General features: G+C 63.8%; 43 protein-coding genes, 3 tRNA genes and 12 pseudogenes. 30 read left to right on the forward strand and 28 right to left on the reverse strand.

All coding sequences use genetic code 11. From position 1 onward, the window contains the following. Positions 1-36: 36 nt before the first annotated feature. Complete coding sequence (gene rpsT / locus G3436_RS02510) at positions 37-315, reverse strand: 30S ribosomal protein S20 (RefSeq protein ID WP_043860304.1); 279 nt, start codon at positions 313-315, stop codon at positions 37-39. A gap of 252 nt (positions 316-567) precedes the next feature. Between rpsT and murJ the strand changes: the two genes are divergently transcribed. The 6 genes and pseudogenes from murJ (at position 568) to ispH (ending at position 7,900) form a co-directional block, all read left to right on the forward strand. After that, complete coding sequence (murJ, locus tag G3436_RS02515; protein ID WP_163940917.1) at positions 568-2,106, forward strand: murein biosynthesis integral membrane protein MurJ; 1,539 nt, start codon at positions 568-570, stop codon at positions 2,104-2,106. A gap of 117 nt (positions 2,107-2,223) precedes the next feature. After that, positions 2,224-3,172, forward strand: a pseudogene (ribF, locus tag G3436_RS02520) (bifunctional riboflavin kinase/FAD synthetase). Then, entirely contained in the window at positions 3,169-6,000 is a 2,832-nt protein-coding gene (ileS, locus tag G3436_RS02525) for an isoleucine--tRNA ligase (protein ID WP_163940920.1), read from the forward strand. Before ribF ends, ileS begins: the two are co-directional and overlap by 4 nt. Next, positions 5,993-6,508: a signal peptidase II gene (gene lspA, locus G3436_RS02530; RefSeq protein WP_163940923.1), complete on the forward strand. Its 516-nt coding sequence runs from the start codon at positions 5,993-5,995 to the stop codon at positions 6,506-6,508. Before ileS ends, lspA begins: the two co-directional genes overlap by 8 nt. Further along, positions 6,501-6,938, forward strand: coding sequence for an FKBP-type peptidyl-prolyl cis-trans isomerase (locus G3436_RS02535; RefSeq protein WP_163940926.1), 438 nt, complete (start codon positions 6,501-6,503; stop codon positions 6,936-6,938). Before lspA ends, G3436_RS02535 begins: the two co-directional genes overlap by 8 nt. Before the next feature lie 14 nt (positions 6,939-6,952). Next, positions 6,953-7,900, forward strand: a complete 948-nt coding sequence (gene ispH / locus G3436_RS02540) for a 4-hydroxy-3-methylbut-2-enyl diphosphate reductase (RefSeq protein ID WP_163940928.1) — start codon at positions 6,953-6,955, stop codon at positions 7,898-7,900. Here ispH and G3436_RS02545 read toward each other — a convergent pair. Beyond that, positions 7,889-8,362 carry a GspH/FimT family protein gene (locus tag G3436_RS02545; protein WP_163940931.1) on the reverse strand — a complete coding sequence of 158 codons (474 nt, stop codon included), beginning with the start codon at positions 8,360-8,362 and terminating at the stop codon, positions 7,889-7,891. The two genes, ispH and G3436_RS02545, sit on opposite strands and share 12 nt — an antisense overlap. Positions 8,363-8,501: 139 nt before the next feature. Here G3436_RS02545 and pilV point away from each other — a divergent pair, with 139 nt between their 5' ends. The 5 genes and pseudogenes from pilV to thiO all read left to right on the forward strand — a co-directional run bounded on the left by pilV (position 8,502) and on the right by thiO (position 11,601). Next, entirely contained in the window at positions 8,502-8,849 is a 348-nt protein-coding gene (pilV, locus tag G3436_RS02550; protein ID WP_163940934.1) for a type IV pilus modification protein PilV, read from the forward strand. Further along, positions 8,846-9,550, forward strand: coding sequence for a PilW family protein (locus G3436_RS02555; RefSeq protein WP_163940937.1), 705 nt, complete (start codon positions 8,846-8,848; stop codon positions 9,548-9,550). The genes pilV and G3436_RS02555 overlap by 4 nt, the downstream gene beginning before the upstream one ends. Before the next feature lie 17 nt (positions 9,551-9,567). Next, on the forward strand, positions 9,568-10,059 hold the full coding sequence (locus G3436_RS02560) for a pilus assembly PilX family protein (RefSeq protein ID WP_420801165.1): 492 nt from the start codon (positions 9,568-9,570) through the stop codon (positions 10,057-10,059). 11 nt (positions 10,060-10,070) lie between these two features. After that, the gene (locus tag G3436_RS02565) at positions 10,071-10,475 is read left to right on the forward strand and encodes a type IV pilin protein (RefSeq protein WP_163940944.1); all 405 of its coding nucleotides are present in this window, start codon (positions 10,071-10,073) and stop codon (positions 10,473-10,475) included. Between the two features lie 29 nt (positions 10,476-10,504). Beyond that, positions 10,505-11,601: pseudogene (gene thiO / locus G3436_RS02570) on the forward strand (glycine oxidase ThiO). Positions 11,602-11,698: 97 nt separating this feature from the next. Here thiO and G3436_RS02575 read toward each other — a convergent pair. Both G3436_RS02575 and G3436_RS02580 read right to left on the reverse strand, forming a co-directional pair. Further along, positions 11,699-11,935 carry a PP0621 family protein gene (locus G3436_RS02575; RefSeq protein ID WP_163940947.1) on the reverse strand — a complete coding sequence of 79 codons (237 nt, stop codon included), beginning with the start codon at positions 11,933-11,935 and terminating at the stop codon, positions 11,699-11,701. A gap of 96 nt (positions 11,936-12,031) precedes the next feature. Continuing rightward, a complete protein-coding gene (locus tag G3436_RS02580) occupies positions 12,032-13,054 on the reverse strand; it encodes an outer membrane protein assembly factor BamD (RefSeq protein WP_163940950.1) in 1,023 nt (340 codons plus the stop codon). Between the two features lie 151 nt (positions 13,055-13,205). Between G3436_RS02580 and rluD the strand changes: the two are divergent. The 5 genes and pseudogenes from rluD (at position 13,206) to G3436_RS02605 (ending at position 18,058) form a co-directional block, all read left to right on the forward strand. Continuing rightward, positions 13,206-14,167: pseudogene (rluD, locus tag G3436_RS02585) on the forward strand (23S rRNA pseudouridine(1911/1915/1917) synthase RluD). Next, positions 14,164-14,903, forward strand: a pseudogene (gene pgeF, locus G3436_RS02590) (peptidoglycan editing factor PgeF). Before rluD ends, pgeF begins: the two co-directional pseudogenes overlap by 4 nt. Before the next feature lie 125 nt (positions 14,904-15,028). Continuing rightward, positions 15,029-17,592 (forward strand): annotated as a pseudogene (gene clpB / locus G3436_RS02595) (ATP-dependent chaperone ClpB). 304 nt (positions 17,593-17,896) lie between these two features. Continuing rightward, positions 17,897-17,972 (forward strand) — tRNA-Asn (locus G3436_RS02600). A gap of 10 nt (positions 17,973-17,982) precedes the next feature. Next, positions 17,983-18,058, forward strand: a tRNA-Pro gene (locus G3436_RS02605). Between the two features lie 80 nt (positions 18,059-18,138). Here the strand turns inward: G3436_RS02605 and G3436_RS02610 are convergent. The 4 genes and pseudogenes from G3436_RS02610 to G3436_RS02625 all read right to left on the reverse strand — a co-directional run bounded on the left by G3436_RS02610 (position 18,139) and on the right by G3436_RS02625 (position 23,689). After that, positions 18,139-21,222 carry a dermonecrotic toxin domain-containing protein gene (locus G3436_RS02610; protein WP_163940954.1) on the reverse strand — a complete coding sequence of 1,028 codons (3,084 nt, stop codon included), beginning with the start codon at positions 21,220-21,222 and terminating at the stop codon, positions 18,139-18,141. A 111-nt stretch (positions 21,223-21,333) separates the two neighbouring features. Continuing rightward, positions 21,334-22,627, reverse strand: a pseudogene (locus G3436_RS02615) (NAD(P)/FAD-dependent oxidoreductase). A 90-nt stretch (positions 22,628-22,717) separates the two neighbouring features. Further along, the gene (locus G3436_RS02620) at positions 22,718-22,891 is read right to left on the reverse strand and encodes a DUF3094 family protein (RefSeq protein ID WP_163940956.1); all 174 of its coding nucleotides are present in this window, start codon (positions 22,889-22,891) and stop codon (positions 22,718-22,720) included. Positions 22,892-23,059: 168 nt separating this feature from the next. Then, positions 23,060-23,689: a DUF1780 domain-containing protein gene (locus tag G3436_RS02625; protein WP_054914909.1), complete on the reverse strand. Its 630-nt coding sequence runs from the start codon at positions 23,687-23,689 to the stop codon at positions 23,060-23,062. A 243-nt stretch (positions 23,690-23,932) separates the two neighbouring features. On the opposite strand from G3436_RS02625, the gene G3436_RS02630 reads away from it, so the two are divergent. After that, positions 23,933-24,646: an energy-coupling factor ABC transporter permease gene (locus G3436_RS02630; RefSeq protein ID WP_163940972.1), complete on the forward strand. Its 714-nt coding sequence runs from the start codon at positions 23,933-23,935 to the stop codon at positions 24,644-24,646. Here G3436_RS02630 and yacG read toward each other — a convergent pair. The 4 genes and pseudogenes from yacG to G3436_RS02650 form a co-directional block, all read right to left on the reverse strand. Continuing rightward, a pseudogene (gene yacG / locus G3436_RS02635) lies at positions 24,643-24,845 on the reverse strand (DNA gyrase inhibitor YacG). The gene G3436_RS02630 and the pseudogene yacG sit on opposite strands and share 4 nt — an antisense overlap. Beyond that, a complete protein-coding gene (coaE, locus tag G3436_RS02640) occupies positions 24,842-25,465 on the reverse strand; it encodes a dephospho-CoA kinase (RefSeq protein ID WP_163940975.1) in 624 nt (207 codons plus the stop codon). The pseudogene yacG and the gene coaE overlap by 4 nt, the downstream one beginning before the upstream one ends. Further along, a complete protein-coding gene (locus G3436_RS02645; RefSeq protein ID WP_163940978.1) occupies positions 25,462-26,331 on the reverse strand; it encodes a prepilin peptidase in 870 nt (289 codons plus the stop codon). The genes coaE and G3436_RS02645 overlap by 4 nt, the downstream gene beginning before the upstream one ends. 2 nt (positions 26,332-26,333) lie before the next feature. Then, complete coding sequence (locus tag G3436_RS02650) at positions 26,334-27,542, reverse strand: type II secretion system F family protein (RefSeq protein WP_163940981.1); 1,209 nt, start codon at positions 27,540-27,542, stop codon at positions 26,334-26,336. A 219-nt stretch (positions 27,543-27,761) separates the two neighbouring features. On the opposite strand from G3436_RS02650, the gene G3436_RS02655 reads away from it, so the two are divergent. After that, positions 27,762-28,190 (forward strand): pilin, encoded by a 429-nt coding sequence (locus tag G3436_RS02655; RefSeq protein WP_163940984.1) that lies wholly within the window; start codon positions 27,762-27,764, stop codon positions 28,188-28,190. 56 nt (positions 28,191-28,246) lie between these two features. After that, positions 28,247-28,322 (forward strand) — tRNA-Thr (locus tag G3436_RS02660). A 129-nt stretch (positions 28,323-28,451) separates the two neighbouring features. On the opposite strand, the gene G3436_RS27245 is transcribed toward G3436_RS02660, so the two are convergent. Then, the gene (locus G3436_RS27245; RefSeq protein ID WP_243666990.1) at positions 28,452-28,823 is read right to left on the reverse strand and encodes a hypothetical protein; all 372 of its coding nucleotides are present in this window, start codon (positions 28,821-28,823) and stop codon (positions 28,452-28,454) included. Positions 28,824-28,846: 23 nt separating this feature from the next. On the opposite strand from G3436_RS27245, the gene G3436_RS02670 reads away from it, so the two are divergent. From G3436_RS02670 to G3436_RS02680, 3 genes and pseudogenes are all read left to right on the forward strand, one after another. Further along, positions 28,847-29,203: a metalloregulator ArsR/SmtB family transcription factor gene (locus G3436_RS02670; protein ID WP_163940987.1), complete on the forward strand. Its 357-nt coding sequence runs from the start codon at positions 28,847-28,849 to the stop codon at positions 29,201-29,203. Positions 29,204-29,232: 29 nt separating this feature from the next. Next, positions 29,233-30,515 (forward strand): annotated as a pseudogene (locus tag G3436_RS02675) (arsenic transporter). Between the two features lie 14 nt (positions 30,516-30,529). Further along, a pseudogene (locus G3436_RS02680) lies at positions 30,530-30,999 on the forward strand (arsenate reductase ArsC). 64 nt (positions 31,000-31,063) lie between these two features. Here the strand turns inward: G3436_RS02680 and G3436_RS02685 are convergent. From G3436_RS02685 to G3436_RS02715, 8 genes are all read right to left on the reverse strand, one after another. After that, entirely contained in the window at positions 31,064-31,489 is a 426-nt protein-coding gene (locus G3436_RS02685) for a hypothetical protein (RefSeq protein ID WP_163940990.1), read from the reverse strand. Between the two features lie 106 nt (positions 31,490-31,595). Beyond that, positions 31,596-32,153 (reverse strand): histidine phosphatase family protein, encoded by a 558-nt coding sequence (locus tag G3436_RS02690; RefSeq protein ID WP_163940992.1) that lies wholly within the window; start codon positions 32,151-32,153, stop codon positions 31,596-31,598. 189 nt (positions 32,154-32,342) lie between these two features. Continuing rightward, positions 32,343-32,663, reverse strand: coding sequence for a hypothetical protein (locus G3436_RS02695; RefSeq protein WP_163940995.1), 321 nt, complete (start codon positions 32,661-32,663; stop codon positions 32,343-32,345). Between the two features lie 126 nt (positions 32,664-32,789). Further along, positions 32,790-34,961, reverse strand: coding sequence for a TonB-dependent siderophore receptor (locus G3436_RS02700; protein ID WP_338001192.1), 2,172 nt, complete (start codon positions 34,959-34,961; stop codon positions 32,790-32,792). Continuing rightward, on the reverse strand, positions 34,886-35,227 hold the full coding sequence (locus G3436_RS27250; RefSeq protein ID WP_243666991.1) for a hypothetical protein: 342 nt from the start codon (positions 35,225-35,227) through the stop codon (positions 34,886-34,888). Before G3436_RS27250 ends, G3436_RS02700 begins: the two co-directional genes overlap by 76 nt. Before the next feature lie 119 nt (positions 35,228-35,346). Next, entirely contained in the window at positions 35,347-36,243 is an 897-nt protein-coding gene (locus tag G3436_RS02705) for a FecR domain-containing protein (protein ID WP_338001193.1), read from the reverse strand. A gap of 68 nt (positions 36,244-36,311) precedes the next feature. Then, positions 36,312-36,827, reverse strand: coding sequence for a sigma-70 family RNA polymerase sigma factor (locus G3436_RS02710; RefSeq protein WP_163940998.1), 516 nt, complete (start codon positions 36,825-36,827; stop codon positions 36,312-36,314). Positions 36,828-37,152: 325 nt separating this feature from the next. After that, entirely contained in the window at positions 37,153-37,494 is a 342-nt protein-coding gene (locus tag G3436_RS02715) for a DUF5713 family protein (RefSeq protein ID WP_163941000.1), read from the reverse strand. A 162-nt stretch (positions 37,495-37,656) separates the two neighbouring features. Between G3436_RS02715 and G3436_RS02720 the strand changes: the two genes are divergently transcribed. Both G3436_RS02720 and G3436_RS02725 read left to right on the forward strand, forming a co-directional pair. Beyond that, positions 37,657-38,217, forward strand: coding sequence for a nucleotidyltransferase family protein (locus tag G3436_RS02720; RefSeq protein WP_163941003.1), 561 nt, complete (start codon positions 37,657-37,659; stop codon positions 38,215-38,217). A 17-nt stretch (positions 38,218-38,234) separates the two neighbouring features. Further along, positions 38,235-39,167, forward strand: a complete 933-nt coding sequence (locus G3436_RS02725) for an alpha/beta hydrolase family protein (RefSeq protein WP_163941006.1) — start codon at positions 38,235-38,237, stop codon at positions 39,165-39,167. Between the two features lie 45 nt (positions 39,168-39,212). Here G3436_RS02725 and G3436_RS02730 read toward each other — a convergent pair whose 3' ends face one another. From G3436_RS02730 to G3436_RS02745, 4 genes and pseudogenes are all read right to left on the reverse strand, one after another. Then, the gene (locus G3436_RS02730; RefSeq protein ID WP_163941036.1) at positions 39,213-39,554 is read right to left on the reverse strand and encodes a HopJ type III effector protein; all 342 of its coding nucleotides are present in this window, start codon (positions 39,552-39,554) and stop codon (positions 39,213-39,215) included. Then, positions 39,555-39,842 (reverse strand): annotated as a pseudogene (locus G3436_RS02735) (DUF1244 domain-containing protein); the annotation flags it as partial. Positions 39,843-39,868: 26 nt separating this feature from the next. After that, entirely contained in the window at positions 39,869-40,567 is a 699-nt protein-coding gene (gene folM / locus G3436_RS02740; RefSeq protein WP_163941009.1) for a dihydromonapterin reductase, read from the reverse strand. An 87-nt stretch (positions 40,568-40,654) separates the two neighbouring features. Continuing rightward, positions 40,655-41,227: a putative antibiotic biosynthesis monooxygenase gene (locus tag G3436_RS02745; protein ID WP_163941012.1), complete on the reverse strand. Its 573-nt coding sequence runs from the start codon at positions 41,225-41,227 to the stop codon at positions 40,655-40,657. A gap of 230 nt (positions 41,228-41,457) precedes the next feature. Here G3436_RS02745 and G3436_RS02750 point away from each other — a divergent pair, with 230 nt between their 5' ends. Further along, positions 41,458-42,405, forward strand: coding sequence for a MerR family transcriptional regulator (locus G3436_RS02750; protein WP_163941014.1), 948 nt, complete (start codon positions 41,458-41,460; stop codon positions 42,403-42,405). A 104-nt stretch (positions 42,406-42,509) separates the two neighbouring features. Here the strand turns inward: G3436_RS02750 and G3436_RS02755 are convergent, their stop codons facing one another. After that, positions 42,510-43,118 carry a PilZ domain-containing protein gene (locus tag G3436_RS02755; RefSeq protein WP_163941017.1) on the reverse strand — a complete coding sequence of 203 codons (609 nt, stop codon included), beginning with the start codon at positions 43,116-43,118 and terminating at the stop codon, positions 42,510-42,512. Between the two features lie 71 nt (positions 43,119-43,189). Further along, the gene (locus G3436_RS02760) at positions 43,190-43,648 is read right to left on the reverse strand and encodes a PAS domain-containing protein (RefSeq protein WP_163941020.1); all 459 of its coding nucleotides are present in this window, start codon (positions 43,646-43,648) and stop codon (positions 43,190-43,192) included. Between the two features lie 139 nt (positions 43,649-43,787). Between G3436_RS02760 and G3436_RS02765 the strand changes: the two genes are divergently transcribed. Beyond that, positions 43,788-44,243: a flavodoxin gene (locus G3436_RS02765; protein ID WP_163941023.1), complete on the forward strand. Its 456-nt coding sequence runs from the start codon at positions 43,788-43,790 to the stop codon at positions 44,241-44,243. Here the strand turns inward: G3436_RS02765 and G3436_RS02770 are convergent, their stop codons facing one another. Then, positions 44,244-45,131 (reverse strand): LysR family transcriptional regulator, encoded by an 888-nt coding sequence (locus tag G3436_RS02770; protein ID WP_163941026.1) that lies wholly within the window; start codon positions 45,129-45,131, stop codon positions 44,244-44,246. It lies immediately after the preceding gene. Between the two features lie 96 nt (positions 45,132-45,227). On the opposite strand from G3436_RS02770, the gene G3436_RS26960 reads away from it, so the two are divergent. The 4 genes and pseudogenes from G3436_RS26960 to G3436_RS02785 form a co-directional block, all read left to right on the forward strand. Further along, the gene (locus G3436_RS26960) at positions 45,228-45,635 is read left to right on the forward strand and encodes a CidA/LrgA family protein (protein ID WP_243666992.1); all 408 of its coding nucleotides are present in this window, start codon (positions 45,228-45,230) and stop codon (positions 45,633-45,635) included. After that, positions 45,584-45,694, forward strand: a pseudogene (locus G3436_RS29190) (LrgB family protein); the annotation flags it as partial. The gene G3436_RS26960 and the pseudogene G3436_RS29190, both read left to right, overlap by 52 nt. Before the next feature lie 192 nt (positions 45,695-45,886). Beyond that, on the forward strand, positions 45,887-46,792 hold the full coding sequence (locus G3436_RS02780; protein ID WP_163941030.1) for an alpha/beta fold hydrolase: 906 nt from the start codon (positions 45,887-45,889) through the stop codon (positions 46,790-46,792). 110 nt (positions 46,793-46,902) lie between these two features. Further along, positions 46,903-47,035, forward strand: a pseudogene (locus tag G3436_RS02785) (serine/threonine protein kinase); the annotation flags it as partial.

Consider the following 47,035-nt stretch of genomic DNA (forward strand, 5'->3'; position numbering starts at 1 on the left):
AACCGACCCTAGGGTCGGTTTTTTAACAAGCGTCGCTTAGGCAGCTGCAGCAATCTTCAGTGCCTTGATGTGGCCATTCAGACGGCCTTTATGGCGAGCAGCCTTGTTCTTGTGGATGATGCCTTTATCGGCCATGCGGTCGATAACTGGAACAGCCAGGATGTAAGCAGCTTGCGCTTTTTCGGCGTCTTTTGCGTCGATGGCCTTAACTACATTCTTGATGTAGGTACGAACCATGGAACGCAGGCTGGCGTTGTGGCTGCGACGCTTCTCAGCCTGTTTTGCACGTTTTTTGGCGGAAGGTGAGTTGGCCACCGTCGAGCTCCTCGAAAGACTTGGTAAATAGCAAACAAAATAGGCCGCGAATCATGCCGATGAGTTAATCGGTTGTCAAGGGCGCTTGTTAGGTTCCGCTGAGCGGTCGATTCACTGGAGGGGATGATTCCCTTCTGGCGCATGACCTGTAAACTCGGGAGTTTTTGCTCTGTCTGCTTTGCGCGGCGGAGTATCGCATACTTGGATGCCGTTTAGGCCTCTCCTTCATCCATATGGCATGAAAAACTTTCGATGAATCTCCTCAAGTCCCTGGCAGCGGTCAGTTCCATCACAATGGTGTCGCGTGTGCTGGGCTTTATCCGCGATACGATCCTGGCGCGAATCTTTGGTGCGGGGGTGGCCACCGACGCCTTTTTCATTGCCTTCAAGCTGCCCAACCTACTGCGGCGGATCTTTGCCGAAGGCGCATTTTCCCAGGCGTTCGTGCCGATTCTGGCCGAATACAAGAGTCAGCAGGGGGAAGAGGCAACCCGCACGTTCGTGGCCTATGTCGCCGGCCTGCTGACCCTGGTACTGGCAGTGGTGACCACCCTGGGTATCCTGGCTGCGCCCTGGGTGGTGTGGGTCACCGCACCGGGCTTTGTCGACAGTGCCGAAAAATTCGAGCTCACCACCGACCTGTTGCGGGTGACCTTTCCTTATATATTGCTGATCTCGCTGTCGTCGCTGGCCGGCGCGATTCTCAATACCTGGAACCGCTTTTCGGTGCCGGCCTTCGTGCCGACGCTGCTCAACGTCGCGATGATCTTTTTCGCGTTGTTCCTCACGCCGTATTTCGACCCGCCGGTAATGGCACTGGGCTGGGCAGTGCTGGCCGGTGGTGTGCTGCAACTGGTGTACCAGCTGCCCCACCTGAGAAAGATCGGCATGCTCGTGCTGCCTCGCCTGAGCCTGCGCGATACCGGGGTGTGGCGTGTACTCAAGCAGATGCTGCCGGCGATCCTCGGGGTGTCGGTGAGCCAGATCTCGCTGATCATCAACACCATCTTTGCCTCGTTCCTGGTCGCAGGCTCGGTGTCCTGGATGTATTACGCCGACCGTCTGATGGAGCTGCCATCGGGGGTGCTGGGGGTGGCGTTGGGCACGATCCTGCTGCCGACCCTGGCCAAGACCTACGCCAACAAGGACCGCCATGAGTATTCGCGCATCCTCGACTGGGGCCTGCGCCTGTGCTTCCTGCTGGTGCTGCCGTGCACCTTCGCCCTGGCGATCCTGTCCGAGCCGCTGACGGTCGCGCTGTTCCAGTACGGCAAGTTCACTGCCTTCGATGCACTGATGACCCAGCGCGCGCTGATCGCCTATTCGGTCGGCCTGCTGGGCATCATTCTGGTCAAGGTGCTGGCCCCAGGCTTCTATGCGCAACAGAACATCCGCACGCCGGTGAAGATCGCGATTTTCACCCTGATTTCGACGCAACTGCTCAACCTGGTGTTCATCGGCCACCTGCAGCATGCCGGGCTGGCCCTGGCCATCAGCGTCGGCGCGTGCCTGAATGCCGGCCTGCTGTACTGGAAGCTGCGCCAGCAGAACCTGTTCGAGCCTCAGCCTGGCTGGACGCGCTACCTGCTCAAGTTGCTGGTGGCGGTGCTGCTGATGGCCGGGGTGCTGGTCGCGGGAATGTGCTACATGCCGCCATGGGAGCAAGGCCACATGCTGGAGCGCTTCCTGCGCCTGGGCGCCCTGATTGGTGCGGGTGTGGTGACCTATTTCGGCTGTCTCTACCTGTTTGGTTTCCGCCCACGGGACTTCGCCCGTAAGGCACTGCACTGATGGTCGGCGCGGGTCAGGCGTCGGTTTTGTACATTCCATGCCCCGCCATCGCGCTGCTGCCTGTCGCGGCGCCCGGGTGTGGTTATAATCGACCACTTTATGAGCAAGAAGCGCGTTATGCAGCTGGTTCGAGGCCTTCACAACCTTCGCCCCGAGCATCGGGGCTGTGTTGCCACTATCGGCACTTCGACGGTGTTCACCGTGGTCACCAGGCTATCCTGGCGCGCCTGCGTGAGCGCGCGGTAGAGCTGGGCGTGCCCAGCTGCGTGGTGATTTTCGAACCACAGCCGCGTGAGTACTTTGCGCCCGACACCGCGCCGGCGCGCCTGGCCCGCCTGCGCGACAAGGTGGCGCTGCTGGCCGCCGAGGGCGTCGACCGGGTGCTGTGCCTGGCCTTCAACCAGCGCCTGAGCAAGCTCAGCGCCGCCGAGTTCGTCGACACCATCCTGGTCGACGGGCTGGGCGTGCAGCACCTGGAAGTGGGTGACGACTTTCGTTTCGGCTGCGACCGGCTGGGCGATTTCGAGTTTCTGCAGCAGGCCGGGCTGAGCCAGGGCTTTACCGTCGAAGCGGCGCAAACCGTCGAGCTCGACGGCCTGCGGGTCAGCAGCACGCAAGTGCGCGAGGCCCTGGCGCGTGCCGAGTTCGCCGTAGCCGAGCGCCTGCTGGGGCGGCCGTTCCGCATTCGCGGCCGGGTCCTGCACGGGCAGAAGCTGGCCCGCCAGCTGGGTACGCCCACCGCCAACATACAACTCAAGCGCCATCGCGTACCGCTCACCGGTGTCTACCTGGTCAGTGTCGAACTCGATGGCCAGCGCTGGCCTGGCGTCGCCAACATCGGCGTGCGGCCAACGGTTGCAGGTGATGGCCGTGCCCACCTGGAAGTGCATCTGCTGGATTTTGCCGGCGATTTATATGGCCGGCGTCTGACGTGGAATTCCACCACAAGCTGCGCGACGAGCAGCGATTCGCCTCCCTGGAGGCGCTGAAGTCGGCGATCGATGCGGATATCGCCGCCGCACGTGCCCATTGGCACGGTCAACCGCTAACGAAGAGCCTGAAATGACCGACTATAAAGCCACGCTAAACCTTCCGGACACCGCCTTCCCGATGAAGGCCGGCCTGCCACAGCGCGAACCGCAGATCCTGCAGCGCTGGGACAGCATTGGCCTGTACCAGAAGCTGCGCGAAATTGGCAAGGACCGTCCGAAGTTCGTGTTGCACGACGGCCCGCCCTACGCCAACGGCAAGATCCACATCGGTCACGCGCTCAACAAGATTCTCAAGGACATGATCCTGCGTTCCAAAACCCTGTCCGGCTTCGATGCGCCGTATGTACCGGGTTGGGACTGTCATGGCCTGCCGATCGAGCACAAGGTCGAAGTGACCCACGGCAAGCACCTCACCGCGGACAAGACCCGTGAGCTGTGCCGTGCCTATGCCGCCGAGCAGATCGAAGGGCAGAAGAAGGAATTCATTCGCCTGGGCGTGCTGGGCGAGTGGGACAACCCCTACAAGACCATGAACTTCAGCAACGAGGCCGGCGAAATCCGCGCCCTGGCTGAAATGGTCAAGCACGGCTTCGTGTTCAAGGGCCTCAAACCGGTGAACTGGTGCTTCGATTGCGGTTCGGCCCTGGCCGAAGCTGAAGTCGAATACGCCGACAAGAAGTCGCAGACCATCGACGTCGCCTTTACCGTGGCCGACGAGGCCAAGCTCGCCCAGGCATTCGGCCTGCCGGCGCTGGCCAAGCCTGCCGCGATCGTGATCTGGACCACCACCCCGTGGACCATCCCGGCCAACCAGGCGTTGAACGTGCACCCCGAGTTCACGTACGCCCTGGTCGATGTCGGCGACAAGTTGGTGGTGCTGGCCGAAGAGCTGGTCGAAGCCTGCCTGAAGCGTTACTCGCTGGAAGGCTCGGTGATCGCCACTGCACCGGGTTCGGCGCTGGAACTGATCAACTGCCGTCACCCGCTGTACGAGCGCCTGTCGCCGGTCTACCTGGCCGAGTACGTCGAACTGGGCGCCGGTACCGGCGTGGTCCACTCGGCCCCGGCCTACGGTGAAGACGACTTCGTGAGCTGCAAGCGCTACGGCATGGTCAACGACGACATCCTCACCCCGGTGCAGAGCAACGGCGTGTACGTCGATGCGCTGGAGTTCTTCGGCGGCCAGTTCATCTGGAAGGCCAACCCGCATATCGTCGACAAGCTCGCCGAAGTCGGCGCGCTGATGTTCACCGACACCATCAGCCATAGCTACATGCACTGCTGGCGTCACAAGACCCCGCTGATCTACCGCGCCACCGCGCAGTGGTTCGTGGGCATGGACAAACAGCCAGACAGCGGCGAAACCCTGCGCGAGCGTGCCATCAGCGCCATTGAGCAGACCAAGTTCGTCCCGGCCTGGGGCCAGGCCCGCCTGCACTCCATGATCGCCAACCGTCCCGACTGGTGCATCTCGCGCCAACGCAACTGGGGCGTGCCGATCCCGTTCTTCCTGCACAAGCAGACCGGCGAGCTGCACCCGCGCACCGTCGAGTTGATGGAACAGGTCGCGCAGCGCGTCGAACAGGAAGGCATCGAAGCCTGGTTCAAGATGGACGCTGCCGAACTGCTCGGTGACGAAGCCGCGCAGTACGACAAGATCGCCGACACCCTCGACGTCTGGTTCGACTCCGGTACCACCCACTGGCACGTACTGCGTGGCTCGCACAACATCGGCCACGAAAGCGGCCCGCGCGCCGACCTGTACCTGGAAGGGTCCGACCAGCACCGCGGTTGGTTCCACTCCTCGCTGCTGACCGGTTGCGCCATCGACAACCACGCGCCGTATCGCGAGTTGCTGACCCACGGCTTCACCGTGGACGAGAACGGCCGCAAGATGTCCAAGTCGCTGGGCAACACCATCGAGCCGCAGAAGGTCAACGACACCCTGGGTGCCGACATCATGCGCCTGTGGGTGTCGGCGACCGACTACTCCGGCGAAATGGCCGTGTCCGACCAGATCCTGCAGCGCAGCGCCGACGCCTACCGGCGTATCCGCAACACCGCGCGCTTCCTGCTTTCCAACCTGTCCGGCTTCGACCCGGCCCGCGACCTGCTGCCGGCCGAAGACATGCTGGCACTGGACCGCTGGGCCGTGGACCGTACCTTGCTGCTGCAGCGCGAGCTGGAAGAGCACTACGGCGAGTACCGGTTCTGGAACGTCTACTCCAAGGTCCACAACTTCTGCGTGCAGGAGCTGGGCGGCTTCTACCTTGACATCATCAAGGACCGCCAGTACACCACGGGCGCCAACAGCATCGCGCGCCGTTCGTGCCAGACCGCGCTGTACCACATCAGCGAAGCACTGGTGCGCTGGATCGCGCCGATCCTGGCGTTCACCGCCGATGAGCTGTGGCAGTACCTGCCGGGCGAGCGCAACGAATCCGTGATGCTCAACACCTGGTACCGGGGCCTGACCGAGCTGCCCGAAGGCATCGAGCTGGACCGCGCCTACTGGGACCGCGTGATGGCCGTGAAAGCCGCCGTCAACAAGGAACTGGAAAACCAGCGTGCCGCCAAGGCCATCGGTGGCAACCTGCAAGCCGAAGTTACCCTGTTCGCCGACGAAGCGCTGAGCACCGACCTGGGCAAGCTGGGCAACGAGCTGCGCTTCGTGCTGATCACCTCGGCCGCCAGCGTCGCCCCGTTCGTCGATGCCCCGGCCGATGCGGTGGTCACCGAAGTGGCCGGCCTCAAGCTCAAGGTGGTCAAGTCCGGCCATGCCAAGTGCGGCCGTTGCTGGCACTTCCGTGCCGACGTGGGCGTGAACCCGGAGCACCCGGAAATCTGCGGTCGTTGCGTCGACAACATCAGTGGCAAAGGTGAGGTGCGTCACTATGCCTAACCCCAACGTGGGGCGCTTCGGGCGCCTCGCCTGGCTGTGGCTGAGCCTGCTGGTACTGGTCCTCGACCAGGCCAGCAAGCACTACTTCGAAGGTGCCCTGAGCCTGTACCAGCAGATCGTGGTCATCCCCGACTACTTCAGCTGGACCCTGGCCTACAACACCGGCGCAGCCTTCAGCTTCCTGGCCGAAAGCTCGGGCTGGCAGCGCTGGCTGTTCGCCCTGATCGCCCTGGTGGTCAGCGCGGTGCTGGTGGTATGGCTCAAGCGCCTGGGGCGCAACGAAACCTGGCTGGCCGTCGCGCTGGCCCTGGTGCTCGGCGGCGCGCTGGGCAACCTGTACGACCGGATCGTGCTCGGCCATGTGGTCGACTTCATCCTGGTGCACTGGCAGAACCGCTGGTACTTCCCGGCCTTCAACCTGGCCGACAGTGCCATCAGCGTGGGCGCGGTGATGCTGGCGCTGGATATGTTCAAGAGCAAAAAGTCCGGAGAACCCGTGCATGACTGATACCCGTATTGGCCAGAACACCGAAGTCACCCTGCACTTCGCGTTGCACCTGGAAAACGGCGACACCGTCGACAGCACCTTCGACAAAGCGCCGGCAGTGTTCAAGGTCGGCGACGGCAACCTGCTGCCCGGCTTCGAAGCCGCAATCTTCGGTTTCAAGGCCGGTGACAAGCGTACCGTCAGCGTGCCGCCAGAGAACGCTTTCGGCCAGCCCAACCCGCAGAACGTGCAGATCATTCCCCGCTCGCAGTTCCAGGACATGGACCTGTCCGAAGGCCTGCTGGTGATTTTCAACGACGCGGCCAACGCCGAGTTGCCCGGTGTGGTGAAAGCCTTCGATGACGCGCAAGTGACCATCGACTTCAATCACCCGCTGTCCGGCAAGACCCTGAACTTCGAGGTGGAAATCCTCGCGGTCAAGGCCCTTTGAGCCAGGAGTCAGCAATGCAGATCAAACTCGCCAACCCACGCGGCTTCTGTGCCGGCGTGGACCGGGCGATCGAAATCGTCAACCGCGCCCTTGAAGTGTTCGGCCCGCCGATCTACGTGCGTCACGAAGTGGTGCACAACAAGTTCGTGGTCGAAGACCTGCGCGCGCGCGGGGCCATCTTCGTCGAAGAACTCGACCAGGTGCCCAATGACGTCATCGTCATCTTCAGTGCCCACGGTGTTTCCCAGGCCGTGCGCCAAGAGGCGGCAGGGCGCGGTTTGAAGGTGTTCGATGCGACCTGTCCGCTGGTGACCAAGGTGCACATCGAGGTAGCCAAGTACAGCCGCGATGGCAAGGAATGCATCCTGATCGGCCACGCAGGGCACCCCGAAGTCGAAGGCACCATGGGCCAGTACGACGCCAGCAATGGCGGTTCGATCTACCTGGTCGAGGATGAAGAGGATGTCGCCAGCCTGCAGGTGCGCGACCCCGAGCGCCTGGCCTTCGTGACCCAGACCACCTTGTCGATGGACGACACCAGCCGCGTCATCGATGCGCTGCGATCGCGCTTTCCGAGCATTGGCGGGCCGCGCAAGGACGACATCTGCTACGCCACCCAGAACCGCCAGGACGCGGTCAAGCAACTGGCGGACGAGTGCGATGTGGTGCTGGTGGTGGGCAGCCCGAACAGCTCCAACTCCAACCGCCTGCGCGAGCTGGCGGAGCGCATGGCCACCCCGGCCTACCTCATCGATGGCGCGGAAGACCTGCAGCGCAGCTGGTTCGACGGCGTGGCGCGGGTCGGTATCACCGCCGGTGCCTCGGCCCCCGAGGTGCTGGTGCGTGGCGTGATCGCGCAGTTGCAGGAATGGGGTGCCACGGGTGCCGACGAGCTGGATGGTCGCGAAGAGAATGTCACCTTCTCGATGCCTAAAGAGCTGCGCGTGCGTTCATTGATCTGAGCCGGGGGCCGCGCACAGTGGCTCCTCGCTGGCGGTACGGCGCACGCTGACCCGCCCGGTGCGTGACAGCACCACCTGATACAGGCTCCGGTGACCGGGCTCTGCGCAGACATGCAGGGTCCCGGCCTGGAACCCGCCCGTCTGTTCCGGTACACCCAGCCCGCCGAAACGGACTTGCCGCGCCAGCGGTTGATTGCCCACCACCCGCACCCGCCGGTTGGCGCGGTGCTCCTGCAGCACCTGCTGCGTTTCAGTGCCCATTCGCCATCCGTTGCTCCAGTTCCCTTCGATCGCCACCAGGCTGACCGCGTGATTGCGCAGCAATGCTTCGCTGCGGGCGCCGCGCAATGCCTGGGCCAGCTGTTCAGCGACGGCTTGGCGCTGTAGGTCGCTGCTCATGGTGCTGTAGGCAGGAACCCCGAGCTGTACCAGCACGGCAAGCAGCGCCAGTGCATACATCATTTGAATCAGTGTTACGCCCTGTTGCGCCATCGTGCATCCCTCCCTGGAAGTGCTTCTCTATAGGTTCAGCGCCACGCGGGCTGACGTCCAGTCAGGCGGGGCGGCAATTGCGCAGGGAAATTTCGCAGGAGGCGAACCCATGACAAGGAAAGTGGAGCGAGGCATGACCCTGATCGAGGTGCTGGTGGCATTGGTGGTCATGTCACTGGGGGTGTTCACGGCAGCGGCACTGCAAGGGCGGGCGTTATCGACCACCGACAGCGCCTTGCGCAGCACCCAGGTGTTGCTGCTGGCCCAGGAGGTACTGGAGCGGGTGCGTGCGGCAGGCCGGCTGGGTGCCGGGGAGGGGGCGCAACTGCAACGCGACCTGCAAGCCGTGGTGGGCGCCTCGGCACAGGCGCGTGTCACTCAGGCTGGCGCTGACATTGCACTCGACCTGGGTTGGCCAGAGGGCGCGTTTGTGATTCGTGGGCGGGTGATGCCATGAGGCGCGCGGCAGGCTTCGGCCTGGTGGAAGCGTTGCTGGCATTGAGCCTGGGCCTGTTGCTGGTGCTGGCCGCCAGCCACCTGTTGCTGGCCGCGCTGCACAGCTGGCAGGCGCAGGGCGTGGCGGCACAGTTGCAGGAGGACGCACGCCTGGCCTTGCAGCGCATGGCGCGTGACATCCGCATGGCGGGTGCATTCGGTTGCCTGCGACAGGAGGCGGTCAGTTTTGCCGACCCGGCGATTGCCGCAGTGTTTGCACTGCCATTGAGCATCAGCCTAGAGCCCGACGGCAACCTGCGCAGCCTGAGCCTGGTGGGTGCGCAGAGCGGCGATACCGGCAGCCCGGCGCACTGGACGCTGGTGACCGACTGCGCGCGCGTGGCACGTGCCTATGCGGGCAAGCACTCGCCGGGGCCGGGCGAGTTCGCCTTGCCGATCCACCGGCAGGTGTACCAGCTGGTCGCCGGGCAGCTGCGCCTGAGCAGTGGGAGTACCCAGGCAGTGCTGGTCGACAATGTTCATCGCCTGCGCATGGATTTTGGCGTGGCCGATGCGGCGGGGCGGGTGGCCTACGTGGTGGCGACGCCCGAGCCTGCCAGAATCCGCAGCGTGCGCATTCGCCTGACATTGGCAGATCCACTGCAGCGCGTACGGGCGCAGACCTATCACCTGGTGGCTGCTGTGCGTAACCCTGCGCCATGAGAGCGCAAGGCGGAATGGTGCTGCTGGTCAGCCTGGTGATGATGCTGTTGTTGGCCTTGCTGGCGATGTCGGCGCTGCAGGGCGCGACCCTGCAGGCGCGCATGGCCGGCAACCTGGGCGCGGCGTTGCAGGCATTCGAGTCAGCCGAGGCAACCTTGCGAGAGGGTGAGGCACAGGTGCTTGCAGGGCATGTCCCGTCCTTGCCCTGCACCTACTGCCTGCCGCCGCCAGAGGCCGCACGGGTACGTGCGGCCGGGGTGCATGCCGATGCAGCTGCCAGCTCGGGTCTGGTCTGGCAGGCGTATGCGCGTGGTCTCTACCTGATCCAGCCGCTGGGTGAGAGCAGCCGTGCCACTGGCCTGCCCGACGGCCTGCCCGTGCAGTTGTTCCGCATCACCGCCGTGGGCTGGCGGCAACAGGCGCGGGTGGTGCTCGAAAGTGTGCATGCGCAGCCGCTGGCGCCTGGCAAACAAGCGCCCCGGCGCATCGCGTGGCGGCAAATTCTGTAAGGAGGTGAGGCATGCGCGCGTACGCCCAGGGCTTGAGCCTGATCGAACTGTTGATTGTCGTCGCCGTGGTCGGCATTCTGGCGAGCATTGCCTACCCCAGTTACACCGATACGGTGAAAAGTGCCGCACGCACGGAGGTGGCCGGGATGCTGTTGGCGAGTGCGCAGCAACTGGAGCGTCATCGTGCGCGCACTGGTGAGTATGCCGACAGCGATAGCGTGACGACCCCGCTGCCCCCCGGTACACGTCATTACAGCCTGCATGCCAGCCGTGAGGCCGAGCGCTTCAGCCTGGTGGCCAGGCGCCGCGTCGAAGGGTTGATGGCCGGTGACCGGTGTGGCGACTTCGAACTCGACCACCGGGGTGTACGGGGTAACCCGCACGGTGATGCAGGGCAGGGCTGCTGGGGCAACTGAAGTCTTTCATTCGGGTACTGGATCAATAGATGACCAAGCAAGTAGTGATTGTCGGCGGCGGGGTGATTGGCCTGCTGACCGCGTTCAACCTGGCGGCCGATGTCGAGCAGGTGGTGGTATGCGACAAGGGCGCAGTCGGCCAGGAGTCCTCCTGGGCCGGAGGCGGGATCGTTTCGCCGCTGTACCCCTGGCGCTACAGCCCTGCGGTCACTGCGCTGGCGCATTGGTCGCAGGATTTCTATCCGCAGTTGGGCGCGCACCTGTTCAGCAGCACCGGGGTCGACCCGAGGTCCACACCACCGGGCTGTACTGGCTAGACCTGGATGACGAGGCCCAGGCCTTGGCGTGGGCAGCGCGCGAGGGACGTCCACTGCGTGCGGTAGATATTGCCCAGGCTTATGCTGCGGTGCCCGTGCTGGCGCCTGGTTTCGAACGGGCCATCTACATGGCTGGCGTGGCCAACGTGCGCAACCCGCGCCTGGTCAAGTCGCTCAAGGCGGCGCTGCTGGCGCTGCCCAACGTCACGTTGCGCGAGCACTGCGAGATCAGCGGCTTCAGCCGCGAGGGCGGGCGTATCACGGGTGTTGAAACGGCCGAGGGCCCGATCATGGCCGATCAGGTGGTACTCACCGCAGGGGCCTGGAGCGGCGACCTGCTGCGCCCGTTGGGGCTGGATCTGCCGGTCGAGCCGGTCAAGGGGCAGATGATCCTGTTCAAGGGCGCGGACGATTTTCTGCCGAGCATGGTGCTGGCCAAGGGGCGGTACGCGATCCCGCGGCGTGATGGGCACATTCTGGTGGGCAGTACGCTGGAGCATGCCGGCTACGACAAGACGCCTACCGATGATGCGCTAGCGAGCCTGAAGGCGTCTGCCGTCGAGTTGCTGCCGGCGCTGGCAGATGCCACGCCGGTGGGGCATTGGGCGGGGCTGCGGCCGGGTTCGCCAGAGGGTGTGCCCTATATTGGCCAGGTGCCGGGGCATGCGGGGCTGTGGCTGAACTGCGGTCATTACCGCAACGGGCTGGTGCTGGCGCCGGCTTCGTGCCAGCTGTTTGCCGACCTGCTACTGGGGCGCGCACCGATCATCGACCCTGCGCCCTATGCGCCGGCCGGCCGGCTGAGCTGACCGCGGGGCTGTGTTGCAGCCTTTCGCTGGCAAGCCACTCACCGGATGGTTGAACACTGCCTGACCTGTGGGAGCTGGCTTGCCAGCGAAGCGGCATTCAGCCTTGACGACTATCTGCCGGCCCTTGCTCCAGGTGCGCCGGGCTGCAGAACCACAACTGCCCCCGGTGCAACGCGCGATCACTGGGCAGATGCACGCCGCAATGGGCGCACCGCACCATTTTCAGCGGGTCATCGAGGGGCGGGCGATTATCGGCGTTGGCGCTGGCCTTGAACTTGCGCCACAACCAGAACGCAGCGGCAATCAGGGCAATCCAGAAAAGTAGGCGAACCATGGTGTCCAGCTTTGTCGAATGAAGAGCCACCAGTTTAGGGCCTGGCAATAAAAAAGGGAGGCCCTTGGCCTCCCTTTATTGTTGCTGTCGCACGTATCAGTCGAATACGCCAAAGGTCATGTAGCTGAACCACGAGCGGTCTTCGTTGTTGCCTTCGGCTTGGTGATTCTGTTCTTCGATCACGTCGCCATTTTCATCTTTAGGCTGCAGTTCGTCGGGAATCGCGTCCTTGGCATCCTGATACTGCTTCTGCACGTCCTGGTTGGCGCGGGTTTCGCCCGGCGGCAGCGGCGTTGCAGTCTCGATCAGGCCCAAAGTGGCCTTGGACAGCCACGAGCGGTTGTCCGCTTCGTCCTGCTGGGGCACGAACTGGCCATCGACCAGGCTCGGGTGATCAGGGTAGTTGAGCTTCAGGGTTTCCAGGCTGGTGGCCGCCAGGTCGTCCAGGTGCAGGCGCATGTAGGCTTCGGTCATCACCGCCAGGCCGTCGCCGACCGATGGGGTTTCCTGGAAGTTCTCCACCACGTAGCGACCACGGTTGGCGGCGGCTACATAGGCCTGACGGGTCAGGTAGTAGTCGGCCACGTGGATCTCGTAGGACGCCAGCAGGTTGCGCAGGTAGATCATGCGCTGCTTGGCGTCTGGCGCGTAGCGGCTGTTGGGGAAGCGGCTGGTGAGCTGGGCGAACTCGTTGTACGAGTCACGCGCTGCGCCCGGGTCACGCTTGGTCATGTCCAGCGGCAGGAAGCGCGCCAGCAGGCCGCGGTCCTGGTCGAACGAGGTCAGGCCCTTGAGGTAGTAGGCGTAGTCGACGTTCGGGTGCTGCGGGTGCAGGCGGATGAACCGCTCGGCAGCCGACTTGGCAGCCTCTGGCTCGGCGTTCTTGTAGTTCGCGAAGATCAGCTCCAACTGCGCCTGGTCGGCATAGCGGCCGAACGGGTAGCGCGATTCCAGCGCCTTGAGCTTGGCGGTGGCGCTGGTATAGCTGTGGTTGTCCAGGTCGGCCTGCGCCTGCTGGTACAGCTCGGTTTCGCTGAGGTTTTCGTCGACGACTTCCTTCGAAGAACAAGCAGCAGTGAGTCCGAGGATGGCGATCAGCAGCAGGTGTTTCACTTGCATGGCGGCTTGCGTCCCTATGACGGCTGCTGTCTTGGGCGAGGCCGTCCTGTTATGATGAGCACCCCGGTTGGAACCCTCGGGGCAAAAGACGCCGTATTTAACCACAAGCGTGCAGCTGAAACCAAAGGCTGTGCCTCCGCCTGATTCGAGCATGTCCGAGAAAATTGAACTTCGCGCAGAGGTACCGTCCGAATTGGGCGGGCAACGCCTCGACCAAGTCGCTGCCCAACTGTTTGCCGAGCACTCACGCTCGCGCCTGTCCGCCTGGATCAAAGAAGGCCTACTGACCGTCGACGGCAACGTCGTGCGTCCTCGCGACATCGTCCATGGCGTGCACTGCTGGCGCTGGATGCCGAGCAGGAAGCCCAGGGCGAGTGGGTGGCGCAGGACATCGAACTGGATATCGTCTACGAAGACGACCACATCCTGGTCATCAACAAGCCGGCCGGGCTTGTGGTACACCCGGCGGCGGGGCATGCAGACGGCACCCTGCTCAACGCGCTGCTGCACCACGTGCCCGACATCATCAACGTGCCGCGCGCCGGTATCGTGCACCGCCTCGACAAGGACACCACCGGTCTGATGGTGGTGGCCAAGACCATCCAGGCGCAGACCCAGCTGGTTTCGCAGTTGCAAAGCCGCAGTGTCAGCCGCATCTATGAGTGCATCGTGATTGGTGTGGTCACCGCCGGCGGCAAGATCAACGCCCCGATCGGCCGCCACGGCCAGCAGCGCCAGCGCATGGCGGTGATGGAAGGTGGCAAGCAGGCCGTCAGCCACTACCGTGTGCTCGAACGTTTCCGTTCGCACACCCACGTGCGCGTCAAGCTGGAAACCGGGCGTACCCACCAGATCCGCGTGCACATGGCCCACGTCAACTTCCCGTTGGTCGGCGACCCGGTGTATGGCGGGCGCTTCCGTATTCCGCCAGCGGCCAGCGTGACCATGGTCGAAGCGCTCAAGACCTTCCCGCGCCAGGCCCTGCACGCACGTTTCCTGGAGCTGGACCACCCGGTAACCGGCGAGCGCATGGGCTGGGAATCGTCGCTGCCGGATGACTTCGTCTGGCTGCTGTCGCTGCTCAAGCAGGACCGCGAGGCTTTCGTCGGATGAGCACCCTGACGCCCGACCTGCTGATCCCCGACTGGCCCGTGCCAGCCTGGGTCAAGGCGTGCGTCACCACCCGGGGCGGGGGCGTCAGCCTGGCGCCCTACCAGGCGCTGAACCTGGGCGATCATGTCGGCGATGCGCCGGCGGCGGTGGCCGAGAACCGTCGACGCCTGACCGATACCTTCGCCGTCCAGCCTGCCTGGCTCAAACAGGTTCACGGGCTGGCGGTCGCGCACGCCGACCCGGCGCTGATCGCCGAGGCGGATGCCAGCTGGACGGCGACCCCCGGCATCGCGTGCACGGTGATGACTGCCGATTGCCTGCCCGTGCTGTTCTGCGACCGTGCCGGCAGCCGTGTGGCTGCGGCGCATGCCGGCTGGCGCGGGTTGTCGGTGGTGTGCTGGAGGCGACGCTGGACAGCCTGGGCGTGCCGGCGCAGGAGGTATTGGTGTGGCTGGGCCCGGCCATTGGCCCGCAGGCCTTTGAAGTGGGTGGCGAAGTGCGCGATGCGTTCACGACCGTTCATCCGGAAAGTGCCTGTGCCTTCATACCGGGCGCCCAACCGGGCAAGTTCCTGGCCGACATCTATGCCCTGGCGCGCATTCGCCTGGCGGCACGTGGCGTCACGGCTGTGTATGGGGGTGGCCTGTGCACGGTCACCGACCCTCGCTTCTATTCCTTTCGCCGCAGCCCCGTCACCGGGCGCATGGCCTCGCTGGTCTGGCTCGCCGCGCGCTGACCTGGATCAAGCCCGCTACGCTTGAATCTTCCACAATCACCCTTATCTATAGGGGTATCTCAGGCAGGTTTTTCTTCATCAGGTGTGTCCATCGCTCCGGCCTGCCCATTAAAGGAAGGTAAGTTATGCGAATAGACCGTTTGACCAGCAAGCTGCAACTGGCGTTATCCGACTCTCAATCCCTCGCGGTGGGCATGGACCACCCGGCGATCGAGCCTGCGCACCTCTTGCAGGCGCTGATCGACCAGCAGGGTGGCTCGATCAAGCCCCTGCTCATGCAGGTGGGCTTCGACGTCAACAGCCTGCGCAAGGCATTGGGCAAAGAACTCGACCAGTTGCCAAAAATCCAGAACCCTACCGGCGACGTGAACATGTCGCAGGACCTGGCGCGCCTGCTCAACCAGGCTGACCGCCTGGCCCAGCAGAAGGGCGACCAGTTCATCTCCAGCGAGCTCGTGCTGCTGGCGGCCATGGACGAAAACAGCAAACTGGGCAAGTTGCTGTTGAGCCAGGGCGTAAGCAAGAAAGCCCTGGAAAATGCCATCAGCAACTTGCGCGGCGGCGAAGCGGTGAATGACCCCAACGCCGAAGAGTCGCGCCAGGCCCTGGACAAGTACACCGTCGACCTCACCAAGCGTGCCGAAGACGGCAAGCTCGACCCGGTGATCGGGCGTGACGACGAAATCCGCCGCACCATCCAGGTACTGCAACGGCGTACCAAGAACAACCCGGTGCTGATCGGTGAGCCTGGCGTGGGCAAGACCGCCATCGCCGAAGGCCTGGCCCAGCGCATCATCAATGGCGAAGTGCCGGATGGCCTCAAGGGCAAGCGCCTGCTGTCGCTGGACATGGGCGCACTGATTGCCGGTGCCAAGTTCCGCGGCGAGTTCGAAGAGCGCCTCAAAGGCCTGCTCAACGAGCTGTCCAAGCAGGAAGGCCAGATCATCCTGTTCATCGACGAGCTGCACACCATGGTCGGCGCCGGCAAGGGCGAAGGTTCGATGGATGCCGGCAACATGCTCAAGCCTGCGCTGGCGCGCGGTGAGCTGCACTGTGTCGGTGCCACCACGCTGAACGAGTACCGCCAGTACATCGAGAAGGATGCGGCGCTCGAACGTCGTTTCCAGAAGGTGCTGGTGGAAGAGCCCAGCGAGGAAGACACCATCGCCATCCTGCGTGGCCTCAAGGAGCGTTACGAGGTGCACCACAAGGTTGCGATCACCGACGGCGCGATCATTGCCGCGGCCAAGCTGAGCCACCGCTACATCACCGATCGTCAATTACCCGACAAGGCCATCGACCTGATCGACGAGGCGGCCAGCCGCATCCGCATGGAGATCGACTCCAAGCCTGAGGTGCTCGACCGTCTGGAGCGCCGCCTGATCCAGTTGAAGGTGGAATCCCAGGCCTTGAAGAAAGAAGACGACGAGGCTGCGCTCAAGCGCCTGGAAAAGCTGACCGAAGAAATCGTCCGGCTGGAGCGTGAGTACTCCGACCTGGAAGAAATCTGGACCTCGGAAAAGGCCGAAGTGCAGGGCTCTGCGCAGATCCAGCAAAAGATCGAGCAGTCCCGCCAGGAGCTCGAAGCCGCCCGCCGCAAGGGTGACCTCAGCCGCATGGCCGAGCTGCAGTACGGGGTGATCCCGGACCTGGAGCGCAGCCTGCAGATGGTCGACCAGCACGGCAAGGCCGAGAACCAGTTGCTGCGCAACAAGGTGACCGAGGAAGAAATTGCCGAAGTGGTGTCCAAGTGGACCGGTATTCCGGTGGCCAAGATGCTCGAAGGCGAACGCGAAAAACTGCTGCAGATGGAAAGCCTGCTGCACAAGCGCGTGATCGGCCAGGAAGAGGCCGTGGTGGCCGTGGCCAACGCTGTACGCCGCTCGCGTGCCGGGTTGTCCGACCCTGATCGTCCGAGCGGTTCGTTCATGTTCCTCGGCCCCACCGGTGTGGGCAAGACCGAGCTGTGCAAGGCGCTGGCCGAGTTCCTGTTCGACACCGAAGAGGCCATGGTGCGCATCGACATGTCCGAGTTCATGGAGAAACATTCCGTGGCACGGCTGATTGGTGCACCACCAGGCTACGTGGGTTACGAAGAGGGTGGCTACCTGACCGAGGCGGTACGCCGCAAGCCGTATGCGGTGGTGCTGCTGGATGAGGTCGAGAAGGCCCACCCGGATGTGTTCAACGTGTTGCTGCAGGTGCTTGAAGATGGCCGCCTGACCGACAGCCACGGGCGCACGGTGGATTTTCGCAACACTGTGATCGTGATGACCTCCAACCTGGGCTCGGCGCAGATCCAGGAACTGGCAGGTGATCGCGAAGCGCAACGGGCAGCGGTGATGGACGCCGTGGGTTCGCACTTCCGCCCCGAGTTCATCAACCGTATCGACGAAGTGGTGGTGTTCGAGCCGCTGGGTCGCGACCAGATTGCCGGTATCACCCAGATCCAGCTGTCGCGTCTGCTCAGCCGTCTGGCCGAGCGCGAGCTGAGCCTGGAGCTGAGCCCCGAGGCGTTGGATAAGCTGATCGCGGTCGGTTACGACCCGGTATATGGTGCGCGGCCGCTGAAACGGGCAATCCAGCGCTGATCGAGAACCCGTTGGCGCAACTGATCCTGTCCGGACGCTTCATCCCGGGTACCCGCATTACCGCCAAGCTGGAGGGCGACGAGATCGTCTTTGCCTGAGTTTTCGGCGGCTTACGTCAAGGCCTCGAATTTCGAGGCCTTTTTTCTTTGCATTTTGCGCTGACTGCTTGTAAAGTGCGCCCCGCTGTATGTCACCCCGCAGGTTTCCGGCAGAAGTGGGAATCTGAAAAAAAAGTTGCAAATCAGTGTGTTGAATGCAAATTAAGGGTTGACAAGGGTTTTGAAAATTGTAAAATAGCGCGCCTCAGAGACATGAACGCAGCGATGCACAAGGTCGAAGGGTTCGAAGCAGTAGTGATACGGTTTTCGAAATTGCAGCACTGTAGTAATTGAAATTGATAGTTCCGCGATAGCTCAGTCGGTAGAGCAAATGACTGTTAATCATTGGGTCCCAGGTTCGAGTCCTGGTCGCGGAGCCAAATTTCAAACCGGGGTATAGCGCAGTCCGGTAGCGCGCTGCTTTGGGAGCAGGATGTCAGGAGTTCGAATCCCCTTACCCCGACCATCTTCAGAAAAAAGGCACCTTGTAAAAGGTGCCTTTTTTTCGTCTCGGGTTTTTGCTGCCAGCCTTGTCAGCCTTGGCCTTCAGCGCGTGTGCAGCCAACTGCCGGTCGAGCCAATCCCCAGCAACGCCTGCAACGGGCTGTAGCTGCGCGCACCGTCCTTGAGCATGAAGCGCAACTGCAACAGCGCCTGCTCGCTGAAGTACAGCTCGCCTCGGGCTAGCCGCCCCAGCGCACGGTACTGCCGGAGCGCCGGCAGTTCGCGCTCGATCACGTCATTGAACACGCCCGGCCCGGTCACATGATAGATGCGGCGGCCGTACTGGCTCATTTCCTCTTCAGTGTTGAGGTAGTCATAGGGGCGGGCGCGGTACAGGTCACGGTTGGCCATGAAACGTCGCAGGCTCTCTTCGCTGATGCGGTCGAGCAATGGATTGTCGGGCAGCGAGCCGAAGTTGCTGTTGTTGAAGTCGGCCAGCATGCCCAGGCGCTGATGATGCACCAGGTTGTTGAGCAACAACTCACCCGGGCGCGCATGCAGCTGCACATCGCCCATGCCGGGGCTATCCCCGATCGGTGTGCGCACGAAGTCATCCACGTCCATGTAGATACCGCCCTCGAAGCGCAGCAACTGATAACGCAGGATATCCACTGCACTGGCATAGTTGTGGCCGTCGCCCAGGCTGGCCGCACGAAACTGGTTGTAGAACGGCCCCGCCTTGAACTGAGAGAAGAACGGTGCATCCTCGAGCAGGTGCACGTGCAGGCACGACGGGCGCCCGGCCAGTCGGGCAAGGGTGCGCTCCAGCTCCTGTGCGTCGCTGATCGACAGGTACAAGTGGGTAGCGAACGGATCGCTGCCGTCTGCCGCCATCGTGGCATTGTTGATGACGCGCCGGATAAAGCGTGCCGGCATGTGTCGGCCGATCCAGATGCTGTGCAGCTTGCGTGGGATCGCCAGTGCTCCAGTACGGTCCAACGCTGCAAGCTGCAGCGGCATTCGTGCATGCAGGCCCATTTCGCCCAGGGCGCGTTCCATGTCTTGTACAGAAGGTTTGGGCACCGGATTGCGCGCGTCCAGGCGCAGGAACGTCTTGCCGTCTGGCCCCACTCGAAACGCCTCGCCGTCGCTGTTGCGCCAGCTGTCGGTATCGATGTCGTACCGCACCTGCTGCGAGTAGCCCTCGGCGTCGATCATGTAGGTGCGCACCGGGTGGCTGCCAAACGGCTCGCGCACCTGTACCCCACGCAGTACGCCCGTGTTGCCTGTGCTCGGGCCGGGTTCGACAGGCTCGAACTCGCTCATCGAGAGCAGGCGGGCCTGGGTGGTATCCAGATCATCCAGCGGCACATGCACTTCATCGTACAGCCATGCGCCTGCGCCAATGTCCTCAAGCGTGGCCTGACCGCGCAGGTGCTGCATCAGAAAATCTTCGGGCATGCCCTCACGGCTCAAGGTAAAGCGCGTGTTGTATTGCAGATTGTGGCGTAGCGAAGCCACGCTCAGGCCTTCTGCATCAATTTCATAAGCGGCGTAGGGCCCGGCGAACTGCGCCTGGGCAAACGCCCGGGCACCGTCGCGGCTGGCGAAGGCGCGCAGCATGCGCCCCGGCATCATCTTGCGTGCCCAACTGAAGGTGCGCGTGGGTGCGAAGCCGTCATGCAGGCTGCGCGCAGGGTTTTCGGTGCGTGCGATCTCGCGTACCACGTACAGGCGGTGATAGTCACTGCGCTCGATCATGCCCAGGCGGTTGAAGCGTTCACCGGCGCGCAACATCGGTGTTGCATCGGCCAGCGGTGCGGTGTCGGCACCTTCTGCCGCACCCAGTGGCGCCAGCTCCAGGTCGCGCTCCAGCGGTGGGCCGGGTAGCGCTTCTAGCTCCCCAGCCTCGCTGGAAAAGGCAAAAGGCAGGCTGAAGGCGACGATGATTGCACTTTCCACTGCATTGATGATGGCTTCGCGGCGTTTCTGTGCCGTGGTGGCATGCATGGCCTCGCGGCTGTTGAGCACCACATTGGTCACGCCGGCACCGATCACCGCCAGTGCCAGTGGCCAACTGAGCGGGGCGGCGGGAGAGGCAAGCTTGATAAAGGCGCCCAGGTAGCCAATCCACAGTTGTGCACGCAAGTGTGCATTGGACTCCAGCAGCACCTGCGCCTGGTGTTCCATCTGGGCCTTGGCCTTGTCCCGCAGGTAGTAGAAACCGTCGCCTTCGATATGCTCGGTGTACTGCAGCAGCAGGCCAAGGTGCTGCGTGTTGGGGTCGTCGCTGACCTGATCGAACAGCGCAGCGAGGGCGTCCAGTTGGTAGCGCTCCAGTTTGGCAAAGGCGGTGAAGTGCTTGAGCATCGCCTGGCGGCTGGTTTTGTCGGCCAGTTGTTGTCGCACCCAGCGGTACAGCATGGTGATGTCGTCGAACGCCTGCAGGCTCGGGGTCTCGCCTGGCAGGTAAAGCACCTGGCGGCCGTGGGCATTGCTCAGGCGCAGCACGTCCTGGGCGCTGAAGGTGCCGAGGTTGAAGGTGTACAGCGCGACCTGTCCCTGGGCAGGTGACGGCAGGCCCAGCGCGGCCACGGTCAGCGGGCCGTTCAGCCGCCCGGCCAGGCCTTGCTCGATCATCTGCAGGTCATCCGCGCTCAGCTGTCTGGCTGCCCTGGCCTTGCGCACCTCGGCCAGCAGGCGGGCCCTGCCCAACCGGATGAAATCATCGCCCTGATGCTGCCAGAACGCGCGCAGCGTGTCGGTGTAGCGGGTGGCAAAGTCGATGGCCCAGAAATCCCGTGCGACATCTGCCGCCAGCATCCTCACTTCATTGTGTTGATCGAACAGCCCATGGTTCGGGCCATCGGTATAGAAGCCGCCCATCACCTGCAGGTTATCGAGGCTGTCCTGGTCGCTGACGGCAAAGCGCTGCAGCATCAGTTCAACAAAGGTCAGCGATTGCAGCGGCGGGCCGCGGTGCTCCCAGCCGGTGTAGCTGTACGGGCTGCTGACGGCACTGTCGAAGCGGTGCCACCACAGGGTGTCCGGGTCCAGTTGCCTGCCGGTGTGCTTGCGGATGATATCGCCTGCTGCTGCCTTGGCCGTTGCATACAGGTCGGGGAAGGTCTTGACCCATTGCCTGGCCACGCGGGTCAGGCGTTGTTGTTCGCTGATAAGGGGCATCGCAGTAGGTCCTGGCTGAAAAAAGTCCAGCCTGCGATAACCCCTGCGGTGCGCGGCGTTAGATAGTTAGTCGCCCTCCGGCGTTGCACAGGAGGGCGAGGGGCCAGCCGATCAGTGCAGCTTCAGGCGCGGCTCGGTACCGCGCCCGATGCGGCTGCCCAGCATCAGCATCAGCGTGCGGAAGGTGCCGTACAGCGCCATCTGGTGCATGCGGTACAGCGACACGTAGAACATCCGCGCCAGCCAGCCTTCGAGCATCACGCTGCCGGTAAGGTTACCCATCAGGTTGCCCACTGCCGAGAAGCGCGACAGCGACACCAGCGAGCCGTAGTCACGGTACGCGTAGGTTGGCAACGGCTTGCCTTCCAGGCGTGCCTTCAAGCCCTTGGCCAACAGCGATGCCTGCTGGTGAGCGGCCTGCGCGCGTGGCGGCACATTGCGCTCGCTGCCCGGCTGCGGGCAGGCGGCGCAGTCGCCAAAGGCGAAGATGTCGTCATCCAGGGTGGTCTGCAAGGTCGGGCGTACCAGCAGTTGGTTGATGCGGTTGGTTTCCAGGCCGTCGATGTCCTTGAGGAAACCCGGCGCACGAATGCCGGCCGCCCACACCTTCAGGCTGGCGTGGATCACCTCGCCGTTGGCGGTCTTGAGCGAGTCTGCATTCACTTCGCTGACCGATGCGTTGGTCAGCACGGTCACGCCCAGCTTCTCCAGGGTCTTGTGCACCGGCACACTGATGCGTTCGGGCAGGGCAGGCAACACGCGTGGCCCGGCTTCGATCAGGGTGATCTGCATGTCCTTGGGCTGGATGCGGTCCAGGCCGTACGCCGCCAGTTCGTGGGCCGCGTGGTGCAGCTCGGCTGCCAGTTCCACACCCGTGCGCCGGCGCGACGATGGCCACGCTGATCTTTTCGCTGGCCAGGTCGCCTGCATGGGCGCGCAGGTAATGGTTGAGCAGTTGCTGGTGGAAGCGTTCGGCCTGCTTGCGGGTGTCGAGGAACAGGCAGTGCTGCGCCGCGCCCAGGGTGCCAAAGTCGTTGGTGTTGCTGCCTACGGCGATCACCAGCGTGTCATACGCCAGGGTGCGCGCCGGCAACAGCTCGCGGCCGTCTTCATCCAGGGTGGCGGCCAGCTGGATCTGCTTGGTCGCCCGCTCCAGGCCGCTCATGCGCCCCAGCTGGAACTGGAAGTGGTTCCACTTGGCCTGCGCGACGTAGTTGAGCTCGTCTTCGGAGGTGTTCAACGAACCGGCCGCCACTTCGTGCAGCAGTGGCTTCCAGATGTGCGTCAGGTTGGCGTCGACCAGGGTAATGGCTGCGGTGCCCCGCTTGCCCAGGGTTTTACCCAGGCGGGTCGCCAGTTCCAGGCCGCCGGCGCCGCCGCCGACAATCACGATACGGTGAGTCATGGGGATATCTCATAAGGTTTACGGAATTCGGGGTCGGGGCCTGAGTGGCCGGCCGCGCACAGCGGACGGTGAGGGCGAGCGCAAGGCAGCTCATAGCACCAGGTAACTCAGGAGGCGGCTCAACAGGCCAAGGCTGATGGTCACGGCGACCACCAGCACAAGGAGCAGCCACGGCCGGAAAGGCTTGCGCTCGACTTGGTGTTGGGGGGCACGCAGGTATTCATCGACTCGTCGCTGGTCTTCGGGATTCAGGCGGCTGGTCATGGAGGCCTCGTCAGGTAGACGCATGTGACTGCGGGAACGCTACAGTGTTCACTGTAGTCGGTCGCACGGGCTTGCCTGGTGGGCACGAAGCGGTGGTGCCAGCGAATGATTGCGCTTTGTATCACCAGCGTCGGAATTTATCCATCCTGCTTTTGCAGGGGCTTTGCCTCACAGGCTGATGCCCACGTCGAAAACGATGCTGCGGCCCAGGTTGGCGCGCAGGAAATCCGGCGCATCGGGGTGCGCGAACAGCACCCGGGCGAAGGTCGGGCCCACCAGCGACAGCGAGCGCCAGCCCTGGCGCAGGTACTCGGTGGGCGGCGGGAAATGGCTGTTGAGGTCGAGCACTTCGCGCTTGAGGCTGGCGAAGGCAATGATGTCCAGTTCGCTCAGGTCCAGGTTGCGTTCGCGGTAGTTGTGCGATTTTTTGCGCAGGGTCGGCGCCAGGCGTTGCAGCAGCTCCTGCGCGCTGATGCGCCGGGGGCGGGCCTCGCGGCGTACCAGTTGGGCGAGGGAAAACGCACTGCGACGGCGTTGCAGCTCTTCACGCCATTCGTCGTTGAGACGGCGACCTTCGTCGAGCACAAAGAACACTTCGAAGGCCGCATCGCGAAACAGCACGTCGGGCGGCTCCTGGCCGGCTGCGGTGAAGTCTTCGCTGCGGTAGGGGATGTTCAGCCCTTGCAGCAGGCGCTGGCACACCCAACGCTCACGCTCCCATTTGCGGGCATTGGAGAGGAACGCATTGGCTTGTTCGGCCTGAATGGTAAGCAGGCGAAGGTAGTCTGAGTCATCCATGGGAACAAGCTTAGCGCCCAAATCATGACAATGCCGAATTCCTCATGGGCGATCTTTCAACGCTATGTGGCTGAAAGATATGCCCTGGAATGGCCATGCCGGCTGAACGGTCGCTGGTGGTCGAAGGCGCCAGTTTCCAGAGCCAGCCCGCGCCCCGCGACGACGAATAGCCGTCTATCACCATGACCGAGGCCAGCTGAACCGGTCGTATCGGCGTGTAGAATGTTTGCCAGGGTATGGCGCATGGCACAAAAGGGGTACAAGCCGGTGATTGGCGCGCAAGTGTTATCGGATCAGAGCATGCTGTTCGGCTGGCTGGGCTACGTACCGCTGCTGCTGTGGGCAGTGTGGCGCACTTCGTGGGTCGAGCTGTTTGCCGACCGGCGGCGCCAGCACCTGCTGTTCGGCACCATGTTCGCGCTGTTTGCACTGTGGCTGGTGCGACGCGACTTCGATACCGGGGTGTCGTATCACTTCATCGGCATGACCGCCGTGACCCTGCTGCTGGATTGGCCGCTGGCGATCGTTGCCGCACTGATTGCACAGGTGGGGCTGGTGGCGCTGGGCCGTCAGGACCTGGCGGCAATGGGCGTCAACGGCCTGCTGTTGATCGGCTTGCCAGTGCTGGTGACGGAGGTGTGCGCCATGCTGGTGGAGCGCGCGCAGCCCAGGAACCTGTTCGTGTACATCTTCTGCTCGGGTTTTTTTGCCGCCGCGTTGTCGGCACTGCTGTGCCTGCTGGCGAGCCTGGGCGTGCTGTGGCTGGACGGGCGCTTCGTGATGCCCGAGTGGCTGTCGGACTTTATCGGCTACCTGTGGCTGATCATCTTTCCCGAAGCCTTCATCAACGGCATGGTGGTCAGCGCGCTGGTGGTGTTCTGCCCCGAGTGGCTCGAAACCTTCAACCGGACCCGCTACCTGCAGGCCCCGTGGAAGGATGACGACCCGCGCGCCTAGTGCTGGTGCGGGTTGATGTCACCGGAGAACAGCTCGTCTTCGGCGTCTGGCGCCACCGGGATCTTGTGCTCTTCAGCGGCCCAGGCGCCCAGGTCGATCAGCTTGCAGCGGTCGGAGCAAAAGGGTCGGTAGGTGTTGGCCGCGCTCCACTCAACAGGGGCGCCACAGGTCGGCAGTCTACGGTCAGGGGTTGGCTCATGCTTGGCCTCCACGCAAAGTCAGGTAAAAGTGATGCAGGCGATCGACCTCCGCGTGCAGCCAGGCCAGGTCGCGGTCATTGACCAGCACGTCGTGCGCGTGGCGCAGGCGCTCTTCGCGGCTGGTCTGCGCCTGGAGAATGGCCTGCACCTGTGCGGCATTGGTCTGGTCGCGCTGCAGGGTCCGTTCGATCTGCAAGGCTTGCGGCGCATCGATCACCAACAGGCGCTGGCAACGCTTGTATTGCCCCGACTCGACCATCAGCGGTGAAACGAACACCGCATACGGCGACTCGGCCTTGGCCAGGTAGCTGAAAATCTCCTGGCCGATCAGCGGGTGCAACAGGGCCTCGACCCAGCGGCGTTGTGCCGGGTCACTGAAGATCAGCTGGCGCAGGGCGGCACGGTCCAGTTGGCCGTCGCTTTGCAGCACGCCGGGGCCGAAGCGCTCGACAATGCTGGCCAGCGCCGGCCGGCCCGGTTCGACCACCCAGCGTGCCGCCTGGTCGGCGTCCACCAGGTGCACGCCCAGCTCGATGAAGCGTTGCGCGGCAGCGCTCTTGCCACTGCCGATGCCACCGGTGAGGCCGAGAATCCAGGGGGTGAAGGCGGGAGTGGTCATTGCAGTCCGGCAAATTGCAGATAGGAAGTGGTTATTTGACCACCCCAGAGCAGTGCGATCCAGCCCGCAATGGCCAGATAGGGACCAAAGGGTATCGGCGTACTGGTTTGCTGGCCGCGCAGGCGCAGCAGCACCAGGCCGAGCAGGGCGCCCACCAGCGAGGCCAGCATCAGCGTCAGCGGCAGCACCTGCCAGCCGCCCCAGGCCCCGAGCATCGCCAGTAACTTGAAGTCGCCATAGCCCATGCCTTCCTTGCCGGTGATCAACTTGAACACCCAGTACACCGTCCACAGGCTCAGGTAGCCGGCAACCGCACCCCACAGCGCCTGGTCCAGTGGCACGAACAGCTCGAAGGCATTGAGCACCAGCCCCAGCCACAGCAGCGGTAGCACCAGCACATCGGGCAGCAATTGATGCTGGATATCGATCAGGCTCATGGCCAGCAGCCCCCAGCTCAACAGCATGAAGGCCGCCGCGTTTGCGCTGAAACCGAACTGCCAGGCGGCGAACAGGCTCAAGCCGGCGCTGGCCAGCTCCACCAGTGGGTAACGTGCGCTGATCGGTGCCTTGCAGGCCGAACAGCGCCCGCGCAGGCACAGGTAGCTGAGCACAGGGATGTTCTCCCAAGCGCGGATACGGTGCGCGCAATGCGGGCAATGCGAGTGCGGCAGCATCAGGTCGAAGCGTGGCTCGGGTGGGTCGGGCAGGGCCAGTACATCGCGGGCTTCGCTGCGCCATTGGCGTTCCAGCATCAGCGGCAGGCGGTGCACCACCACATTGATGAAACTGCCCACGATCAGGCCCAGCAGCAGGGCAACACTCAGGTAGGCCAGCGGGTGGCTGGCCAGGGTTTCGAACACGTCCATATTCAGATCACATCGCCCAGCTGGAAGATCGGCAGGTACATGGCGACCACCAGGCTTCCCACCACCAGCCCAAGCACCAGCACGATCACCGGTTCCAGCAAGCTGGCCAGGGTGTCGAGCAGGTGGTCGATAGCGGTTTCGTGGTAGCTGGCGATCCTCTCGAGCATATCGTCGAGCGTGCCGGATGTCTCGCCAATGGCGCACATCTGCACGCACAGCACGGGAAACAACTGGTTGCTGCGCAGCGCGCTGCTCAGCGACAGGCCGCTACCGATGTCGTGGCGCAGGCGCAGCACGGCCTGCTCGTACAGCGCATTGCCGCAGGCAGCGGCCACCGGGCCCAGCGCTTCGGTGAGTGGTACGCCGGCGCTGAACGAGGTAGCCAGCGTGCGCGCAAAGCGCGCCAGCGCGGCGTGCTGCATCAGCGGCCCGGCAATCGGCAGTTGCAGCCCCGTGCGCAGTGCCCACAGGCGCACGGCGGGCTGGCGCTGGTAAAGGTGCCGCATGCCAATGCCCAGGCCCAGCGCGCCGCCGAGCAACAACAGCAGGTGCTGCCCAAGCCAGTCGGCCAATTGGATGACCAGCAGGGTAAACCCCGGCAGTTGCGCGCCGAAGCCCGCGAACATCACCTGAAACTGCGGCACCACCTTGAGCAGCAACAGGCACGCCACGCCCAGCCCCACCAGCAGCACCAGGGCGGGGTAGATCATGGCTTTTTTCAGGCGTGCGCGCAGGGCCTGACGCTTTTCCTGCAGGGTTGCCAACTGATCGAGCAGGCAGTCCAGGCGCCCGGACTGTTCGCCCACCGCCACCAGGTTGCAGTACAGCGGGTCGAAATGGCGCGGGTGCTTGCGCAGCGCATCGGCCAGACCGCAGCCGGCGGCGATATCCGTCTTGAGGGCGGCGAGCAGGCTGCGCAGCTGTGGGTGCTTGCAGCCCTCGGCAATGATATCCAGCCCTTGCAGCAGCGGTATCCCGGCCTTGAACAGCGTGGCCAGTTGGCGGCTGAACTGCGCAAGGTCGCGTGTACCCAGCGTGGCGGGCAGGCGCAGCGTAAAGGCGCGCTTGGTATGGACCTGGGTGGGCCGGATACCGCGGTTGCGCAGCAGCGCCTTGATCAGTGCGGGGCTTTGCCCGCTGCTGTGGCCGCTGACGTGGGTGCCGCTGCGGTCGATGCCGTGCCAGGCGTAAGTCCTTGTCTTGAGATTCATCGCTACATCCTTGTGGCGGAAGGTGGGCACAAACCCGGTAACAGCTTGAGGGTGGGTGCGGCGGGCACTGCGGCCCGGCGACCTCTAGAGTAGTCGAGCGCCTTGGTCGGATAAGCCGGCGCAGGGTGACAAAAGGTGTCTGTTCGGGCCTACTGGCGCGCTTGTCGGCGGGCGGGGCCCGGGCCGCGATTGTGAGTTTTTGTGAGAGGGGAAATGGCCATGAAAGGGCAGCGCGGTATTACGTTGATCGAATTGATGATCGTGGTGGCGATCATCGGCATCCTGGCGACCATTGCCATGCCGATGTACACCAACCACCAGGCGCGGGCCAAGGCCACGGCGGGGTTGGCGGAAGTCTCGGCGTTGAAGACCGCCTTTGAAGTGCGCATCAACCAGGGCGCGGACGTGGCTGATGTGGCGGTGCTGGGTGGGCAGGCGAGCACCGCCAATTGCACCTTGAGTGCCGCGGGCGTGGCGGCTACCGGCGTGGGCAGCATTGCCTGCGTATTGGTGGACGCGCCGGCCCCGGTGCTGGGCAAGGCCCTCACCTTGAACCGCTCGGCTACTGGCTGGGCCTGCAGCACCGACATCGAGGCCGACCTGGCCCCGGCCGGGTGCACCTCCACGCAGCCGGGCAGTGGGCAATAGCTGTTGATAAACAGTGATTTGCGAAAGTGTGGCGGCAGTGGTAGCGTTGTCGCCACGCCGGTGTAGCTCAGTCGGTAGAGCAGCGCACTCGTAACGCGAAGGTCGCAGGTTCGATTCCTGTCTCCGGCACCAGAAAAGCGTTTCCAGACGTCCATACCCCTCTGGAAACGCCCCGCAAAGCCCGCCTAGTGCGGGTTTTGTTGTTTCTGCCCCTACCATGCGCCACTGCCTGCCAAACGCCCGGAACACAGGCCGGCTCACTCAGCTTTCGCCATCCCTCACCGTGACTCTAACCCCCGTAGCCACGATCTCGTACTCGGTTTCCGAAATCCTTTTCACGGCCCCCCCCGATCGCACCTCGAAGTGCTTTATCCCTTCATGCCGAACCATGCCGCCTGAAGAGCGTTCAACGATCTCGTCCTGGTAGATGTTGATCACGTATTCCAGATTGTCCGTGCCAACGCCAACGATTTTTCCAACATATTTATCTGCCATGTCAGGACTCCTTGCTTGAGGCTTTAGCGTAGCTGGTCCCCAGCAGATGCCTCTCCACACCTTCCGCTGCATCAGGTTAATATCTGCTTTACCATATATTCGAATAATCATATATTCGAAAACCCAGATATGAGCCACCCACACACTCCTGAGGAGGTCACATGCAGGCAACCCTCACACCCCCCGTCGTTTTCAAATGCCTGGCCGACGAAACCCGAGCCCGCATGACCCTGCTCATAGCCAGTAAAGGTGAGCTGTGCGTGTGTGAGCTCACCTGCGCGCTGGGCCTGAGCCAGCCGAAAATTTCCCGGCATTTGGCGCAACTGCGCGAAGCCGCAATCCTCATGGACCGGCGCCAGGGGCAATGGGTCTATTACCGCCTGAACCCGGCCCTGCCGGAATGGGTGCAGGTAATGCTCAGGAGTGCGGTTGATTCGAACACCGAATGGTTGAGCCCCGATGCGCTGCGCCTCGCTGAAATGGGCGAGCGGTCACAGAGCCCCGCCGGCTGTGCTTGACCTTTCCCTTCGCTGATCGAGTTGTTGTCATGCTGATCGCATTGCTGATTTTTCTGGTGACCATCGTTCTCGTCATCTGGCAGCCCAAAGGCCTGGGCGTGGGCTGGAGCGCGGCCCTTGGGGCGTCGTGGCGCTGCTGGCGGGCGTGGTTAACCTCGCCGATATCCCTGTGGTGTGGCAGATCGTGTGGAACGCCACCGCAACCTTCATCGCCGTCATCATCATCAGCCTGTTGCTGGATGAGGCGGGCTTCTTCGAGTGGGCGGCATTGCATGTGGCCCGTTGGGGCAACGGTAGCAGTCGCAAGCTGTTCGCGTTCATCATCCTGCTGGGGGCAGCGGTATCGGCGTTGTTCGCCAACGATGGCGCGGCGCTGATCCTGACCCCCATCGTCATTGCCATGCTGCTGGCCCTGCGCTTTTCTGCGGCGGCGACACTGGCATTCGTCATGGCCGCAGGGTTCATCGCCGATACCGCGAGCCTGCCGCTGGTGGTGTCCAACCTGGTGAACATCGTCTCTGCCGACTACTTCGACATCGGCTTCAGCGAGTACGCCTCGGTCATGCTGCCGGTGAACCTGGTCAGTGTGGCTGCAACGTTGGCGATGCTGCTCTGGTTCTTCCGCAAGGACCTGCCCCGCACCTACGACCTCGACGCGTTGAAGGCCCCTGCATCCGCTATCCGCGACAAGGCGACATTCATGGCCGGCGGGTGGGTGCTGGCGCTGTTGCTGGTGGGTTTCTTCGCCATCGAACCGCTGGGCGTTCCAATCAGTGCCATCGCTGCCGTCTGTGCACTGATCCTCTACCTGATCGCCGCCCGTGGGCATGTGATTTCCACCCGCAAGGTGCTCAAGGAGGCGCCCTGGCAGGTCGTGGTGTTCTCGCTCGGCATGTACCTCGTGGTCTATGGCTTGCGTAACGCCGGCCTCACCGATTACCTGGCGCAAATCCTCAAGGTGTTCGCTGGCCATGGCGTGTGGGGGGCGTCGTTCGGCACCGGGCTGCTGGCCGCTGGCCTGTCGTCGGTCATGAACAACATGCCCACCGTGCTGGTGGGCGCCCTGTCGATCCATTCCGCCGAGGCCACTGGTGTGGTCAGGCAGGCCATGGTCTACGCCAACATCATCGGCTGCGACCTGGGGCCGAAAATCACCCCTATCGGCAGCCTGGCCACCTTGCTGTGGCTGCATGTGCTGGCCCGCAAGAACATCGTCATTACCTGGGGCTACTACTTTCGCACCGGCCTCGTGCTGACGCTGCCGATCCTGCTTGCCACCCTGGCCGCCCTGGCCATCCGCCTGAGCGTCTGAACCGGAGAGAATCGATGAACGTCTTGTTCATGTGCACCCACAACAGTTGTCGCAGCATCCTGTCCGAGGCGCTGTTCAATCACCTGGCCCCCGAGGGGATGCAGGCTGTGAGCTCGGGCAGCTTCCCCAGTGGCAAGGTCAATGAGCGAGCCCTGAAGACCCTGGCCGCGCCGGTATCTCCACCGCCGGCCTTTCGAGCAAGGCATCGGATGCCTTCGAAAAAACGCCCCCTGACATCGTCATCACCGTGTGCGATCGGGCTGCCGGCGAGGCCTGCCCGATCTTCTTCGGTCCGTCGCTCAAGGCCCATTGGGGCCTGGCCGATCCTTCGGCGGTCACCGGGAGCGAGGCGGCAATCGAAGCAGCTTTCCAGGCCACCCTGGCGAAGATCGATGAGCGCGTGCGCGCCTTCCTTGCGCTGCCTGTTCAGCAACTGAGCCAGGATGCACTGAAAGCTGCGCTCGCCCGCATCGGCTCGCTCTAGTCCCGCTGGCAGCGTTTGATGCCGAGGCTCGCATCTTCGAGCCTTTGGGGGCTGGCGCAACCACTCAACAGTTGTACTTGCCCAGGTAGGTGAGGGTGGCAGTACTTTCAGGCAGACGCGTTACTGGCTTGACCTGAGAGGACGGCGCGCGCAGGTCGTGCCAGATCGCCGAGGAATGTGTGCCAATCATAATGAAATGACTAAACGCCGAGCCCTTGGCGCTCACCTCAGCCTGCTCTACAGCGGAGCGCATCTGTGAGATCACGCTGTCGAGCGCATCAGCAAGCTCCACAAAGTCAGAATCAATGCGGTACTCAAGTTCGTCAGCCATGCGCCAAGTCGGGTTGCGATATTCCCAAGCGCTGTATTGCGCTTCGGTGGCCGCTTCGGGAGGTTCTGGCTCCCATTGTTCGAAGGCGTACAGCGCTGCCTCCTCGCCACTCGCGAAATTCGCGCCGAACAGGTGAAAGCCCCAAAATCCGTCATCCATGAAAACGTCTCGCTCAACAGCAACCATGATGATAGGGACGCAGCCTCGAAGCGGTGAGCAGGAAGGTCAAGTAAGGTGCAACGCGCGACAGGGCCTGCGTGCTGTGTTACCCCATTCGATACGCCGTTGCGCTCCAGTAACGACTGCCACTGCGTTGCTGGCGCACCCACCCGGCCGCTTCCAGATGCTTGGCGATCATCCGGTTCATGATGCCGTGGCCCAGCAGTAGCACGGGCCCTTCGCCAGCAAGGGCCTGAAGCCGTTGCGCCGCTGTACTGGCCCGCATTCTGGCCGTGCGGGCAGACTCGACCTGCCCGCAGAAACCGCACAGCCATAACACCCGCAGAATGAATGCCCACGTAAACGGCGAAAGGCGCGGTAGCGTCCAGCGCCCATGGGGCAACTGTGCTTCGCAGAATATCTCGTCGACCAGAACCGCCTGCAAGCCCAACGCCCGAACGGACGTCAGCGCGCGCGGTGCAGTGCTGGCCGCGATCACCTTGGCGATCGCGGCCAGCGCCACACTGTCCTCGGGGGCAGGCTGGTCGACGATTTCGGACCGTTCGTATTGCTCGATCCAGCGTTTCATGTCGCGCGCTGAAAGCCTGCCTGCCACGGCCATATCTGGCTGGCCATGACGCATCAAGATGATTTCCTTGGCCACTGTCATCAAGTCCTTGTGCTGTGCTTTTGCGTGAGTGCTTGCCGGTCGCGTTGCAGGCCAAGCCGTCGCCCAGCTTACACAGTTTTGAATTAGCGACTCGCTGCCTTTCACTCAGGGGCGCAGGGTTTTTGAGACCGTGCCCGATGACACTTGCAGGCGCTGGCCACGTAGGCATGGCCCCAGCAAGCTTCAGCTTGTTGTCGTAGCCAGCGCCTTGCGCAGCTCCTGGCGAACAAGCGGGTAGTCCTCCAGCGCGAACTGGGCGCTCAGCGCGGCATGAGCGTTGGCCACCGATGCAGGCCCCAGTATCACGATGGCGCGGATGGCGGCCCACCGCGTAAAGTGGTTCTCGGGGTCTGAAACCAGCGACACTATTTTTCCGAAGTCTGCATCGTCGGATACCTGCTCGGCCAACAACTGCGCAGTACTGAAGATATCGATCGGGTAGGCCACCTGATGTACGCCCAGGTACATCGCTCGGTCGATCAAGTCGTCAAATGAAGTGTTCATGGCGTCGCTCAAGCTGGCGTGCGATTGGGGCTCCCAGCGTAACCGACCTATCAGCCCCTGTCTGGCTTCAGCCGCCAGGGTTGACCCTGGCGGCCGTCATCAGGCCCGTACCCAGGCCTGACAACTTCAGAACTGATACTTGAGCCCAACCGTCATGTTGCGCGGGTCTCCATAAAACGCGCTGCTGTACAGCCCATACCCCGCGTAATACTCGCGATCGAACACATTGTTCAGGTTCAGCGACGCACTCAGGTGCTTGCTCAGCTCATACCGCGCCATCAACCCCACCACCGCAAAGCTGCCTTCATCGGCGCGCGCGTCCATCGGGTAGGTAATGGCGCTGTAGGTCGAACTCTGCCACACCACATTGCCGCCCACTGTCAGGTCACGCAACGCACCGTCCAGCGTGTAAGCGGTAGACAGTTTGAACTGGCGCTCTGGCAGGTTGGTGTTGATGCGGTTGTGATCCTTGTCCCGCGGCTGCGCATACGTAAACCCGGCCAGCATCTGCCAGCCCGGCGTCAACTGGCCCGACAACTGCAGTTCAAACCCTTTGGTGGTCGTGCCGCTCACGGCCTTGTAGGCAGACTGCCCACCGCTGCGCACGCCATCATCCACGCCCAGGTTGTCTTGCTTGATGGTGAACACCGCCACGCTGGTGTTGAGGGCGCCATCGTAGTACTCGGACTTCACGCCCGCCTCATAGCTTTGCCCCGTCAGCGGCTCCAGCGCGTTGTCGTTGCGGTCGAACAGTGATTGCGGGGTAAAGATGTCGGTGTAGCTCACGTACACCGAATGAACGTCGTTCAGGTCGTGCACGATGCCGGCATACGGCACCACCTTGCCGGTTTTCCTTGCGCTGTCAGCCGACGGGTCATTGGGCCGCCAACCGTAGGTGAGGGTGCCCTCGCGCTCATAGTTCACCACCCGGCTGCCAAGGATGACGTGCCAGTCGTCCAGCGGGTTGAGACGCACGGCGCCATAGCCGCCCGACTCCTTGATCTTGTAGGCCTGGCTCTGCTGGAAGGTGAACGCCTCGGGCTTGGGCGGGTTGTTGCCCCAGGTGTCGTAGTTCACGTTCAGGCTGCCACCGTCCAGCGACTCGTAGTCCGAGCGGCGGTTGCTCACGTTCAGGCCCGCTACCAGTTCATGGGTGCGGCCGAACAGCGCGAAGGGACCGGTTGCGTAGGCGTCCACAGAATCCGAATTGATGGTGTAGCTCACCTGGCTGCGCTGCAACTCGGCCATGCGCGTGGTCTCGTCCGGGAATGGCCCCCAACCCACGAGGTTGGCCTGCAACTGGTCGGTGGTGCCTTTCCAGTGGCTGGCCTCGATGCGCAGCATCCAGTCGTTGTCGAAACGCTGCTCCACGCCGCCGAAGTACTTGGTGCTCTGGCTGTCGGCATAGGTCCATTTGGCGGCAGGGTTGGTCGAGCGCTTGAAGTCGGTGCGCTTGCCCTCGGCGGTGTACAGCGGCAACTGGCCGAAGCTGGAGCCGTCGGCGTTGATCCTCTGGTAGTCGATGCCGGCGTACACGGTGGTGTCCGGGGTGAGGTCGGCTTCGCCGATGGCGTAGAGCACGTCCTTGTTCTGCGCGTAATAGTCGATGAACGAGTGTTCGTCCTGCTGCGCCGCCACCACGCGCCCGCGCACGGCACCGCTCTCGGACAGCGGGCCGGCAAGGTCCATCTCCGTGCGGTAGCGATCCCAGGTGCCGGCACTGCCGTACACATAGCCCTGGAACTCGGTGGTGGGGCGCTTGCGCACCAGGTTCACTACCCCGGCCGGGCTGCCCACGCCACTCATCAGCCCCGTCGCGCCCCTCACCACGTCCACGCGGTCGTAGATGGCCATGTCGCGTACGCCGAGGCCATTGGTGTTGGTGGTGAAGTCCGAGGTCGGCACGCCGTCGTATTGAAAGTTGTCCAGCGCAAAGCCGCGGCTGTAGAAGTTGTAGCGCTCGCTGTCGTCATGCATCACGGTCACGCCAGGGGTCTGCCCCAGCACCTCGGCGATGGAGCCCAGGTCCTGGTCATTCATCTGCTGGCGGGTGATGACCGACACCGATTGCGGCGTCTGGCGCAGTGACAGCGGCAGCCGGGTGGCCGTGGCGGTGGCGCCGGTGGTGTAGGCGCCGCTGTGCTCGGTGACCGCTGCCAGGCCCTGGCCGTTGATGGCGGTGGCGCCCAGCTCCAGCATCGCGCCGTTGTCCACGGCGGCGCTCAGCACATAGCTGTCACCGGTGTTGAGCACCCGCAGGCCCGTGCCGTTGAGCAGCGCCGCAAACCCGCCGTCCACTGAGTAGGTGCCGTGCAGCCCGGCGGATTGCTGCCCTGCAGCGGCGTACCGTCGAACGACAGGGCCACATTCGAGGCGTTGGCGAAGCGGCTCAGCACGTCGGTCAGCGGGCCGGCGGCGATGGCGTACTGGCGCACGCCTGCCACTGCATTGGCAGGTGCCAGCGTGTCGCTGGCGTGGGCGGTCGGCAGCGCCAGCGTGGCTGCGCTGAACATGGCGAGGTGCAAGTGCAGGGCCAGGCGGCTGCGGATGAGCGGGTACGGCATGATGTCTCCCCTGTGGTGGCGACCCAAACGGGTCATGATGCAGCCAAAGCCGAAACAGGGTTGGAAATAGTGAAACACCTTCACAATTATTTTCACCGCCGCCCCGCAAGCGCGCCGCCTCACGCCAGCGGCGCCACCGTTACCCAGTAGCGCGTACGCCGGATGATCTGCACCGGGAAGCTCTTAGCCAGCGCGTTCAGCGCGCGCTCTGTATCGTCCACCGGGAAGGCACCGGACACCTTCAGGCTGGCGATACTCGGGTCGCAGTGCAGCCAGCCCGTGCGATAGCGGCTCAACTCGCTGATCAACTCACCCAGTGGCTGGTTGATCGCGATCAGGCTGCCCTGTTGCCAGGCCGCAGCCGAGGCATCGGTGGGGTGCGGCCCGTGCATGGCGTGGGCGGTGAAGCGTGCGCGCTGCCCGGCTTCAAGGCGCAGGGGCTGGGCGATGCCGGGTACCTTGAGCTCGACGGCTTTCTCCAGCACGGCCACTTCGCTGCCGTGTTGATCGGTACGCACGCTGAACCGGGTGCCGAGTGCGTGCACCCGCCCGTGGGCGGTTTCCACCAAGAAGGGCCGATGCTGCGCGTCGCTTGCGGTGCTGATCAGGATTTCGCCCGTGCGCAGCTTCAGCAACCGTTGCTGGGTATCGAACAGCATGTCTACCGCGCTGGCGGTGTTGAGCATCAACTGGCTGCCGTCGGCGAGCGTGAAGGTGCGCCGTTCGCCGGTTGCCGAGCGATAGTCGGCCGTCAACTGCGCGCCCAGGTTGCTGCGCCAGCCCAGTGCGGTCACGCCGCCGACCGATGCCAGCACCATCAATGTGCGCAGTACCTGGCGGCGCGACGGGCCGGTGTTGCCGAGGGTTCTGGAGGCCAGTTCACCTTTGACGCGGCCCATCTGCCGGCTCATGGTCTCAATATGCTGCCAGGCTTGCTGGTGGGCCGGGTCGGCGTCGAGCCAGTGCTGCCAGCGCTCGCGCTCACGCTCGCTGACGGTTTCGCCATTGAGCCGCACGTACTATTGCGAGGCGGCGCGTATGGCCAGCCGTGCGCGGCTGTCGTCCTGCGCGGCGGTGTGCCGGGTCACAGGCCGGCCACGATCAGGCAGCAGTGTTCCACGGCCTTGGCCATGTGGTTGTTCACGGTGCGTACACTGATGCCCAGCCGCTCGGCGATCTGCGCATAGGTCAGGCCGTCGAGCTGGGCCAGCAGGAACGTGCGTTTTACCTTGGCGCCCATGCCGTCGAGCAGCCGGTCGATTTCAAGCAGTTCTTCAAACAGCAGTGCCTGGTCTTCGGGCGAGGGCTGCAGATGTTCGGGAATCAGCGCCAACGCCTCCTTGTACGCCTGCTCCAGGGCGCGGCGGCGATACAGGTCGATCACCAGCCCGCGCGCAATGGTGCTCAGGTAGTGGCGCGGCTGGCGTACCGTCTGCGCCGTGCGCGCCAGCAGCACGCGCACGAACGTATCCTGGGCAAGGTCGGCGGCATCGGCGTAGCTGTTCAGGCGCTGGCGCAACCAGCTATGCAGCCACCCATGGTGGTGCCGGTAGAGCGCTTCGAACTCTGCATGGCCCGCCGAATCGGATCCCGATGACATTGCGCCTCCAAGGAAGAGTGCGAATAGGAATTTTTCGCGATTGTACGGAGCGGCGAGGGGAATGGGAATGGCAGTGTGCACACTGGTGTTGCACGTACAATGCCGGCGCACTTCAGGGCGTGGTCACAACGATGATTGTGGTGGTTGAAGTGAAGGTATCAGCGCCAGTGGCGAGGCCATCCGGAGCGCCCGGCATGGGCCGTGTGCGACAGCGACGGCATTCGATGAAATGAGCGCAGCGCTTCTCAGGCCCTAGTCAGCCCCCTCGCGGCAGCCGCCGCAGGCGTTCACGCCTGCCGCGACGGACGAAAGCGCCGCTAGCGGGCTACCACGCCCGCGGTGCCACCAGCTCCTCGATGTCGGCATCCTCAAACCCGTATGCCGTGGCGATGTGCATGAAGTCCACGGCGATGGCATCACGGGCGGCGGTTTCGATTTCGCTGCCGTTGTCCTCGAACTCTTCGCCCAGCACATTGAACGCTTCGGTGGCTGCATGGGTCAGCGCGTAGAGTGCCTGCAGGTCGGCAGGCTGCTGTTGCTCGATCGCGCGGCACAGTTCAATCAGTACGTGCTGGCACTTGTGCACGATGGCATTCGGGAAGTAGTCGTCCTCGATCATTTCCTTGAGGAAGGGGTAGTTGGCCAGGGTTTGATTGGTCAGGCTCATGATGCTCCTTGCGGATGAGGTGGTGTGTTCGGGCGTGAGATTACCATCGGCGCTGGCCCACGACACACCGCCAGCGCCCGTGGGCCAGCACCGAACCCTGCGCACAGGGCATACTCTGCTGCACGCCGGCCATTTCCAGCGCAACCTGCAGGGCGCCAACCGATGACGACACTCACCCACACCCTCCAGCATCTGCTGCGTACCGACACTGCACGCTGGCAGGTGCTGGCCCAGGTGGCCGGGTTGCAACTGCCCGACTGCTGGGTGGGCGCGGGGTTTGTGCGTAACCGGGTATGGGACCACCTGCATGCTCGCCCGCACTCGCCGATGTCACTGGATGTAGACGTGCTGTGGTTCGATTCGGGCTGCCTGGACGCTGAGCATGATCGGCGGCTGGAGGCACGCTTGCGTACCCTCGACCCCAGCGTGAACTGGTCGGTGAAAAACCAGGCGCGCATGCATGCCCGCAACGGCGATGCGCCGTACCGCGATAGCGCCGATGCCATGCGCTACTGGCCCGAAACGGCCACCGCCGTGGCCGTGCGCCGTACTGCGCCGGATGGCTGCGAAGTGTGCGCGCCCCTCGGGCTCGATGATCTGTTCGCGCTGGTGCTGCGCCCTACGGCGCGCTACGTTAGCGACAAGCGCGCGGTCTACGAGTCGCGCATTGCCAGCAAAGGCTGGCTCGCTGCCTGGCCCTTGCTGCGCCATGCAGAGCCTTGACACCAGGGGGGCGCCGGATGAACACAGCCTTTACTCAGCCGGCGCCCAGCGTCGCGGTGGCGTTTCGCGAGGTGGCGGCGGACGGTTTCAGCCTGGGCGGTTTCAGCTGGCGCCACGCCATCGAAGACCCCACGCGGGCGGTGGTCATCATCAATGCGGCCACCGCCGTGCGCTGCCGTTTCTACGCGCGCTTCGCCGATTACCTGTACGCCAATGGCGTGGATGTGATCACCTACGACTATCGGGGTATCGGTGAGTCGCGCCCCGCCACCTTGCGCGGTTTCGACGCGTCATGGTCGGACTGGGGCGCGCTGGACTTCCAGGCCATGCTCACACGCGCGCAGCGTGAATTCCCCGGGCAGCCCATCGACGTGGTCGGCCACAGTTTTGGTGGCTGCGCGGCAGGGCTGGCGGCGTCGGCGCCGCTGGTCCGCCGGCTGGTCACGGTGGGCGCGCAGTTCGCCTACTGGCGTGACTACGCGGCCGACAGCCGCTGGCGACTACTGTGCAAGTGGCACCTGGCAATGCCGCTGCTGACCCGCGCGTTCGGTTACTTTCCGGGCAAGCGCCTGGGCTGGATGGAGGATACGCCGGCCGGTGTGGTGCGCGACTGGGTCACCCCGGCGGCGGCCTACGAACAGCGCCCCAGCGGGCGCAAGCTGGGGGCGCTGGGGTTTGCCCGGGTACGCGCCGATATCCTCGCCATCAGCCTGACCGATGACCCGTTTGGCAGCGTGGCGGCCATCGAGCGGTTGCTCGGTTATTTCACGGCCAGTGCGCGTACGCACCTGCGCATCGCGCCGCACGAGATCGACGAGCCCAGCGTGGGGCACTTCGCGTTCTTTCACAGCCGCTTTCAGGCGCAGCTGTGGCCGATTGCGCTGGGCTGGCTGCGCGACGCCCAGGTGCCCAGCCAGGCGCCGGGGCAGTGGATTGAAATCCAGGCATGAAAAAACGGCCCACCAGGGGCCGTTCTGTTGCCGCCGTGCGCGGGTTCAGCCTTTGCGTTGCAATGGCTCGCCAGCGAACTTCACGCCGGCCAGGCCGTGCTGCATCAGCGCCCGGATATTGCCGTGGTCGCTGCCCTCAGGGGTGGCCAGCACCGAACGGTAATGCTCGCCGAAGGCCAGCAGCGCATGCTGATCGCTCAGGCCTTCGAGCAGGGCCAGGCCCAGGGTCTTGCACGAACCTTCGTTCTGCCCGGCGGCGTTTTCCACGCCGCCGTTGCTGAAGGCCTGTGGCTGGTAGGTGTAGCCGTCCGCGATGAATGCCAGGGTGTCGGCAAAAACATGCTCGCCACTGTCGAGGCGGGTGCGCAGGGTGTTCAGGTCAGTCATGGGTTTTCCTTTGGCGAACGCCGCGTGCTGCTCGGCGCTGGCTTCTTTCTGGTGTTGGGATTTCCACTGCGCGTACGGCATGCCGTAGACCACTTCGCGCGCGTCATCCAGGCTCACGTCGATCTGGCGTTCGTCGGCCGCTGCCTTGTACCACTTGGACAGGCAGTTGCGGCAGAAGCCGGAGAGGTTCATCAGGTCGATGTTCTGCACGTCGCTGCGCTGGCGCAGGTGATCGACCAGGCGGCGAAACGCGGCCGCTTCGAGTTCGAGTTGCTGTTGCGGGGTCATGGGCGTTCTCTTCACGGGATCGCGGCTCAGTCGGCCGCGATGCGGTTCTTCAAATGGCGGCCACCGTTGATGACCACGTTGCTGCCGGTGCTGTACTGGCTGTCGAGCAGGAACATCACTGCGTCGATCAGCGGCTGCGCGCCGGGTTCGAATTCCAGCAAGGCTTTCTTCAGGGTTTGCTGGCGGTAGTGCTCGTCGCTGTTTTCCTTGAGGATCAGCAAACCGGGCAAAATCGCGTTGACCCGTACCACGGGGGCGTACTTCTCGGCGAACGACAGCACCATGTTCTGCAAGGCGGCCTTGGTCGCGGCATAGCCGATATGGCTCTTGCTGCCGCGCGAAGAGGTTTCGTCACAGATATGGATGATGTCGGACTTGTCGAGCTTGAGCAGTTGCTCACCCAGCGCCAGGTTCAGGTGGTACGGCGCCTCGACGTGCAGCTTGAACATGGTGTTGAGGTTGGCCAGGTCATCGTCCAGCCACAGCGAAGCGTTGTGGATGATCGCCCGCAGGCCATCGTAGTGGCTGCGCAGGTGCTCGATCAGGGCCAGGCGGTCGTGTTCCAGGCACAGGTCGGCCTGGAACTGCACGATGTTTGGATGCGGCGCGTGCGCGAGGAGGCTGCGGCTGGCGCTGACGACCGTATGGCCGGCCTGCGCCAGTTGAATGGCCAGCGCGAGACCGACTCGCTGGCTGGCCCCGGTGACAAGAATTGGGCTGTTCATGTGGTGGGCGGTCAACTTCAGATATTCGCATGGGTAGGCCCCAGCATACCCGAACTCGCCGCCGTTGCACGCCCCCGCGGGCTCGCCTCAGCGGCTGCTCAGCGGTGGCGCGGCCACCACTTGCGGCGGTGTTTTTGGGCTCAGCCAGTTGGCCAGGCAGCGGGTCGACAGCGGGATGAACAGGTACACCATCAGCGGCGTCAGCCCCAGGGTGCTGAGCAGGATGCGTGGCAGCAGGTCGAGTGCGCTCAGCCAATGGCCGAACAGCAGGTTGAATGCCAGCGACACCGGAAAGAACGCCAGCCATATTGCTACTGCTTGTTTCCAGCGTGGCGGGCGTTGTGCCGGGCCGGGGCCGAACCAGCCGTCGATGCCACTCACACGGTGTTCGTGAGGTTGCTGGAACAGCCCATTGCCGCGCGCCAGCCAGGCGCTGCGCGACGCCGAAAACTCCCAGGCGTGCAGGGTTTTCTCATCGGCAAAACGGAAGATGATCTGGAATTCGTCGTCGTTGGGCGGCGGGGCGAGCACGCCGGAGCCTAGGTAGCCAGGGAAGTCGGTGGCCAGTTGTTCGCCTTCGCGCAACCAGGCGATCAGGTCTTCGTAGCGGCCATCGGCAACGCGGCGCGCCACCATCAAGGTAACCGGAGGGGTAGACATCGTGTATCTCCTGGCAAAAATGAGCGCAGCGGGTAGCCGCGACCATGGAGCGCTGCCCGGGGTGATGGGCGGCGCTCAACGCATGTGTGTATCGAGTAGCAAGGATTATTCCGTAAATTGGCTGACGCGTCAGTGCTGGCACACAGATGCAGCGCAAAATCACGGTTGGGCAGGGCCGGGGGAAGCGGAGTAGAATGGCCGATCTCTCCAGAATCACGGTCTTTACGGCGATGATCGAGCTTACTTCGGCTTCCCCGAATCCTGACGTCCTCAACCATGAGGAGCTGTTTCCCATCCGTGAAGTGGCGCGCCTGACCGGTATCAACCCGGTGACCCTGCGCGCCTGGGAGCGCCGCTATGGGCTGATTCAGCCCACGCGCACCGAAAGTGGGCACCGCTTGTATTCGCGCTCGGACATCGACGACGTGCGTGCCATTCTTGGCTGGATCGAGCGCGGCGTGTCGGTGAGCAAGGTCGGCAAGATCCTGGCGCGCACCCGTACCCTCAAGGAACAGGCACCCGTGCCGGAAGGTTCCGGCCAGGCGGATTTGCGGCAGTGGCAGGCCCAGGTGCGCCAGGCCATCAAGGGCTTTGACGAGGGGCGCCTTGAGCAGGTGTATGGCCAGGTGTTTGCCAGCTACCCCCTGCTGGTGGTGTTCCAGGACATTTTCATGCCGGTGTGGCACGACTTGCGTGGGCCCAGCGAGGTGTTTGGCGCGCAGAGCGAGTGGCTGTTCCTCGACGGCTTCCTGCGTGCGCGGGCGTTGCAACGTTTGCAACTGGCGCGCGAGCAGCAAGAGGTGAGCGTGCTGCTGGCAGCCATTCCGGGGCACTGCCGCGAATTGGAACTGCTGGTGGCAGCGCTATCGCTGGGCTGCAGTGAAATCGCCATCAAGGTGCTTGCGCTGGGCCAGCCGATGGAAGAGTTGGGCCTGGTGTGCGAGCGCATTGCGCCGCATGCGCTGGTGCTGTTTTCCAATCACTCGCCGGCTGCAGACCTGCCCAAGCGCCTGGCCCGCCTGGCCAATGCGGTGGACTGCCCGGTACTGTTTGCAGGGGAGGCGGCAGAGTTGGCGCAGGAGGGGTTGATGGGGTCGCAGGTGGCGTGTCTGGGCAGTGAAGGGCGCTTGATGCGCCGGCGCTTGCAGCAGTACCTGGCAGGCCATCTGGACACCTGAGGGGCCTTTCGCTGGCAAGCCAGCGCCCACGGGTACATCACTGATCTTAAGGGCAGCGCCTTCCCTGTGGGAGCTGGCTTGCCAGCGAAGGCCACACCGCGGTATCAGGCCAGATGCAGCTCCGGGTGTGCCAACCGATGCTGGCGCAGGATGTACTGGCGCAGCCGCTCGATCTCCTGCGGCTGGTGCTGGCTCAGCCGATACGCGGCCAACCCGTCGGCCGTCTGGCGCTGCAACGTACCCTGCAGGTTGATCGGTGCATCGGCACCTGGGCTGAACCACAGGCTGAAGGTCTTGGGCGGCTTGCGCTCGGTTGGCACCTCCAGCAGCACACCCTTGAACGAAATCTCGCGTACCCGCAGGTCGGTGCTCAGCCCCAGCTCGTCGTCCAGCGCCACCGGCGTGTCGAGGTTCAGGCGCCATGGGCGCATCATCGGCCCGTCTTCATAGATGCTCGGCGCGCCCAGCTGAAGGCGTACCGCATGGAACTCATCCTCGACCAGTTGCAGCGGAAAACTCATCTGCTGGTTCTCGAACTGCGCCTGCAACGTCACCTGCTCGTGGGCGATCAGGCGTGTCAGCAGCTGCTGCACGTCGCTGCCGCCGTCCAGGCGCAGGCTCGAAGTGGCGTCCGCCAGGTTCAGCTGGGGCGAACGGTGCATGCTCTGGATGAAGTCCAGTTCATCCTGAGTCAGCAAGGCAGTTGATTGCATGGTCGAACTCGATGGTTTCAATCGGGAATCGTTTCTTCAGGGTGATGGACAGCGGATTGGCGCGTTAGTTATTACCGTTCGTCGGATTCGAGCGCCTCGATGCGCGCGCGGGCCTCGGCCAGTTGCGCTTCAAGCTGCGCCACGCGCTCGGCCGCGGCCACCTGCTGGCTCACGTCCTTCTGGATACCGATGAAGTACTTGAGCTGGTCACCCTCGTTGTACACCGGGGTAATCGACAGTTCGTTCCAGAACGTGGTGCCGTCCTTGCGGTAGTTGAGCAGCACTTCACGGCACGGCTGGCCGTTGCGGATCGCCTCGCGAATGCGCGCGCGCGCCGGCTGGTCGCGCGCTCCGCCCTGCAGGAAACGGCAATCGCGGTACAGGATGTCGTTGGCCGAGTAGCCGGTCAGGCGTTCGAATGCCGGGTTCACATAGATCAGGATGGTGTCGTCATCGCCTTCCTGTTCCGCCACCACGATCCCGTCGTTGGAAGCATCAATCATACGGTGCAGCAGTTTGGCATTGATCATCGACTTGGACCGAAAATGAGTGGGCGCGCGCAGTCCATCGATTCTAGTGCATTGAACGGCAGGCGGCATCCACGCCTGCGGCCTTTTGCCAGTGTGCGGTGTTAGTATCCTGCGCTTTTACTCTGTTCCGGGATTTGCTATGAAAGTTGCCATCCTTTGCGGCTCGGTCTACGGCACCGCCGAAGAAGTCGCTCGACATGCCGAGTCACGGCTCAACAACGCAGACCTTGAAGCCAGGCACTTCAAGCGGGCCCGCCTGCAGGACATTCTGGACTTCGCCCCGCAGGCGTTTCTGGCGGTCACCTCGACCACTGGCATGGGCGAGCTGCCCGACAACCTGGCGCCGCTGTTCAGCGAAATCCGCGACGTGCTGCCGGCCGCCTGGCGTGGCTTGCCGGGCGCAGTGATCGGCCTGGGCGATTCCAGCTACGGCGACACCTACTGCGGCGGCGGTGAGCAACTGCGTGAACTGTTTGCAGAACTCGGCCTGGTCGAGGTTCAGCCCATGCTGCGCCTGGATGCCAGTGAAACGGTCACCCCCGAGGTCGATGCCGAGCCCTGGATTGCCGCGTTTGCCGGCCAGTTGCGCGGCTGATCAGCCCGGCTGGGCGTGCTCGCGCAGCAACTCCAGCCAGGCCCGGGCAGCCCGTGACAGGTAGGCGCCCTGGCGCCAGATGAAGGCGATGTCCCAGCGCAGGTCGCTGGGTTCGCTCAGCGTCACGCGCACCACGCCGGGCCGCTCCAGGCCCCGCGCCACCACCCGTGGCAGCAACACCACGCCCTGGCCGGCGGCCACCAGTGCCGCGAGAAAGTCTGCCTGGCCGCTGCGCCCACCTTCCCTGGGGGTAAAGCCATACGCCTGGCAAGCGCTGAGCAGTCGGTCATTGAGCACGAAGCTGCGCTGGTACAGCAGAAACGGCGTATCGGCCAGTTGCCCCAGGCTCAGGCTTGCCGCACCGGCCAACGGGTGCGCTGCCGGCAGCAGGGCATCCAGCGGCTCGTTGCAGAACGGCTGACACGCGAAGCCGGGAGTGGTTGGCGTCAGGCTGCCGCCCAGTTCCAGCTCGCCACTCAATACCGCCTGTTCCACATGTCGGCTGCCGCCTTCGAGCAACTGCACGGTGATGTTGGGGTAGCGTCGGCGGTACTCGGCGAACAGTCCGGCAAACAGCGCATCGCTGCCCAGCAGCGGCAGGCCCAGGCGCAGTTCCCCGCGGCCCAGCTGGCCGAGGTCGTCGAGTTCGTTGTACAGCGCCTGACGCAGGCGCAGCATGGCTTCGCCGCGCTCCAGCACGATCCGCCCGGCATCGGTCAGGTGCAACTGCGAGCCATGGCGGTCGAGCAAGGCCAGGCCCAGGTCCTGCTCAAGCTGGGCCACCTGCTTGCTGACGGCCGACTGGCTGATGTGCAAGGTATGCGCGGCCTGGGTAAAGCCGCCCCGATGAACCACTTCGACAAAACTGCGCAGCTGTTTGAATTCCATCGTACGGATTCCATTTTGGAATGCCATCAAGTCTAACAATTCGCTTTTTGCATGGGCAGCGCAATTTTAGACTCAGCGCCCTGGAGGAACGCTGTGATGACTTCTTTATCCCTGAAACACGCGGTACGCCTGGTGGCTGAACTGGGCGTGCTGCTGGCGCTCTACCTCATGGGCAGTCAACTCTGCGCCTGGCTGCACTGGCCGCTACCGGGCGGGGTGATCGGCATGGCACTGCTGTTGCTGGTATTCGCCAGCGGCTGGGTCAAGCCGGCCACCTTGCAGGCGGGCGCGGGGTTGCTGATGGCCGAGATGCTGCTGTTCTTCATCCCCGCACTGATGAGCCTGCTCGACTACGGCCCCTTGCTGGGCGGGGTGCTGCTCAAATACCTGCCGTTGCGTACGCGCTGGCGCGGGGCGCGCTGTTCGGGGTGGGGGCGCATGGCGCCGGGGTCAGCCGCGCGCAGGAAGTGGGCGGCGAGGAAGGCTCTGTGGCGGGCCTGGTGATGGTGCTCAGCGGGATTCTCAACCTGTTCGTGGCGCCACTGTTACGTCATCTGCTGTGACTATTTTTCGCCTTGACCCGATGGGCCAATAAGCTGGCTGCCAATGCAACCCCGCACGGCGATGCTGGCCACTAGACTGTTGGGCAGTAGAGCACACGAATGTGCCGAGGTGATTGCAATGACCGCAGCCAATGCCTTGCCCGACGAAGCGTTGCCCAACCGTAGTTACATCCTCCAATCAGGACCCGTGTGATGCCACTCGCCGAGATTCCCTTGAGTGTCTGGCGTACCCGCGGTCGCAGTTTCACCTTCCGCCACCAGACCATCCGTTACTGGGCCGCAGGGCAAGGAGAGCCACTGCTGCTACTTCACGGGTTTCCCACCGCCAGTTGGGATTGGCATTACCTGTGGCAGCCGCTGGCGCAGCGCTTTCGCCTGATTGCCTGCGACATGCTCGGCTTTGGCGATTCGTCCAAGCCGTTGCGCCATGATTACAGCCTGCTGGAGCAGGCCGATCTGCAGCAGGCATTGCTGGAGCACCTCGGGGTGCGCGACCCGGTGCATTTGCTCGGGCATGACTACGGTGCCACGGTCGCCCAGGAGTTGCTGGCGCGCCACCATGAAGGGCGTGCCCAGGTGGCCAGCTGCGCGTTTCTCAATGCCGCGCTGTTTCCGGAGTGTCACCGCGCCTTGCTGGTGCAGAAACTGCTGCTCAGCCCGCTGGGCTGGCTGGTGGCGCGTTCGTTCGGGCGCGACGATCTGGTCAGGAACGTCACCCAGATCTACGGGCCGTGCACGCACCCCAGCGAAAGCGCGCTGGATGACTGTTGGAGCCTGATCGCGTCCAACCGCGGCAACCGCATCCTGCACAAGTTGGCTGCCTATGTGCCCGAGCGCATCGCCCGGCGCGAGCGCTGGGTGAGTGCCCTGCAGCAGGGCAGCGTGCCGCTGCGGCTGATCAACGGTGCGGTCGACCCGGTGTCGGGCGCGCATGTGGTGGCGCGCTACCACGAGCTGGTGCCCGACCCCGATACCGTGACCTTGCAGGGCATCGGCCATTACCCGCATACCGAAGCACCGGTACAGGTGCTGCGCCACTACCTGGCGTTCCGTCAGCAACCCTTGCCGGGCCTGGCGCGCAAAGTCGCCTGGTCCTGAGTATCGCGCTTTCTTATTGCCTGCCATTCAGCGTCCGCCCGGTTGATTGTCCGGGGCTGGGCGCTGGCTGACACTGCCTGCCTTGTCCCTTGCCCAGCTGGAGAACGGTGATGACCGAAGCGATACGCCTGGATGAAAAAGTTGTGATCGTCACGGGGGCGGGCGGGGGCCTGGGCCAGGCCCATGCACTGCTGTTTGCACGCCATGGGGCCAAGGTGCTGGTGAACGATCTGGGCGGCTCGG

The organism is Pseudomonas brassicae (genome assembly GCF_010671725.1).
Classification (GTDB): domain Bacteria; phylum Pseudomonadota; class Gammaproteobacteria; order Pseudomonadales; family Pseudomonadaceae; genus Aquipseudomonas; species Aquipseudomonas brassicae.

Excerpts from the sequence above, each read along its gene's own strand:
- G3436_RS02780 (WP_163941030.1), top strand. The coding sequence starts at position 45,887 with ATGCCACTCGCCGAGATTCCCTTGAGTGTCTGGCGTACCCGCGGTCGC.
- G3436_RS02750 (WP_163941014.1), top strand. The coding sequence starts at position 41,458 with ATGATCGAGCTTACTTCGGCTTCCCCGAATCCTGACGTCCTCAACCAT.
- G3436_RS02645 (WP_163940978.1), bottom strand. The coding sequence starts at position 26,331 with ATGGACGTGTTCGAAACCCTGGCCAGCCACCCGCTGGCCTACCTGAGT.
- G3436_RS02755 (WP_163941017.1), bottom strand. The coding sequence starts at position 43,118 with ATGCAATCAACTGCCTTGCTGACTCAGGATGAACTGGACTTCATCCAG.
- G3436_RS02545 (WP_163940931.1), bottom strand. The coding sequence starts at position 8,362 with ATGATGTATGCACTGGCGCTGCTTGCCGTGCTGGTACAGCTCGGGGTT.
- G3436_RS02725 (WP_163941006.1), top strand. The coding sequence starts at position 38,235 with ATGAACACAGCCTTTACTCAGCCGGCGCCCAGCGTCGCGGTGGCGTTT.
- G3436_RS02770 (WP_163941026.1), bottom strand. The coding sequence starts at position 45,131 with ATGGAATTCAAACAGCTGCGCAGTTTTGTCGAAGTGGTTCATCGGGGC.
- G3436_RS02555 (WP_163940937.1), top strand. The coding sequence starts at position 8,846 with ATGAGGCGCGCGGCAGGCTTCGGCCTGGTGGAAGCGTTGCTGGCATTG.
- pilV (WP_163940934.1), top strand. The coding sequence starts at position 8,502 with ATGACAAGGAAAGTGGAGCGAGGCATGACCCTGATCGAGGTGCTGGTG.
- ispH (WP_163940928.1), top strand. The coding sequence starts at position 6,953 with ATGCAGATCAAACTCGCCAACCCACGCGGCTTCTGTGCCGGCGTGGAC.
- G3436_RS02630 (WP_163940972.1), top strand. The coding sequence starts at position 23,933 with ATGGCACAAAAGGGGTACAAGCCGGTGATTGGCGCGCAAGTGTTATCG.
- ileS (WP_163940920.1), top strand. The coding sequence starts at position 3,169 with ATGACCGACTATAAAGCCACGCTAAACCTTCCGGACACCGCCTTCCCG.
- G3436_RS02720 (WP_163941003.1), top strand. The coding sequence starts at position 37,657 with ATGACGACACTCACCCACACCCTCCAGCATCTGCTGCGTACCGACACT.
- G3436_RS02715 (WP_163941000.1), bottom strand. The coding sequence starts at position 37,494 with ATGAGCCTGACCAATCAAACCCTGGCCAACTACCCCTTCCTCAAGGAA.
- G3436_RS02765 (WP_163941023.1), top strand. The coding sequence starts at position 43,788 with ATGAAAGTTGCCATCCTTTGCGGCTCGGTCTACGGCACCGCCGAAGAA.
- G3436_RS02685 (WP_163940990.1), bottom strand. The coding sequence starts at position 31,489 with ATGGATGACGGATTTTGGGGCTTTCACCTGTTCGGCGCGAATTTCGCG.
- folM (WP_163941009.1), bottom strand. The coding sequence starts at position 40,567 with ATGAACAGCCCAATTCTTGTCACCGGGGCCAGCCAGCGAGTCGGTCTC.
- G3436_RS02625 (WP_054914909.1), bottom strand. The coding sequence starts at position 23,689 with ATGGATGACTCAGACTACCTTCGCCTGCTTACCATTCAGGCCGAACAA.
- murJ (WP_163940917.1), top strand. The coding sequence starts at position 568 with ATGAATCTCCTCAAGTCCCTGGCAGCGGTCAGTTCCATCACAATGGTG.
- G3436_RS26960 (WP_243666992.1), top strand. The coding sequence starts at position 45,228 with ATGACTTCTTTATCCCTGAAACACGCGGTACGCCTGGTGGCTGAACTG.
- lspA (WP_163940923.1), top strand. The coding sequence starts at position 5,993 with ATGCCTAACCCCAACGTGGGGCGCTTCGGGCGCCTCGCCTGGCTGTGG.
- G3436_RS02650 (WP_163940981.1), bottom strand. The coding sequence starts at position 27,542 with ATGAATCTCAAGACAAGGACTTACGCCTGGCACGGCATCGACCGCAGC.
- G3436_RS02565 (WP_163940944.1), top strand. The coding sequence starts at position 10,071 with ATGCGCGCGTACGCCCAGGGCTTGAGCCTGATCGAACTGTTGATTGTC.
- G3436_RS02610 (WP_163940954.1), bottom strand. The coding sequence starts at position 21,222 with ATGCCCCTTATCAGCGAACAACAACGCCTGACCCGCGTGGCCAGGCAA.
- G3436_RS02655 (WP_163940984.1), top strand. The coding sequence starts at position 27,762 with ATGAAAGGGCAGCGCGGTATTACGTTGATCGAATTGATGATCGTGGTG.
- G3436_RS02710 (WP_163940998.1), bottom strand. The coding sequence starts at position 36,827 with ATGTCATCGGGATCCGATTCGGCGGGCCATGCAGAGTTCGAAGCGCTC.
- G3436_RS02580 (WP_163940950.1), bottom strand. The coding sequence starts at position 13,054 with ATGCAAGTGAAACACCTGCTGCTGATCGCCATCCTCGGACTCACTGCT.
- G3436_RS02695 (WP_163940995.1), bottom strand. The coding sequence starts at position 32,663 with ATGAACACTTCATTTGACGACTTGATCGACCGAGCGATGTACCTGGGC.
- G3436_RS02670 (WP_163940987.1), top strand. The coding sequence starts at position 28,847 with ATGCAGGCAACCCTCACACCCCCCGTCGTTTTCAAATGCCTGGCCGAC.
- G3436_RS02760 (WP_163941020.1), bottom strand. The coding sequence starts at position 43,648 with ATGATCAATGCCAAACTGCTGCACCGTATGATTGATGCTTCCAACGAC.
- coaE (WP_163940975.1), bottom strand. The coding sequence starts at position 25,465 with ATGACCACTCCCGCCTTCACCCCCTGGATTCTCGGCCTCACCGGTGGC.
- G3436_RS02745 (WP_163941012.1), bottom strand. The coding sequence starts at position 41,227 with ATGTCTACCCCTCCGGTTACCTTGATGGTGGCGCGCCGCGTTGCCGAT.
- G3436_RS02730 (WP_163941036.1), bottom strand. The coding sequence starts at position 39,554 with ATGACTGACCTGAACACCCTGCGCACCCGCCTCGACAGTGGCGAGCAT.
- G3436_RS27250 (WP_243666991.1), bottom strand. The coding sequence starts at position 35,227 with ATGCCGTACCCGCTCATCCGCAGCCGCCTGGCCCTGCACTTGCACCTC.
- G3436_RS02535 (WP_163940926.1), top strand. The coding sequence starts at position 6,501 with ATGACTGATACCCGTATTGGCCAGAACACCGAAGTCACCCTGCACTTC.
- G3436_RS02575 (WP_163940947.1), bottom strand. The coding sequence starts at position 11,935 with ATGGTTCGCCTACTTTTCTGGATTGCCCTGATTGCCGCTGCGTTCTGG.
- G3436_RS02620 (WP_163940956.1), bottom strand. The coding sequence starts at position 22,891 with ATGACCAGCCGCCTGAATCCCGAAGACCAGCGACGAGTCGATGAATAC.